The organism is Litoribacter ruber, assembly GCF_018449405.1.
In the GTDB taxonomy this organism is placed as follows: Bacteria; Bacteroidota; Bacteroidia; order Cytophagales; family Cyclobacteriaceae; genus Litoribacter; species Litoribacter ruber.
In genome coordinates, this window is the sequence record NZ_JAHCMY010000001.1 from 1 (window position 1) to 57,671 (window position 57,671).

Genomic DNA, 57,671 nt, shown 5'->3' on the forward strand with positions numbered 1-57,671 from the left:
GGACACAGCTTGTCCCGAGCAGCGGAGCGAATCGGGAGGGGGCAGGGGGATGTGAAACGTGAATTAGGAGCGGAAGGACGAAGTAAATAGCTCCGGCGTTTAGGAGTTTATTTCCCGATCATCGCTTCGCGGATCGGGAGGTTTAGGGGTTTAGAAAAGCGCGAGGCGACGCCAAATTGAATTGGTCACGAAGGACACAAAGTTTCTACGAAGTCACACAAAGTCTTCGACGCGGAGACAAATGGGTCACGCAGGGCACAAAGTTTCCACGAAGTCGCACAAAGTTCACTCTTGAAGTACGAGGTAAATAGCTTCGGCGTTTAGGAGTTTATTTCCCGATCATCGCTGCGCGGATCGGGAGGTTTAGAGGTTTAGAAAAGCGCGAGGCGANAAATGGGTCACAAAGGCGAATATGCGATTAGGTCCAAATGGTATAAATGCAGATCTGTCCTAAAAATACTTGGTACATGGTACCTAGTACTCGTACCCAAATTAGCTCCGGCGTTTAGAAGGTTATTTCCAATCAGCGCTGCGCGGATCGGGAGGTTTAGGGGTTTAGAAAAGCGCGAGGCGACGCCAAATTGAATTGGTCACGAAGGACACAAAGTTTCTACGAAGTCACACCAAGTCTTCGACGCGGAGACAAATGGGTCACGAAGGGCACAAAGTTTCCACGAAGTCGCACAAAGTTCACTCTTGAAGTACGAAGTAAATAGCTTCGGCGTTTAGGAGTTTATTTCCCGATCAGCGCTGCGCGGATCGGGAGGTTTAGGGGTTTAGAAAAGCGCGAGGCGGCGCTAGGCTGAAAGGAAATGGGTCACGAACTTGCCTGCCAGCCAAAGGCAGGGTCGAATAAGTAAAAAATAAGNACTTGCCTGACGGCAGTCAGGGTTCTCACGAAGTCGCACAAAGGCTTCTTCGCGGAGAAAAATATAAAAGCTTGAGAAAAAAGTGTCAAGTTGATTTAGAACGTGACAAGGGATCTGAGCCAATCATTCCTTCTCCCTTCGTACCTTTGCATATTATGAAAGAAATAGAAGTAAAAGATAAGCAACAATACCTCCGGAAAAACCATCCTTTTGGCAGGAAACTGGGGCTGGAGGAGAGGAAGAAGTGTATTCACTGTGATCTGGTTTTCTTGGCTGGGGATTATAAGGTGTTCAAGGACCGCAACGGGGATGAGTATATTTGCTGCCCCAATGCTCCTGAATGTGAGGGAACGGTGATTGATTGGGTTGATGTGGAGGGGTAATTAGGAAGTGGAAATAGCTTCGGCGTTTAGGAGTTTATTTCCCGATCATCGCTGCGCGGATCGGGAGGTTTAGGGGTTTAGAAAAGCGCGAGGCGACGCTAGGCTGAAAGGAAATGGGTCACAAACCTGCCTGCCAGCCAAAGGCAGGGTCGAATAAGTAAAAAATAAGTAGCACCAAGGGGAAAGGGCTCAACGGCCTTTTCGGAGTTGGAATAAATGATTTTAGGGTACCAAGTACAACGTACCAGGTACCAGGTATTCGCGGCGGAGAGTTACGTTTGGGAGGCGAAGCCTCCATTTCTATCGTCCCGAGGCGCAGCCTCGGGACAACAGTTTTGATACCCTATCCGAAGAGCGAAGCTCGGAGGGAGGGTGCGAGAATAGGGGCGGTGAATGGCTTTGCCGCATTAAATGGGCTCCCAACCAACCTATGATGATGTGGATACTTTGTACTTGGTACCTAGTACTTGGTACCCATTTACCCACGTAAATAAAAGAGGCACTAAGGGCGCAAAGTCAAAAGGAAGAGCGCAAAGGTGTTTTTGTCCACGGTCCANCATCCGAAGAGCGAAGCTCGTAGGAAGGGTGCGAGAATGAAGACGCTGGATGGTTTCATCGCGTTAAAATGGCTGCAAACCAACTTGTGGTGATGAGGGTACTTGGTACTTGGTACCTGGTACTTGGTACCCATGTCTGTGGACTATCCACTATCAACGAAAATCAGTAGTTGTCCGTATAAAATAAATATATTCCTATATTGCCTGACTTTAAAATATTCTACGGACATGAAGAAGTTTTTACTTTTCCCTCTCTTTGCTTTATTGCTGATGTTTACGGCTTGCAATGAGGCTGCGAATGAATTTGAGAATAAACTGGTTGGGACCTGGGAGTCAGCCGGATTTAATGAATATATGGAGTTGGAGTATGTGGTTGACTATATATTCAACCCGAATGGCAGCTATGAGTATAGGCATTATATGAGGGAGGAAGGAGAAAGGGAGCCTGTGGGTTTTATCATGATCGAAAGGGGGAATTACTCCTATAATGGCCATACCCTGACCAAAACGGCTACTTTTATGGCCTACAGGCCCTATGAGCAGCCATATGTGAGTGAAGATTCATTGCGGCCCTATGATGAAACTTCCTACCCTGCGTTAAACAATGCCCAGCAGATTGAATTGGTATTGCAAAATGAGAACCGGGAATTCCTAATCCCGGGAGGAATTGTAGGAGGTGATGTGATTGTGGAAGACCAGGTATTTGTAAGGGTTGATTAATTATGGTTTTATTTTGAAAATTTTTGTCGTGTGATAAATTTCTGAAAATCAAAGTAAAGGGCAGATTGTGGTGAGTAGGGTCAATTATTTTTATGCCCACCCTATTGACTTCTCAAAAAATCCCCTTACATTTGTATCACATTAAAGCAAAGGGAAACGCAAAAGGCAAAAAAATCCGGTTTTAATGAACTAAAATAGCGACAAATCAATTGTTAAGATATATCGCGGGATGGAGCAGTTGGTAGCTCGTCGGGCTCATAACCCGAAGGTCACAGGTTCGAGTCCTGTTCCCGCTACTCAGAAGGATGCCGAAAGGTATCCTTTTTTTGTTTATCGCTCTAAAAACCTTCTTAAAGCCTTTTTTTTGCACGTTTTTGAACCTCTTCGAATCTGTCAAATTTTGGGAAATTCGGGTGCATTTGTCCCCCTTTTTGTCCCCCCTGTTTTTTTTGCCTATTTTTGGCCATGATTGATTTCAAGATAAAGGCCGTTTTGAATCCCAAAGGAAAAAAATCTTCCCAAGGAGAAACGATATACTTATGTATAAATCGAAAGATCCGGCAGTATATCAACTTAGGGCTTGAAAAGATCCCGGAAAAGGCCTGGTCAGGCAAAACTTTAAAGTGGGTAAACAGCTACTACCCCTACGCAGAATCCCATAACCGCACTATTGCCAGGGCTATCCACAATTTGAAAGAGATTATAGAGGAACACTCCAGAAGAAACGAAATACTTACTTCGGAAAAGCTAAAAAAAATCTATCAAGTTAAATTTCAAGGAAAAAGAATCAAAGGAGTTGATGGCATTATGGCGCCCGGGGCAAGTGATACCATTATTTCCTATATAGACTATTTCCTGAACTCAGATCGCACATCTAAACTAGCGTATGATACTAAAAAAGTGTACCATACTTTGAAGAAGCAAATGGAACGCTTTAGGATTCACGCTTCAATGGCCGAAATAAATGAAGAGTTTATGGCCAGTTACGTAGACTTCCTCTTAAGCGAAAAGAAAGTGGGGGTTACCGTTGAAAAATACGTGGATAGGCTAAAGAAAATCTATAGGGAATATTGTGATCAATATGAAATCCCTTTTAAGGCTCGATATTTTGATAGTTTAGATATTCCTTCCGATGAAGGTTCTGGAGATATAACTTATCTCAAGGACGACCATTACAAAAAGTTGAAAGAACTTAAATTTTCCAAGGGTGAAAATAGGCTTGAAATAACAAGGGATTTGTTTATCTTACTTTGTAACACCTCTTTGCTCTATAAAGATCTAATAAGGTTAGAGCCTAAGACCGTTTTCGATGAGAATTTAATCAAGATTAATCCAGAGTATTTAGTGCTTAAGGGGGAGAGAAGAAAAAATGGAGAAAAATTTTGGATACCCCTTAATGAATCGGCTAAGCAAATTTTCTTCAAATATTACTGTGAAGATTGCCAAAATATATTTCCATCACAAATCGCCATTTCTGAACAGAAATTTAACTTAGCTCTTAAAACCCTCGCTAATAAAATTGGCTTTACGGAAAAATTATCTAACAAAGTAGGAAGGAAAACCTTTGGGACATGGGCAGATCGTCTAGGGATGGAAGAGAATGACATCAAGATGATTTTTGGCCATTCACCTGGGTCTATCCTGAAGAAGCATTACACTGAGAGAAGAACACAAGAAACATATCTTAGAATAATTGGATTAATCGAAAGATGAATTTAAAATGAAGAAAAGCAAATTAGCAATCCAATTCTTCCATGGTGAAGATTTAAAAAAAATAGGGAAATCCTTGACGGGATTCCCGCTTTACGTGATAGTAAGATATAAAAGAGCTAAAGTCACCTACACATCTCATTTTGCTGTAAGATTAGTTCGGGATAACCCATATTATTTGGACCAACTTAGAACCGATAGATCATTATTGGATAGGTTAATTGAAAAAGAAACAAATTACATCAGTTTGTTTCGTGACTATATTGAAGAAATTGTAAGTGTGACTTTTCAGCCACAAATGCTTACCCAACACGCCTCTTTAAACACTTTGTTTGTGGAAAGCATGTTGAAATATTTTAACTCATTACCCTTAATGTATGCCTTGGAGACCAAACTAAGAGAGAAATCTTCCTACGCATTTGATCTCTTAGACCAAACGCCTATTATGATTTTGCTGGGATTTTTAAAAGACACGAATTCTGAACTTTTTGATGAGCTTGTAGAAATTGGGAAATGTGATACCTTTTTCAAAGCATATGAGGATTATAGAGAGGCATTACAATCCTATCCAGAAGATGATATTAATAAGCTTCAATTCAGAATGATGAAATTTGAAAAAGCTTCAGAGTTGAATAACTTTAAAACTCAATTTGATCAAAAATTTGACGCAGAGGCACGCTTTAGAATAGCTAAAGGATAATTTTTTAAAAAAATATGTGTTCCTATAGTAACACATTTGAAATTTTAGATTAAATTTGAATCGTACGAAATATAAAATGCTATGATTCAAGAAAAAAATCCAATCCAAGAAAATGTTATCGTCTTGACCGGAGAATCCCTAAAGTGGGTTAAAGAGCACTTTAAGCTTTTGGAAAAAGTAAATGAAAAGTTTACTAGCCTAGAAGAAAAAATCACTTCTATCAAAGGTAACCAGCCTCTTGACGACCTGCCGAAATCGCCCCTGCCAGATTATTTTTCATTACCACAATTTAAGGCTAAAACAGGGTTGAAGTCTCATTATTCTATCCAAAAATTAGAAACTATCGCAGAAACTAAAGGAATGGAGTTTAAATCGATATACATTGGCAAGAGGCGATACATTCATCAGCGAGAAGTAGAACGTTTTTTTGCTGGTGAATTTAAAATATAAAAATAAAGGAGAGGACTGCCATCCTCTCCTTAAATGGAAAACTATGATTCAATTAGCTTCCTGTTCTAAGGTCTTAAACACGTCACACACACATTTAAAACTTTGCAAATATGCCCAAAAAACATGAGTTTCCCAAATGGAAGATAGATCTATTTAGGGAAAAAGTTGCAACCCTTAATGACGTAAGGGATTGCCAAAGGTTTTATAATCAGGTTTTTAAAATTACCCTTCAAAATAAAGTCCCTCTAGAAAAAAACCATATTTCTCAATTTGAAGCCTTTTTTAATTCAATCCGAAGAGGTAATCAAGATCAAGGGTTTCACAAGCTTTATTTTGTTCCTGCTTCCTTTCAAAAACGAAATATTCTCCTAGATATAGGTGAATCACTGCTGTATGTGAAATCACTAAAACTTCCTAGCTCCATTCATCCATTATATAAAATCGATGAAATCATATTTTTCCAGGCGATCCTGGAAAGGATTTCTGATCGCATATTCAAGCTAGGTTTACTTCATAAAAAGTACTTTAATTAATAATAGTTGAATTTCACTATTAAGGAAAATAGCTCCTAGAAATGGGAGGGTGGAATTCTATGCCTTAAAATTTCTACATATGACATTTAATAAACAGTTTCCTCAAATATCAACAGACCTTCAGTCAGTGTTAAGCCCAAATAATAACCAATCCTCTTTCCCATTAGATATTTACCCGAAAGAGCTTCAAGAAATCATAAACAAAGTCTCTGCTGGGAGGGGAATCCACCCTGATTACCTGGCATCAGCAATTTTGTTTTCTTATGGTTTCGCAATCGGTAATAATTGCTCAGTCTCCGTTTTGGAAAATAGCGCACAGCTGAAACCTATACTTTTTATGTGCATAATTGGCAATTCAGGATCAAATAAAAGCTCAGCCTTAAAGTTCGCAATGAGGTGGTTTTATAAAAAAGACGAAGAGCAATACCATCTATACAAAAAAGACCAGGATGCTTATGAAGCATGGCTTGAACTTGATGCTAAAGAAAGGGCAACTTGCCCTAAAGTGCCTCCGGTGAGAATGCAATCTATTTTAAAAGACACCACTCTTGAGGCCATAGGAGATGCTCTAGCAAAAAATTCCAGAGGGGTCGCGCAAATAAGAGATGAAATAGCCGGTTTTTTCCGTGATCTGAATAAATACCGATCCGGTAGTGATCTCGAAAACTATCTGGAAATGTGGTGCCAGGATCCTGTCATCCTTAATAGAGTCAGTAAAGAATCAGCTCCTATTCTAGATCCTTTCTTGATGTTGGCAGGTACAACACAGCCTAAAGTTTTTGAAAAAGCATTAAACTCAGTCTTTACAAATGGATCAGGTTTTTTTGACCGGTTCCTTTATGTATGGCCAAAGCATACTGAGAAAGCCAAGTATCAGAGAGTTAATATCCAGGAAGCTGTTGAATCTTTTGAAGAGAGTGTCAAGAAAATCTATGGTTATAGCAATGAGAAGAAGGATGTAAACATAAATTTTTCCTTTTCCCCAGAAGCAGAAACACTAATATTGGAATGGCTGAATGTCTACAATAAGGGGCTTGTGGATGGGGCAGATGAAGCTGTAGCGTCGCTTTACTCCAAATTTGATATTCATTTACAGCGGATTTGCTTAATCCTTCAATTTATTTCTTGGGCCTTTGAGGAAGGAGACCTTGAATCCATCTCTATAGAGACCACCGCCAAGGCCATAAAACTTTCGGAATTTTTCAGACGGCAATCGGAGCAGGCGTTAGACTACCTCATAAATACCGATCCCCTTGAAAGGCTTAAGCCTTATCAATTAGAACTATACCATAAATTACCGAAAAAATTTAAAACTTCTGAAGGGAAGAATATAGCTTCTAAAGTGGGTTTATCTGAAAGGACATTCTTCTATTTTCTATCCAATAACCCTCGCCTGTTCACAACTATTAAGCCCGGTGTCTATGAAAAGCTATAATCTTTTCTGCACTCTTTGCAGTTTTTGCAGAGATGTCGAAATCTGGCTGGAAAGCCAGATTTCGCCGCCAATTTACTGCACGAAGAATGCAATGAATGCAAAGTCAGGAGCATTATATTTTTCATTGAAAAGATTGGGGCCAATAGTGGGGGCTTTAGGAAAGGCAGGCTCTGAAAAGGCTATAAATGCTGGTCAAAATATAGTGTTTCTCTTAAGGGTGGTTAGGGTCTTAAAAAGGAAGGATTATATAAGCAAGTGGGAATGGGGCAGAGCCCCATTCTTTGAAAAACCAACCTTCGGATATTTCTTCCCATACCACTATAAAAATATATCAATTTGTACTTCTCAATTTAATGCAAAATGGAAAATCTAGTAAAAAACAAATCCATTCTTATTGATGGTGATCATCACCAAAAGGCAAAAAAGTTAGCTGACAATTTTAATGTTCCACTTAAGAAGTATGTCGAGGACATGATTAAATATTGCCATAAGAATGGTATCAACCCTTCAGTCATTCTCAAAGACCAGGTGGCGGAAAAATTAAACAATCTTGAAAAGCTAATAATCAAAAGCATAGAGAATAATCAGGAAGTTAAAAGCCAGCTTAATAGCTATATTTCACAACAAAACGATACCATTCAATCTGTAAAAAGGGATACATCCCAGATTAAAGGGGGGATGGATAGTGCATTGGCACAGAGGGTGGAATACCTTAGAACAAGAAACAAAGAATATTTTGATTTTCTAAAGAAGTTGTATGAGGACCAGATGGCATTTTATAACTTCATGAGGAAAGAGCATCCCAATTTTCTACAGGGTAAGACTGGAATAATCCCGAATTCCTATGTGGCTCCCTTAACCGATTTCTTGACCTCCTTTAAAACGTCCATTGAAATTACCAAAAAGTTGTTCCCAAAAAACAAATGATGTATGAACGTATCCTTTGGATCAACGGTGTTCGGTACAAAAGCTGACAAAAAGGGCTCTTGTATGAAGCTTGCTTTTTACCTTGAAAAGGAAAACGAGGGAAAAGGAGAGAATGAGAAAAGACATTTCTTTTCCCATTCCTCTGACCAGGTATCTGTGGAAGAGGTTATTAAGAGCATTGACGCCAATAAAAGAAAGTTAGGAAAAAAGGACTCAAAATATTTTCTCTTAAATATCAGCCCATCCCAGAAAGAGTTAAGATTCATTTCTAAGGGGCAGGAGGAAAAATTCCTAATGGCTTATACAAGGAATTTAATGAACAAATATGCGGAAAATTTCAGGAAAGGGCTTCAGGGGGAGGATTTAATGTATTTCGCGAAATTTGAAGAGAACAGATATGATAAAAAAACAAAAGAGCCAAAACCGGGGCTTAATTATCATGTCCACGTCATAATTTCCAGAAGAGACCTTCAGCAGAGATACAAGCTTTCTCCAGTAACTAACCACATAAACTCCAAGAAGGGAGTGATTAGAGGTGGATTTAATAGAAATAACTTTCGCCAAGCATCTCAGGAGCTTTTTGACCAAATGACCGGTTACAGCCGGAAGGTGGAAGACTCCTTCAATTTCCAAAATGAGGCACGGAAACAAAGAGTGGCTGATTGGTTGGAAAATAAACGTGAAGCCGAAGCAAAAGAAAAAGAAGCGGTGAATAAAACTCCTGATTTAAATCCCAGTTCGCCAGAGGCTCCTTCCATGCTTTGGAACTTACTCTTACCAACGGTAGACCAGGATTCATTTTATGAATTTGATGAAGAGGAGATGATTAGAAAGAAAAAGAAAAAAAGGGATATTGGACGTTAGTGAATAGCCCGTATGACATGCCCATCTACCAAGTAAATTAATCCCACCTTCCCTAAATCCCTATTTAGGTAGATACCTAAGTAGGGATTTAGGAGAATAGTTAGGTAGGTAATTAGGTAGATAAACAGGGAAGACCATAACTGAGAAAATCTTATCTCTACTCTTTCCTACTAAGATTCTTCAGCTTCTCAAATTCCGTCCAGGTAACCTCTCCTGCATTCCTTTGCCTTAAAAATTGAAACTTGGTGATATCCTCCAAATATTCAAAAGGGGGATTGTGAAGTAGGATGTTTTTAAGTCTTCCGCTTGGCTCCTCCGGAAGGTTGGCAAACCAATCCTCAATAGGGGTTTTGTGGCACGAAAGGAAGTCAATTTGAGCATGAAGCTGTTTGTGGTATCTTTCAACTATATCCAGGGCTGAAAGATACTCTGATTTTGAAACATTTTCCATGTAAAAGCTTAAAGATTAGAGTTTTTAAAAATTTCATTAAATTAAAAAATTAATTTGTTCCACCCCCGAAAATTCTGAAATAAAAAAATAGCCAGTCAATTACTGTCATTAAATTGCAGAGATATGGCATTTCTGCTTTCTTTTGCGCCATAAAACGATAGTTAATAATGAAAAACATATTTGAACATCTTAACAAGGACCAGATCGAAGACCTGATTAACCGATATTATACAGAAAAGGCTATGGATTTGATTGAAGAATTTAATCTTGATGTTTCCCCTTCTTCATTAAAAAAACATTTCCCTCCGGAGGAAGTTGGAAGGCCATGCCCACATTGTTCCACTGGTCTTTATCGTAAAAGGTTGTCAAAATCGGAATTCCAATACAGAAGCGAACCGAAGAAAGCCTACTGTCCCAACTGCAACCATATTGAAAGCGTAACCTGTCCATGTACTCAATGTGAGTTACACCGCTTCAGGATAAGAGAAGAGGAAAAGAAAATTAGGGCAGAATACATCAAAAACAAATACACCCTTGACCCTGCAAATTATCCGGTGTTTGAGGACTTGTCCTATAAGGGGAAAATAGTTTTGGGGGCTTATATGCGCGAGGGTATGTTGGAAAATTTTAGGGAGATAAAGCCGCTGAATGATTTTCTGACAAAGTTCACACCTACCAAAATCTTGGAAGAACAATATTTTTCCTTTCTCCAAAACCACAATTTTTTGGAGGTTTCTCCCCACACGGATGATAATGGGCTCTTGATATTAGACTTAGAGGGAAAAGAGGATATTCTTTTTGAGGATTATTGCAGATATAACCTTTGTATAAAAAGCCGAAGTTTAGCTACGGATAAACTTATCCAACAAATTCTAATACCTATAAAACCCACAGAAGATGAGCTTGAGAATGCTCTATTGCTTTGGCAGGAGTTAGCGATTCATGAATGCATAGATTATTATTGGGTAACCATTGATAGATTGTTTGGCAAGCCAAGGGTTGGAGAGAAAACTTTAACAGTCTTCGGTGATCTTGTGAAGAAATTCAGCGTTGCACAAATTTATAATATTATCTTTTCCTCCTCCAACTATGTTCTGAGGTGGCAAAGGGAACACCAAATTACAGGGCAGTGAATTCCTTAATTGGTAATATTCAAAGCTTTGCTGAAAAAGCAGTAATCAACAAATATACTTTAAAACCCTTTCGGAGGGATTTTCAATGCCAACAGTCAATAATGAGTAAATACTTTTTGGAAGGCGTTTTAAATCTACCTGAGGCAGGTTTTAATACTGTACCAAGTCTAGAAATAATAAAAGACAGTCTCAGCCAAAATGGAGACCAATTAGATGAATAGATATGAAACTACATGAAATAATCCAAAATTACCCATGGGGTAAAGTTAGCTCTAGTTTCCAAAAGCTTTATCCCGATCAAATAAAGAGTTTGAAAGCTTATGAGCTGGTTTATCAAAAACTAAAAGGAATGAAACCCAGTTCGTCAGACCTCCAAATGCTTATTAAAATTGATCCAGGGAAGGATAACGGAACTGATTCAGCTGAAGTAGTGGGCTATAATGAAATCCAATCTAGTTCCTTTGAAACTGAAAAAATCTATTCCTTAGAATTCCTGCCTTGGCAGGAATGGCTGGCAATGGAGATCCACCCATTTACCATATTAAATTTTAATGAGCTGGAAATATTTAGTCATGTTATTTATGAAATGACTTTTGCTGGCTTTGATGAGCATACCATCCAGCAGAAGTTTTCCCATATGGAGGAGACAGTGAAGAAGATAAAGCAGGGGGAAATTAAGGGATCAACATTATCACTAAAAGATCTCCTTGATGGGTTAGATTAGGAGTTCCCCGTAGGATCTACAATCCCAAATTCCTCAATCACCCTCAAAAGTTTTGCAGAACTGGCCACCGTGTATAGTTCAGCCAACATGGCAAAGGCTTTTTCATAAGTTCTGATCCCCTCGTCTTTGCTAGGTGAATTTAGACAATTTAGATATTGCACAAAAGCATTACTTTCATCCTTGACTAGGTGATCTATGATTTCGCTGCCATTGGTTTTTTCTTCTGGGTCCACCATGGGATTGGCACCTAGATTTAGAAGGGATATGACTTTTTTTACATTTCTTCTGGCTCCGGCGTTGATTAGCTCTATATCAATTTTTTTAAAACCATCATCCACTAATTGGGCAACTTCTAATGGGCCGTACCACTCCTCCTCCTCACCTATGGTATAGCAAAAGTGTAAATACTTCTCGTACGGCACTTCAGCAATACATTGATCCGGAAATTTTTGCTCAAGGTAAGCCAGGCATTTTATTGAGGAGTTGTAAAACTCGGAAGGGTTAATACTCAGCGATTGCAAGCTTTCCTTCCCCCTTAAGCTATACCAGGCATCTATGCTCATCTTCAGGATTTCAAAAGCTGATATAGTCACTTCTCTTCTCTGCCAATGGTCATACACTTCCGGAACGGGAAGAGTAAGGAATAAATCCTTATCCGATAGGGAGCACTTTCTTATTCCATCAAAATCGGAAAGAAATAGGCTTTTAAAAAATCCATAATCAAAATCACACATAGCCAAATTTCGTTAGAAAAATTGTTTTGAAATTAAAGACCATATTTCAGAGGAACTTCTTACCCTCGCAATTACCGGCATTGGAAACGTCAGCTCTCCTAATAAATACGCGTCATAAAAAGAATCAATTATATAAAATCCAATACCTATTGATTTTTCTTGTAGGCTTTTTTAATTTCTTGAATTATATGATAGGTTAATCCTTTCAGCATATTTATTTTAGAATAATCGACATTTCCATCCCCTTCTTGATGCAACTTAATTTCTTCAATTGTTTTAGACTTATTTTTTTCTAATCTTATGCCTATCATTTTTGCTTTCTCTAGTTTTTCAACATTCTCTTCCGACAATACGTCGGAGGACATTAGATCACGAATGATTTCATTGTTTTTTTCTATCAGTTGCTCAATTTCTTCCAATATTTTTTTCTTATTTTGGATAGCCTTAGTACTTAATTCTCTCAATTTTAAATTGCTCTCTTTCAGTACTTTAAGAAAAATCTCTAATGGTTCATAAGAATATTTGTATTCAACAGGATGTTTACACCTTTTATTTATTGCCTCCATAGCTCTACCCATTAAGTTATTGGCTATATAAAGAATAAACTTTTCAATTATATCTCTGGGAGATTCCGTAATGATTTTTTCAAATTCAGCAGGAGGGATATTTTGACCAGAATATTCAGGAAGAAAAATAGTAGTTGGAGGCAATAATTCAGTTTTAACTACCAATTGCTGAATTTTATCTTTGAAAACATCTAATTCTAATGAGTTTATAGAAACTTCATGAGCAAACTTATTTCTAATAGACCTAAATATTTCAATTTTTTTATACTCTTCAGAGGAAATTAATCCCAGTCTATAAGATATTTTTACCTTAGAGCTAAAAGAGGATAAAGGACCAACTCCACTAAACATTTCCTTGTCCAATTTTTTATCTTCGCACAAAATGAATTAAAATTTCCTTTAGAAATTCATCCAGAAATGATGCAGATACAATTACGCAAGCTCTATCAGATGCTGAAGCAAATTCAGTTTTTATAATTTCAGTATATTCAAATGGATTATTCATGTTAATTTAATTTATTATTTTTATTATTGACAACCTAGATTGTTGTCAATAATAAAACTTGAGGGGGCTTGAGTAGAGATTTAATCTAAATTATTCAATAAAACAGACTTTGAATGTGTTAGCTAAGTGTCGATAGCAGTTTTCATTATTCCTATACACCTAGGCTATTATTCTCTATTAAATTGACTATTTCACTTTTTTTATTATTAATATTTCCTAAGAGGTTAGATTAAATAATTTAAAAACCAAAATATCAATTTTTGCACTTATTTCATCTTTAATATATTCTATTTCCTGTCCTTTTTAATATTGGTAGAACTTTTTGACTAGATCGCCGATTTGATTTAACTCCTGACCAGATCGAGGTAAGGATAAGGATTTAAATTCGATGACCTTTATCTTAGGAAAAAAGGTTGTCAAACTCATTGTTAACAGATCTAAAATACCAAAAATTAATTTTGAATTCAAAATCCCTAAGTAGGAGAAATAAATGTATTCAACACCGGGTTTGGTTTTTGCAATATAATCTGTCTGGTCAACATCAAATCACGGTCAACATAAGAAGCTATTCATAATACTTTACCAGGAATCTGCCTAATTAGTAGCTTGGGGCCTTTAAAAAAGGACGGATTACGGAAAAAATGAAAATTATTTTGAAGAGCAGTCTGCATACAATATAAACACAATTGAGCAGATTGACTTATGGTATAACTACTTAAAAAATTAATCAAATCCTTCCGGAATATCCCCCAAATGCTCATTAAGAAGAAATTTTATGACTGGCTGTTTTAATTTAATCTCCCTAACCCAAAATCCTCTCCCTCATTTTGGATATTTTTACGGATCAAATACTTCTGCCTCTATCAGGATACTTGGAGAGCCAATTACCTGTTTCCATTCACCCAAGCTACTTTCCCTAGAGTACATTTTGCCAAACGGAAGCTTTACTGGAACCGTAACGATCCCAAATTCCTGTTCATCACGATAATCTAAAAACTCCATCGACACCCAAAATTTACCGTCAAGTACAATATCATGATGCTCAAATGGAACCATGTATTCGCCCTTAAACTCATTGTTAACCTCAACTATTTTCTCGAATATTCTTTCTCCTGGAAATCCTTTGGAGTCCGATCCTTCCTTGTAAACATTCACCCTAAAAACAAGATGGTCAAACTGGTTGTTAGCCAATGCGAATTTTACTGTATTTATACGAACCGATTTCTTTTTCGGGTCCACTTTGACTGCTACCTCTCTTCCAAAATTTTCAGAAGCTCTAGATTTTATGGGGTTGAATGCAAATGCAAAGCGGGATTTCAGCGTCAAGTTTCCAAATGTTTTAATTCCGATAGCTGATTCTGCTGTAACAGTAAATTCATCCAGATCAACTGCCTTTTGCTGCAGTAAAATTATCCTGGGGTTAGATTTAGGATCCATCAGTTTCTTGACCAACATCTTTTCCTTATCATATCCAAGTCTTGATATTTCAATGGTATCATTAACTGAGAGAGTATTAATACTAATCTTAAAATATCCATGAGAGTCCGATACCGTTCCTATAAACTTGTTCTTTATTCCAACATTGGTAAACGGAATGGGTGATTCAGTGTCCCGGTCAATAATTAGCCCAGATATGAAATCCTTTTGGGAAAAACAGTTGGAATTAACTCCCTGTAGAAGAAGGGTTAGGAAAGCGGCTATGGCTGGGAATTTAAATTTATACATACTTGGTATGAATTAGGATATATCACATTAAGGCCTGCTACTTACAGGACCAATAATTTGAAAATTTTATTGAAAATAATTGTTAACAATATAATCAGAGATATCAAAAATTGAATAACATTAAAACTATATAAGTGTTTTTTAGGCTTCAGGTTGATAATAAATTTAAAAATCCTAGAATGCTTTATGTTTTGATCCATACTTTGTGCCATTTGTCATGTGGAAGTTTATGCATTTAACTGTCTGTTTACCAATTCTTGGTAATATCTATTGTATGTGAGAAGCTTTTCATGATTTCCATATTCAACAATTTTTCCATTATCCAATACAAATATATTATCGGAATTTTTCACTGTACTCAACCTATGAGCTATGATAATAACCGTTCTTTTCAGGTAGAATTCCCTTAACCTTGAGACAATAATACTTTCATTGATGGTATCCAATGAGGAAGTTGCCTCATCAAATATAAGGATTGATGGATTTTTATAAATAGCCCTGGCTATTAAAATCCTTAGAATTTGTCCACCACTTAAAGCAAGCCCCTCGTTTCCTATAGGACTAAGATAACCCATAGGCAATTTAGATACAAATTCATCCAGATTTGAAATATGGGTTGCTAATTTGAATTGTCTTTCATTGAATGAATCCTTACACAATATAATATTTGATAGGATTGAGTCATTGAAAATATACCCTGATTGGGAAACCACCCCACAATGGTCTCTCCAGGAACTTGTCGAAATTTCATTCAGATTATATTCATTTTCGCCATCAGTTATCAAGCAGGCACCAGAGCTGATCTCGTAATATTTTAAGATTAGCTTTAAAATGGTAGACTTTCCGCTTCCACTAGAACCAACAATTGCGGAGACTTTTCCGGCAGGGATTTCCATATTGAGATTTTTGATCACGTTCTCCTGGGAGCCGACATACCTAAAATCGACATCTTTAAACCTAATCGAATAATTGTTGATTTTAGCCGGGAACATTTCAGGGTTTTTCTCATCTTTCATTTGTTGGATCTCCTCTAACCTTTGGAATGAAATGCGGGCATCCTGAAATTCCCTAAAAAAACCGACCAATTGAAATACTGGAGTGTTGAGTTGGCCGAATAAATAGGAGATCGCAAGCATTTCTCCAAAAGTGATATGTTTGTTTATCACCAGATAGGAACTAATGAAAGTTACTACAACGCCCAATACTGCAAACAAAAGTTGGGTGCCATTAATTTGGAACTGTTCTAACCTGAATGAGGCCCTTTCCTAAAGAATAGTCGATCGATATTGACGCCTTAAGTATTGGCTTCCGTATCTAATAAGTCTGTAGGTGAGGTAATTTTAAGAAATTAATTCTTAAAAACAAAATCTTTGTGGTTAATGCAGTAACGGCTTTTAAATCCTTAGTATTTTATGACTGTAAATGTTTTTAAGTAAAGTAAGCAATTGTTTCGATTGCTTGCTTCTTGTTGGGTTTCTCACTGTCAATCAATGGAAGGACCACTTTCGCTTTTATGTTGTAGTTAAGAGCTGAAGTGTCTTTTTTTTTGAGTGATGTTCCTTCTTTGAAGACCACATCAAGAATGTAGTGAAGCTTTTTCTCCACACCGACTTGAGACCAGGCCACTTTTGTCGTTCATCAAGAAAGTCCAATCGGTTAATTTCTTCGCATTTCCTGGGTCTATCCGGCCATGGCCCAGGTCCGCCTCCTGGCTTTCAGAGGTGGCCGGGTTCAACGAAAATATCTTCTCAATTTGCTCCTTTAATTCTTTCTGGCTTCCTTTGATCGTGAGGATGTAGTCGGCTTCTTTTGAATCCATGGTTTTGGGGATGTTTTTATATTGTTAGGACTTCCCATTTGGTCAGCAGTAACCCGCACCTCTTGCCTGAACAAGGTTTTATTGTCATGCAACTTCATACAATATTCCATTTTTCAGTGGTGGACAAGGTGCTATCCGCACCGGCTAATTTATATTTTGTTATTGGGTTCAATGATTCAAAAAGTGGCTTCGTTAATTTACCTTGTCCCATTTGCTCTATCAATGCGCCTAATAGTGCCTTTGTGGCAGGCGGATATTTTAAAGCCAGGCGAACCAAGGTATTGATTTCCTTTTCGGAAAACTCTTTAATAATTGCCAGGAACCGTCTACAAGAGCCTTCTATGGTGGTATCAGGAATTTTTTTGACATAACGTATTGCATCAAGCAACTGCAAAAGGGGAATGTTCTCCTTTGTAATGGTGTTTTTTTGCATCACGAACGAAATTGCATAGCGCTCCCTTTTAAAATTGGGGCGAATTTGATTTTTCCCAATTTGAATGGTATTGCTTACCTGGGTAGTTAAGCCTAATTGATTGTAAATGCTGTAGCCTGTAAGATAACCGGTGATTTTCCCATCTTCCTCCAGAAGGTCTTTTACTACCTGCCCCTGGCTTGGCTGAAGTTTTCCAAAGGGAGTATTCTCGGGTTTGTAGTATTTACCCTTTGAAAGCTTGGCAATCTTTCCTGAAGCTACCATTCGGTTTAAGGCTTTGATCACAGCTTCCTTATTTTTCACTTCCGTCATAAAATCAGCATAGGTGAATATATAACCCTTTGGGAGCCTATCTATGTTTGACGATATGTATTCGGCTATTTTCATCCTTTTCCTGAATCCCAAATATAAGATATTTGTCCAGTTTTTTACTAAAAAAACTGGACATTTTTAGAGAACTAGCCAGATTTAGGAAGGAAAAAATATGGATTAGAAATCAAGGAAAAGCACAGTGATCGGGGTGTGGCGGGTAAGCTTAGGGGGCGAGAAAAAAGATTTTTTTCCAACAGCTTAGCTTAAGGTCTAATCTTAGGCAAGCTGAAGCCTTATACCTCCCCTTATTTACTTACTTACTTATTCATTTACTTATTGATTAATAACCCCATGAGTCCATTAACTTATGGGGTTATTGCCTTATTAAACAATAACTCGATTAGTTGTTAAATAACTGATAAAAACCCTAAAAATAGACTTAGCTGCCCGAATTTGGGTCTCGTTTAGGGCGGTTCACTGATTGTAGGTTGCAATTTAAGGTAATAGTAGTCCTCAGTCCAGTTACATCATTTCAGGCGGGATAAAATTTATAAAATCTTCGGGCCTTAACCCGTACCTTTTGGCAAGGAATTCAGTTTTTTCATTGCCCCGAATTTCACCACTGTTCACCGCATAGTAACAAATAAGGACTCTTGGATAGATTCTTTCAAGGTTTTCCAGGAATACCTCGTGAAACATAAACCTGTTCAATACTCTTGGTATAATGAAATATGCATCTCTCTTCACATCAAGAAGATCAATGTCAACGTCCCAAAATATCCCTTTCCGGAATAATTGGGATAGCTTGAGATCCGGTATGTTTATTTTTTCTTCCATGGAATGCCATATGACTCAGTAAAGTAATTTACTGATAATTCTGTAATCCGACAACTAAATGAAGCCTAAAGCAAGGCCGGATGCTTGTAGTCCTGCATTCTTTGCACTCCCTTTTCACTAACTTCTTTAAGAAATCGGGCTTTTTCTAAAACGGACCTCAATGGACCAGAGTTTACGTTGATACCGGGTTATTTCGGGAACCAACGGGCCAAAATTAAGGCTGGGGATTCCAGAGGCCATTGGGCCGGTTTTTTTATAGCAACCCGCTCCTAATCCGGAGTTCACTGGGCCGTTTTCCATGAATATTATTAGTCTTGTAGCTATTAACAACTTTCTACATGGCAGGAAAAAGAAAAAATATCATGGATTTATGAAGTTTGATAGCATTCAAGCAAAAAGCCTCTCAATTTTGGCTTCCGTAATTTTTCTTCAAGTATAATTCAAATGCCTCTTTCATTGATTTGTTTTCCTTTTTTCTTAGTCGGTGCAATGTCATACCAGCTTTCCTGAAAATTTCATCTTTCATCTTATCTTTCTCAAGTTGTTCGTGTATGTCGTGCCAACTACTGTCAAGTTCAATAAAGAACCTAGGCTTAAAGTCAGTGACATCTACAATGCATAGGTCCAAAGTAGATCGGAAAAAGAAATCACAAGTCTTTTTATCTAAGAGTTTCGTTATTTTTGAGTCGATAATTGAACTAAGAGAAGTATTTGGTAATAAAATTTCAGTTTCGAACAAGGACTTTGCTGCCAAATACAGCTCCACTTCTTGGGGAGAATTAATAATGGATTTTGAAAAATCCAAATCTCCAGCCATTCCAACATTGATATTCAATTTTGAGGCTAAAATGGATTTTTCTGCCTGTAGTACCCTTTCTTTGGAGAGAGCATCCAAAAACCTTTTGGCTAATTCATTATCGGGAAGAAGCTTTGCGTATTTTTCCGAAGGATGCTTTTGAAATAGGTATTCTGCTATTTGTTTTAAGCAAGTATTGGAAAGCTTTAAAATCTTTAGATTCTGGTTTAATTGGAAAATTCTGGTGAGTACATTTGATAGGTTCTCTGAATTTTCATTTTCAAACTTTCGAATTTCCGAAACCAAATTATTTTCAAAAATTGAAAATACTGGGTCTGACGCTAATTCCAAACAATTTTTCTCTTCTGATAGAACTCGATTAAGTTCAAGCCACTTTTTTTCAAGTAGAAATTTTAAGCAGTTTTCTGATATACTCATTTAAATGTGAATTTTATACAGAATTTAAACCCTCTCCCCGAAACCCGCTTATCTTCTAAATCTGAGCGCAGAGCATAAGTGGAAGAAAATCTTATAAAAGGTAATCATCCTAAGCTATTCATACAAGACATTTCGGGAACTCCTTTCCAAACCCATATTTGAGTGCTGATTTTGCGTCCATCAAAATCAGAATGTTTAATTTGCCAAACAAGGTTGCACTCTTTGCACTTCTCTTGCACTATTGTCACATCTAAATCATCTTTTGCATGCCCTACAAGCTGGTGGTGCAAGGAATGCAAAGAATGCAAGAAAAGGGAAGGGGGTGACTTTTTCCCCCGAAGCCTTCAAAGGTAATGGATGTGAAAATCGACCTTCCGAATTGAAAATGGGAAATTTAATTCAAATACGTTCAAATCTGTAAAACGGACTTGTCCTGTCCCCGTAATTGTCCGCTTTCAAAGCTAATGGAATGATTTTAAAATAAGTACGATAGTCCTGTTCCCGCTACTACGAAGGATACTGGAAACGGTATCCTTTTTTTTGTTTTATAGACTGAAAGTTTTTTCACCACAGAGGACCAGAGGCACAGAGAAAAAAACTCGGAAATACTAACCGCAACTTCTTCGACTTTGGGGCCTATTTGGGTTGTTTCACCACAGAGGACCAGAGGCACAGAGAAAAAAAACTCGGAAATACTACCGCGAAGAATTTTAAGGGGCGCAGAGAGGAAGAGTGTGAGAGGGGGAGAATGGGAGATTTTATTTAGACTTGGTGCGACTTTATTGGAACTTCTTCGACTTTGTGACCAATTTGGAACCGGAATATTGTGGGTTGTTTCACCACAGAGAACCAGAGGCACAGAGAAAAAAATCTCGGAAATACGCGAAGATTTTTAAGGGGCGCAGAGAGGGAGAGGGAGGGAGAGTGAGATAATGAGAGTTGGTGAAGGGGTGATTTATTTAAACTTGGTGCGACTTCTTTTTTTTACTTGGTGTGACTTTGTGACCAATTTGATTTGCGCGCTATGTTTTTCTTCTGATTTGAAGATCGGGGGGTGAGGGAAACGGTATTAAATTCCAAAGATTGAGATTTTTAGAGTATCTTTGTGGAAAAAATTGCCGTAATGACCGAAATTTCTCATAAAGCCGGATTTGTAAATATCGTGGGTAAGCCGAATGTGGGGAAATCCACGCTCATGAATGCCCTGGTGGGAGAGAGGCTCTCCATCATTTCCTCCAAGGCACAGACCACACGCCACCGTATCCTGGGGATCATGAACGATGACAATTACCAGATTGTCTTCTCCGATACCCCCGGCATGCTGAAACCCAAATACGAGTTGCACAAAAGTATGATGAGCTTCGTCAACATGTCCCTGGAGGATGCCGACGTGATCGTGTTTGTGACCGACCTCTATGAGAACGATGAGGAAATCGAGGAGGTGATCGAAAAGATCAACAGATCAGGGGTGCCTGTGCTGCTGGTCATCAACAAGATCGACCTCAACAAAGAGGACCAACTCGACAAGGTAACCGCCTACTGGACCGAGAAGGTCAAGCATGAGCTGGTGATCCCGATATCCGCGGCTGAGAATTTCAACATCCAAAAGGTGCTTGACGAGATCGTGGAGAGGCTGCCCGAGCATGCGCCCTTCTATGATAAAGAGGAACTTACCGACCGTCCGGAACGTTTCTTCGCTTCTGAGATTATCCGGGAGAAGATTTTCACCAACTACAAGAAGGAAATCCCCTACAGCACGGAAGTGGCTATTGTGGACTTTTTCGAGGAGGAAAACATCATCCGTATCCGTGCCGAAATCTACGTGGAAAGAAGCAGCCAAAAGGGCATCATCATAGGTGACAAAGGCAGCGCGCTCAAGCGTGTGGGCATACAGGCAAGGGAAGAACTGGAAAGGTTCTTCGCAAAGAAGGTTTTTCTGGAGACCCACGTGAAGGTGGAGGAGAACTGGAGAAAAAACAAAAACAAATTAAGAAGATTTGGTTACGACCAATAAGAGACGAGAACAGCAATGTCGAATATAGTAGCAATAGTAGGAAGGCCAAACGTGGGGAAATCCACGTTTTTTAATAGGTTGGTAGAGGAAAGAAAGGCCATTGAGGACAACATGAGCGGGGTGACGCGTGACCGCCATTATGGCCATGCCCAGTGGGGCGGCAAATTCTTCTCCGTGATCGATACGGGGGGATATGTGATCGGTTCGGACGATGTGTACGAAGCCGAGATCAGAAAGCAGGTAAAACTTGCTGTGGAAGAGGCTTCGGTGATTCTTTTTGTGGTGGATTGTTTTGACGGTCTTACGGATCTGGACAAGGAATTTGCCAACGAGTTGAGGTCATCGAAAAAGCCCATCTTTATAGTGGCCAACAAGGCCGACAACCAGGAGCGCCTGTTGATGGCCAATGAGTTTTATTCCCTTGGTTTGGGTGAAAACGAAGTGTTTCCCATCGCCGCGGTAAGTGGTGCGGGCACGGGTGACCTTTTGGATGAGGTAATCAAGCACCTTAGTGAGGATGGATTGGAGGATCCGGATTTCGGAATCCCGAAGATTTCCATTTTGGGAAGGCCAAACGTGGGTAAATCCTCGTTTCTAAACGCTCTTTTGGGTAAGGAAAGGTCTATCGTAACTGATGAAGCCGGTACTACCAGGGATGCTATCCATACGCGATACAAGCTTTACGGAAAGGATTTTATCATTACCGATACAGCCGGGATCCGTAAGAAAGCCAAAGTAAAAGAGGATATTGAGTTCTATTCTGTGATGCGCTCGCTGCGTACGCTGGAGGAATCCGATGTGGTGATCGTGATGGTAGATGCCACTAGGGGTCTTGAGGCCCAGGATGTGAATCTGATTTCACTTGCGATCAAAAACAGCAAGGGGGTAATGATCATGGTCAACAAATGGGACCTTATAGAAAAGGACCACAAAACCATGGAGAGATTCAAGGAGGATATGATGGAAAAGCTTGGTGAAAACAAGTGGATCCCGATCATCTTTACCTCTGTGATGGGCAAACAGCGTATTTTCCAGGCTATCGAGCTTGCCGTGGAGGTATATGAAAATAAAACCAGAAAGGTGCCTACATCAAAGTTGAACGACAAGATGTTGGCCGAAATCGAGCGTTATCCGCCGCCGGCATACAAGGGGAAGTATATCAAGATCAAATACATCACCCAGTTGCCAACCAGAAATCCTGTGTTTGCCTTTTTCTGCAACCTGCCCCAGTATATCAAATCCCCCTATACGAGATATCTGGAAAACAGAATAAGAGAGCATTTTGATTTTAAAGGAGTTCCAATAAAGATTACATATAAGAAGAAATAAAAATAATTTTCGGTGAAAGCTTGACAAATTATAACTTGTGTGTAACTTTGATGCTTAAATTTAAAAGAAATACAAACAACACCATGAAGAAATTATTCGCATTGTTAGCTGTAGCAGGTATGATTTTTACCTCAGCTTGTGGAACTCAAGAAGTAGAGACTGAAGAGAACGTTGAGATCATCGACGAGACTACTGAAGTTGAAGCTGAAGAAATTGAGGCAGAAGAAGTGGAAGTTGAAGTTGAAGAAGAGGAAACTGAAGAGACTGCTGCTTAATCAGCGGTTTATTTAAGAATCAAGAGCCCCGGGAGACTGGGGCTTTTTTTTTGTCCACGGTCCGTAGTCGGCTGTCGGCTGTGGTCAAATACGGATAGACCTAGAAGGTGTTTTGTGCTTATTAATGGGTACCAAGTACCAGGTACCAAGTACTAAGTACACCGTAGGACAAATCGCTTTTTGCAGGCATTTCCAAGGCTATTTTGTTATTTACCGTTTTTGTTTTCGGAGCCCTCCCTTGAGTTGCGCTCTTCGGATGGGGTATGGGGGGATGAAAGTTGCGTAAGTAAAACCTTCCAGGTCTCGTGAAAATGATAGACTTGGAAGGTTTTTTTTGTGCTTACTTAAGGGTACCAAGTACAAGGTACCAGGTACCAAGTACTTACACCACCACCGGAGGTTTTTCCTGTCATTCTCAGGTGGTGAAGTTACCCGTCGGTGGTGTTTTAGGAGCCCTCCCTTGAGCTGCGCTCTTCGGATGGGGTATGGGGGGATGAAAATTGCGTAAGTAAAACCATACAGGTCTCGGGAGAGTTATAGATCTGGAAGGTTTTTTTGTACTTATTAAAGGGTACCAAGTACAACGTACCAAGGACCAAGTACTTCCACCATCGGAGGGTTTTCCTGTCATTCTCAGGTGGTGAAGTTACCCGTCGGTGGTGTTTTAGGAGCCCTCCCTTGAGCTGCGCTCTTCGGATGGGGTATGGGGGGATGAAAGTTGCGTAAGTAAAACCTTCCAGGTCTCGTGAGAGTGATAGATCTGGAAGGTTTTTTTGTGCTTATTAAAGGGTACCAAGTTCAACGTACCAAGTACCAAGTACTTCCACCATCGGAGGTTTTTCCTGTCATTCTCAGGTGGTGAAGTTACCCGTCGTTCTTGTTTTCGGAGCCCTCCCTTGAGCTGCGCTCTTCGGATGGGGTTTGGGGGGGATGAGAATGGAAGGTTTTTTCTATATTTGCTCAGGAATGGAAATGGAGAAAAAGATTTATCAGGCTTTTGTGGATCATGTGCCGGGGGATGCGGCGGGGTATTGTTTTGATCTTTGGAAGGAGGATCCGTTCAGGTTTGTGATTTCAAGGAGCAGGAGCTCCAAGCTGGGGGATTTCAGGTATAGGCGTGACAGGGATGTCCAGACCATCACTATCAATTATGATCTCAATCCCTATCAATTTCTCATTACCTACATCCATGAAGTAGCCCATCACAGGGTTTACCGTGACTTTGGCCTTGGCGTGAGACCTCACGGACCGGAGTGGAAAATGGTGTTCCGCAAACTTTTGGCCCCTATGCTTTCTGACTTGGTTTTTCCCAAGGATATCCTTATTCCGCTGAAAAGACACATGCTCAATCCCAAAGCGAGCAGTGGTGCGGATGTTTTTCTGAGCCGCGAGCTTAAGAAGTATGATCTCAGCTTTCAGGAAGGCTTGAACAGGCCTTTGTTTCTTACTGACATTAAAGTTGGCCAGTCTTTTTCTCTTAGGGGGCGTGTGTTTACGAAAGAGGACACCAGGAGAACTAGGGTGGTATGCCTGGAGGTGGCTTCGGGGAGGAAGTATTTGATTTCGTTGAATGCGGAGGTTGAGGCGGTTTAGGGGTTTAGTCATCCCGAAACGCATAGCTGCGCTGTATGCGTTTCGGGATTGTTTAGGGGGTTGGAGGGGGTAACGAGTACCAAGTACCAAGTACCAAGTACCAAGTACCAAGTACCAAGAACCAAGTGCCAAGTACCAAGTACTTCCACCATCGGAAGTTTTTCTACCATTCTTAAGTGGTGAAATTATCCGTCGTTCTTGCTTTTGTAGCCCTCCCTACGAGCTTCGCTCTTCGGGATTAGTGACTAGTTTAGCGAGAACTCCTTCGTCCTTAGTATATATTCTCGTCTCCTAAAAATCTAAACCTCCCGATCCGCGAAGCGGTGATCGGGAATAAACCTGCCTTTGCCGGCAGGCAGGCTTTTAAACCTATTTCTGTCTTTCATAATGCGCAACTGCCGCGCGGACGGAGCCGTGAGTGAGGAGCAGTTGCTGGGCGTGGTCGGCATCTATGCCGGTGGCTTCCATGATCATGCGGGTGCCTCGCTGGACGAGCTTTTCATTGGATAGCTGCATGTCCACCATTTTGTTGCCTTTGACCTTGCCCAATTTTATCATCACGCTGGTGGAGATCATATTGAGGACGAGCTTTTGGGCGGTGCCTGATTTCATTCGGGTACTGCCGGTTACAAATTCAGGGCCTACCACAGCTTCCACCGGGTATTCGGCAGCTTGGGCTACCGGGGTGCCGGAGTTGCAGGTGATGCAGCCGGTGAGCAGGCCTTCTCCCCGGGCTTTGGTCAGGCCCCCAATCACATATGGGGTGGTACCTGAGGCGGCAATTCCGATTACGGTGTCGTTTTGGTTGAATCCGAATTCCTGAATGTCGGGCCAAGCCTGGTTTCGGTCATCCTCGGCATTTTCGACGGCTTTTCTGATGGCCTTGTCGCCTCCGGCAATGATGCCGATCACCATATCGAAGGGTACGCCATAGGTAGGGGGGCACTCACTGGCATCGAGGATGCCCAAGCGACCGCTGGTGCCCGCACCGATATAAAAAAGTCTTCCTCCAGCCTGCATTCTGGGCACGATCTGCTCTATCAGTGCTTCAATCTGCGGCAAGGCTTTCTCCACAGCCAGGGGCACGGTTTTGTCTTCCTTGTTCATGTTGCCGATCAGTTCGGTCACAGTCATGTTTTCCAGGTTGTCGTAATAGGAATTGCTTTCGGTAGTACTCATATTTTCTCTTTGTGAAATAGGGTAAGTCCCGCGATTGGGGTTTCAAGAATGATGTTGACGGATATATTCAGGTCAAAGGCCACCGAACGTAGGATGTCGCTGTTGTAATAGGCTATGGAGCCAACAAAATTGACAGGCTTCTCCTGATAATTGTCATACTTCATGACATGGATCCGGAAGAAATCGTGGAAAGCCTTTTGATATAGCTTGTAGCAGTAGGGGTCGTTTTTATGTTGGGTGATGAATCGGCAAAAGCTTGCCATATACCTTCCCGGGAAGGGTTTTTGGTACACGTTTTCCTGGATGTCCTGACTGGTGAGCTGGTATTCCTCTATGGCCAAATCGCGCATGTTGTCGGGCATTTCTTCATAGATAAAGTCATGTAAAAACTGCCTTCCAATATAGGATCCCCCTCCTTCATCGCCCAAGATATATCCTGGAGCTGGACGGGTGTTTACGATCTGTTGTCCGTCATAGTCGCAGCTGTTAGACCCTGTACCCAAGATGCAGGCGATACCGGCATTGGTTCCGCAGGTGGCGCGGGCCGCTGCCAGGAGGTCGTGGTGTACCTCTATGCTGGCTTTTGGGAATACCTGCTTGAGGGCGTGCTCCACGATTTTGTTGTTTTTGATGCTGGAACATCCCGCCCCATAATAATAAATCTGGGTCACCTCATCCTTGAGGTTGAGCAATGAGGGCTGTTTGAGTCCGGCCACCATTTCTTCCAAGCTTTGGTAGTAGGGGTTGAAGCCTACTGTTCTGAATTGGTTTATCTGTCCTTCGTGTCCTATTGTTCTCCAGTCAGTTTTACTGGAACCGCTATCCGCTATTAATATCATTTTATACTAACTGCCCTATGGGCTCAAATTTATCAAATACATTTTGGGTGTGGGGTGCATCTTTCAGCTCATCGGTCAGATCCTGACCAGCCCAGTGTTCATAATGTTTGCCATTTTTCCAGAGTCTGGAGCTGCTCACATCATACACTTTTCCCGCATAGGCTATCCAAATTTCAGGCTTGTCCTGCCCGTTGCGAAGGGCAAGCTGCTGCCTGGTAATATCTCTCATTATTAATACATTTTGAGCTGGGCATTGATCCAGCGTTCGGGGATCTCCCCGCTTTGGGCAATCTGGTAATCCTGGTAACTGCAGGGGATGATGGTTTCCCTGTCGTATTTTTGGTTGCCGGAATGGGGTACTTCCATCCACCATTTTCCGCTGATGTTGCTTTTGTAGAAAATAAAGGTGGAGGGTTTGGCATCCAGGGATACCGTGTACTTGGTGTAATCGTTGCTTTGAAAGGAAAGGCTGTCCTTGCGATGGTAAAATCCTTCAATGAAGTACCATATCATGGTGGCAATCACCGCGGCTGTTTTATAGCGCGTGTCGTCGTAATAGGGCTGGTACCCATAGATGCCTATGGAGCTTAGCTTTTCGTTCATACCTGCAAACCAACACACCTGGCAGGCTTCTTCGGCGGTGAGGCCAAAGGGCTGTGCATCTGCGGCCCCGGGAGCATCTGCCGACTGGATGGATGAAATGTCAAAGCTCAACAGATCCGCATTCCGGATCAAAGGTTCGATTTCCTTGAAATTTTCCCTCAATTGCCCCAGTCGGACATGGTCAAAGTAAAGCTTTTCCATCACGTTGACCAGGTCGCGGTCGGTCAGGAAGCTTTGATAGGCCAGTTGGGTGTAATTGAAAAGGAAGTTGGGTTGGTGCAGGATGATGTCTTGGGAGTGTACCTCGTTGGGCATTCCCTCATCTTCCATGTCTATTTTGGCATCCACGGTGAGCATGCTGACCAGCTTTTTCATTCCTTCATAAGAGAGGTATTGGCCAAAGTCAAGGTCATGGCTTCCGCCGATATAGATAGGCAGGATCTGCATTTTCATCAACTGTTCGCCTACGGTTTGGATGCGAAGATAGGTCTCTTTCAGGTCCACGCCGTTTCGGAGATTTCCGAGGTCGGCGACCTTATAGTGGCCAAGTCCCCTTTTGAGGTCGTATAATTTCAACCGGATTTCCGTTGCCGCATTTTCGATGGACCTGTTGTCCTTGATTCCCCTTCCGTCAGTAAGTCCGATTATGGCTATCTGCATGCCTTCCAGGTCGGGAAAAGTTTCCCCGTAATGGTGGATATGGCTGAAAAAGGAATTTAGGGGAAATTTGGTCTCGGTGAGGGATTCCGGTATCGGGTCAAAATAGAACTCTAAATCCATAGGTGAATCATTGATAGAATCTAAAATTAATGAATATCCTTTAATTTTTTCCCTTTATGGCATAAAAACAAAAAGCCCCGCGGGTTTCGCGGGGCTTTGTATGTAGTCGGATTAACCTCCGAAGTCGTCAAATCTGATGTTTTCCTTAGGGATTCCCATATCATCTAGCAATTTAAGTACTGCTGAGTTCATCAATGGAGGTCCGCATAGGTAGTACTCAATTTCGTCTGGCTCAGGGTGATCCTTCAGGTAGTTGTCGTACAGCACCTGGTGGATAAACCCTACATAACCGTCACCTTCTTTGTCTTCCAAGGACTTCTTGATCTTCCAGTTGTCCTCAGGAAGAGGCTCGGATAGACCGATGTGGAAGTTGAAGTTAGGGAAATCTTTCTCGATGTCTCTGAAGTGAGGCACGTAGAACAATTCTTTCTTGGATCTACCACCGTACCAGTAAGAAACTTTTCTGCCAGTCTTCTCTGTATGGAAAAGGTGGAAGATGTGGGATCTCAATGGAGCCATACCAGCACCACCACCGATGTAGATCATCTCTCTATCAGTTGGGTTGATGTGGAATTCACCATAAGGACCGGAGATGGTCACCAAGTCGCCCGGCTTACGAGAGAATACGTAAGAAGAACAAACACCTGGGTTGACGTCCATCCACTTGTTGTTGGCCCTATCCCATGGTGGGGTTGCGATACGGATGGTAAGCATTACAATGTTACCTTCAGCAGGGTGGTTGGCCATGGAATAAGCTCTGAAGAGCTCTTCGTCATTTTTCATGGTCAAGTCCCAAAGTCCAAACTTATCCCAGTCGCTCTTGTAAACGTCAGCTGGGTGACCCAACTCTGGATGTGGCGTGATGTCCATATCTTTGAAGTTTACAGTGATGGCCGGAACGTCGATCTGGATATATCCTCCTGATTCGAAATCCAAAGTTTCGCCTTCAGGAAGTTTAACTTTAAATTCTTTGATAAAGGTGGATACGTTGTAGTTGGAAACCACTTCGCAGTCCCACTTCTTGATCCCGAAGATTTCCTCTGGGATGCGGATTCTCATATCCTGTTTTACTTTCACCTGGCAGGAAAGACGAACTTTCTCTTTTTGCTCGGTTCTGCTTAGGTGACCAACTTCCGTTGGAAGGACTTCCCCGCCACCTTCTTCGATGACACACTTACACATCGCGCAAGTACCCCCTCCACCGCAGGCAGAAGGAAGGAAGATTTTCTTACCGCCAAGCGTGTTGAGAAGAGTCGACCCGGCAGAAGCCACGATCGGGTTTTTCTCGTCCCCGTTGACAATAATTTTAACATCCCCTGATTGTACCAGTTTGGACTGGGCAAAAAGCAGGATGAAAACAAGTAGCAAAATAATCAGAGTAAATGCTACAATCGAAGTAATGATTACTGAACTCATTTAACGACTTTTTTCTTTTTGTTTTTCAGTATTATACACCCTCGGTTAAGGGAGTACAAATATATTTATAATTCGGTAAAAACGGCCATTTGAAGCCCCTTTTTTCCCCTTAATCATTCGGGCTGCCCCAGTTAGTTCTTAAGCAACCTCAGTAAGGTGGAAAGCCTGGACTTGAGTTGCCTTCTGTCGATGATGAAATCCAGGAAACCGTGTTCGAGTACAAACTCCGAACTTTGGAAGCCTTTAGGAAGGTCTTTTCCGATGGTTTCGCGGATCACTCGTGGGCCTGCAAACCCTATCAAAGCGCCTGGTTCGGCGATATTGAAGTCGCCCAGCATGGCATAAGATGCGGTAACGCCACCGGTGGTAGGGTCGGTCAAAAGGGAAATGTATGGGATTTTGGCATCATCCAAGAGGGAAAGTTTGGCGGAAGTCTTGGCCATCTGCATCAAGCTGAAGCCGGCTTCCATCATTCTGGCGCCTCCTGATTTGGAAATCATCAGGAAGGGTATTTTGTTTTTCAAGGAGTGGTCAATTGCTCTTGCGATCTTCTCGCCCACCACCGAACCCATGGATCCGCCGATGAAGTTGAAGTCCATACAGGCGATCACGATGTCCTGTCCGTCAATTTTACCCACGGCAGATCTTACGGCATCCTTCAGGTCAGTTTTTTTGATGGTGGCTTCAATTCTTGCCGGATATGGCTTGCTATCGGTGAAATTCAACGGGTCACCGCTGGTCATGTTTGCGTCCAATTCTTTGAACTGGTTGTTGTCAAACAGTATTTCGAAATATTCCTTGGAGCCGATTTTGACATGATAATCATCATCTGGACAAACGTATGAGTTGTTTTTTAGCTCGCGGGTGTGAATGATATTTCCTTGAGGGGTTTTGAACCAAAGTCCGTCAGGGGCATCTTTTTTTTCCTCGGTAGAGGTTTTAATTCCTTTATCTGTTCTTTTAAACCAAGCCATATTGTTCTGTTTAAGGCTGAAAATGTTTATTCAGGGAGTACAAATTTATAGGTAATATCCATTAAATAAAACCTAATCTTGAATACCCTTCATTTATTTGCTACAGTTCAGGGATTTTGGGAGCCTTGTCCTGCTCCATTAACACCCTAGTCTTGGGCAATGTTTCGGGATAGTTTTCCTGAAGGTAAATGATCATTTCCTCCCTGATGTAGCAGCGCAGGTCAAATGCCGAAGGGCTGTCCCGAGCGCTCATCAGGCAGCGGAGTTCCACCACCCTTTCCCGCACATCGGTCACCTGCAGCACCTGTACTTTGCCGTCCCAGAGGGGTGTGGCGTCCAGGAGTTCTTTTAATTTGGTCTTCAGGATTTTTACCGGCACGGTGTGGTCCACGTATAAAAAGACTGTGCCCCAGATGTTGGCTGTGGTGCGGGTCCAATTCTGGAATGGCTTTTCTATAAAATAGTTGATCGGCAGGATGAGCCGCCGCTGATCCCAGATGCGGACCACCACATAGGTGAGGTTGATCTCCTCGATTTTTCCCCATTCGCCTTCTACCACCACCACATCGTCGATCCTGATGGGTTGGGTAAAAGCTATCTGAAACCCTGCAAGGAGGTTGGCAATGGATCTTTGAGCGGCAAAACCTATGATCAATCCGGCAATCCCGGCAGAGGTGAGCAGTCCGGCCCCGATTTTCCTGGCGGTCTCTATGCTCATCAGGATAAAAGCAAAGGCTACTATGACAATAATGAGTACGATGATCTTGCGGATAAAATCCAGTTGGGTGAAAATCCTTCTCTCCCTCAGGTTGTCATCCTTTTCAAAGTTATAATGTTCAATGAAATAATAGCGAAGCACATTGGTGAGCTCAATGAAAATCCATGCAATATTGATGATCAGGAAAATCTGGAAGAGCACATGGGACCGGATATAGGCCATGGTTTCCGGGGACACGTAGGGTTCGGCAATTGGCCATAAGATGAAAAACAGGGCGAATTTCAAGGAGTGGGAAAACCGCATCATGGCCCTTTGCGCTTTTGGCAGCTTGGGTTTATAGAAGATCTTAGCCACCAAGGGGAAAACCAGGTAGACCAAAAGATGACTTAAAAGCATGGTAAGCACTAATGCGGAGAAGAAAACCAATTGTTCTTGCATAGGTGAATAGGTTGGATGTAATAGGTTGTGGTTAAAATTTGCTTCAATAAATGTACAAAAAATATAATATGTGGTAAATTAAGGTCTGCAAAGGGCCCTATCCTTACAATTACCCAAGATATTTATGCCATTAGTCACTCTATATATACTTTCAGCAGTAGTCCTTGTGGGGGCTTATTTTCTGTATGGGAAGTATGTGTTCCGGAAATTCAAGATCAACAATGCCAACCTGACCCCTTCCCACAAACACCGGGACGGGGTTGATTATATACCGAGCAAGCCAGTGGTGGTGTTGGGCCATCACTTTGCCTCTATTGCGGGAGCGGGCCCGATCGTGGGGCCGATTATCGCAGTGGCTTTTGGATGGATCCCGGCCGTGATCTGGATTCTGGTGGGTGGGATATTTTTCGGTGCTGTCCATGATCTCGGCAGCATGGTGGCCTCGCTTCGGAATGAGGGCAAATCCATTGGTGTGATTATTCAAAACAACATTGGGGAAAAGGGAAAGCAGCTTTTCGTGGTTTTCAGCTTTTCAACCTTGATATTGATTATCGGGGTTTTTGCCGACATTATTGCCAAGACCTTTGTGTCCAACCCCGGGGTGGCTACTGCTTCAATACTGTTTATTGGTCTTGCTGTCGCGTTTGGTTGGGTGAGCAAGCAGGTGAGGTCACGGATGCAATTTGTGGTGGCCTCTGTGGCTGGGGTGGTGTTGATGTATTATTTTGTGTATCTGGGGATGCAGCATCCATTTGTGCTTTCCTATGAATTATGGATCGGGATTTTGCTGGCTTATGGCTTCGTGGCCTCGGTAGCCCCAGTTTCCATCCTTTTACAGCCAAGGGATTATCTAAACAGCTTTTTGCTTTACGGGCTGATGTTAGCTGCCATTGTTGGGGTGGTGGTAGCCAATCCCACCATCGAGATGGATACACAGGTGCAGTTTAAGGCAGAAAATCTGGGGTATCTCTTTCCAGTCTTATTTGTGACCATAGCCTGTGGGGCGATCAGCGGCTTCCATTCCCTGGTAGCCTCAGGGACTACCTCAAAGCAGATAGACCAAGAAAAGGATGTTAAGTTAATCGGTTTTGGAGGAATGCTGATAGAGTCATTTCTGGCCATCATTTCCATTGGGGCTGTGATTGTGATCAGCCGGCAGGAATATAACCTGAGGTTATCTGATGAGGGGCCGGTGAGTCTGTTTGCCGATGGGCTGGGGGGTATGGTGACTACCCTGGGCCTGTCTCCGGCCTTTGCGGTGGGCTTTGTGGCACTTACGGTTTCGGCTTTTGCCATGACGACACTCGATACCTGTACGCGGTTGGCTAGATTTACTTTTCAGGAGTACTTCGAGCAATCCCAAAGCAGGCCTGGTCGTTTCTTTGGTGAAAACCGCTATGCATCTACTTTCATCGTGATCGTGCTGAGTGCCTTGTTGTTGCTTTCGGGTGGGTTTGCAAATCTTTGGCCGATTTTTGGCTCTGCAAATCAATTGTTGGCAGCCTTGGCTTTGCTCACGGTGGCCGTATGGCTGATTAGGCAGCAGATCAATGCAAAATTTGTGTTGATCCCCATGTTTTTCATGTTTGCTGTAACTATTAGCTCATTAATTTTGTTTGCTTGGCAAAATTATCAGGCCGGCTCCTATGTGCTTGCCTTGATTGCGGTGAGCCTTTGTGTATTATCCCTAGTGCTGATGGCCTTGGCCAGAAAAAACTTAGCGTCAACAGTTCCGACAAAAATCAAAACATGAGAAAATCGCCTTTATTTATTTTTTTCCTTCTGTTTTTAGCCTTTTTTCAGGTGGGGTGTGAAAATGTATCCCCAGAGGATTTGGATGACAATGCTGCCAGGGATCTGCGTTCGGCTCGAAGACCCATTGGAGCCGCAGCCCGTGAAATCCTTTCCAGTCAGCATTTCCAGTCTCTGCAGTTGGAGATCCAATATATGGTAGGCTTTGAGCCCACGCCGGGCTTGGTGGACAACATTAGGGAGTTTCTTGAGGAACTGACAAATAAGCCAGGTGGAATAGATATCTATTTGACCGCAATAGCTCCCGGCAGGCAAGAAAGCTATTCCATCGCTGATATCCGAGCCATTGAGGACGCCAACCGGAGTTCCTACAACCAAGGTCGGAAAGTGGGGCTTTACCTGTTGATCTTGGATGGGTATTCTGCCGAGGATACAGGAGGAAGCTTCACGTTTGGGTTGGTGCACAGGAGCAATTCCATTGCATTGTTTGGAAGAAGGATGCGGGAAAACTCCGACACCGTGGGAAGGCCCAGCCGGTCACTTTTGGAAAACACCGTCACCCGCCATGAGATAGGGCACCTGATGGGCTTGGTAAATGTGGGTTCCGACATGGTGGAGCCCCACGAGGATCCCAACCACGGTGGCCATTGCGACAATTCCAGCTGCCTGATGTATTGGGCGGTAGAAACTGCCGGCCTGCTGAACGTCATCGATGGCGGCTTCATCCCTCCTTTGGATGAGAATTGCAGGAATGATATCAGGGCGAATGGAGGAAGATAGGAGGGGAAGTATGAAGGGCTCTTCGCGGAGATAAGGGGACACGGAGTTTTCCTCTTCGCGGAGTAATTGGCCACAAAGTGCACAAAGTTTTACAAAGGCCTCTTCGCGGAAGAAAAGGGGCACAGAGTTTCGCAGAGTTTGGCACAGAGTTACACGGAGTTTGCCACTTCGCGGAGGTAATTGGCCACAAAGTGCACGAAGGTAAAAAGAGGGCGCAAAGGCTTCTTCGCGGAGGTAAAGAGACACAGAGTTACACGGAGTTTTTTTGGCGACCAGCCCATTTGCCATTCGGATTTGCTCCTGTTCAAAGGCAGACTCTAATGGGCGGGAGAATGTAGAATGATGAATGATGAATAATAAATGCTTGCCCGCTACGCCACGGCGCACAGGCGTGGCGGGAATAATGAAGTAATTCTCAGTACAATGTTACCCCATCCGAAGAGCGCAGCTCGTAGGGAGGGTCACGAAAGTAAGAAACGATTAATTACAGAAAAACCTCCAAATTGCTCCTCAGAGCGGTATGTCCTGCGGTGTACTTGGTACCTGGTACGTTGTACTTGGTACCCAATCGTAGGTACGAAAATTAGAAGTTCGAAGTAGGTGTCGGGTCAGCCACGGAAGGGAAATGATGAATAATGAATGATGAATGATGAATAATGAAGTAATTCTCGGTACAATGATGCCCCATCCGAAGAGCGCAGCTCGTAGGGAGGGTTGCGAGAGTAAAGACGATTAATTACAGAGGAACCCCCAAATTGCTCCTCAGAGCGGCATTGTCCTGTTGTGGTATACTTGGTACTTGGTACCTAGTACTTTGTACCCATGCGTAAGTACGAAGTTAGAAGTACGAGGTACGAAGGAAAGGTAAGAAAATGGCCACAAAGGCCACAAAGTTTTCACGAAGTTTCACAAAGGCCACTTCGCGGAGAAAAATTTAAAAGCTTGAAAAAAAAAGTGTCAAGTAAATTTAGGACGTGACAAATGATTCGGAAAAAACCTTCCAGGGCAGTGATTGCCACGAGACCTGGAAGGTTGTGTATGGGGTTAATTGAGTTTAAATGGAGTAGGTTGTTTTTTTGCCAGGCGGTAGGCGAAACCGAGGTTGACTAGGTAGTCGGCAAAGGCAGCGTCACCGTGACGGATGTTGTCCGGGGTGGAGTCTGCGATGTCGGTCAAGCTACGGGTCCTGTTGCGGATAAGGGCAATGGGGACATTGAGCGTGGTCGTAAAGTTACCGATCATATAACTGGCTCCCGGTTCCACGGAAATGATGTAGCCCGGACGGCGGAACCCGTCGCTTTCACCAATAAAGTCCCTTACCGGAATACCTTCGATTCTTCCACCTAGCGTGAAACCCAATCCGTGGATTTTGGGGATGGTTTTCAGAAGCCCAGTTCTGAACGCATATTGATCCGGCACGCTCATAATACCCTCGCTTTGACGGGCCCGGAAAGTTTGAGTGCCGTTGGTGTTTCTGGGGTTAAACATATAGAAGCCGTCATAATACCAGACCAGGTTGCCTGGTATAAACCAGTAGCCCTGCATGTCGAGTATAAGCCCCACTCCACCATCGCCCAGCTGTATGGATTGGTCAACAGGCCGGGTTTGCGGTTCACCATTTGGCCCTACATTATAAAAGATCCCTAGGGCATTATAATCCCCGGTGGGCAGTTTGATGCCTGCTCCAAATGCCATGTTTCCGGATTTTGATTTTTCCTCACCCAAAATCCAGTACCCGGCCCCGATCCGCATGTCGGCCAGACCTCCACTATAAGTCATGTGACGCTCCGTTCTGCCATGTTCATAGAGGCTGCTTCTTTCATTGTAGGCCAAAGGCAGGCTAACAATTCCATATACCCTGCTGGAAAAGGCATAACTAATGTTGAAATCCAGTCCGTGGGACCAGTTGATGACTTCTGTGTTGTTGGCTACCCGTTCCCTTTCCTGGTGCGTGCCTCTAAAGTGGCGGAAGGATTTGAAGTAGCGGTAGTTGGTGTTGAAGTTCCATTCCCCTTTTTCGAGTAGGTTGCCCTGACCAATGGCATTGCCTACACCGGAGAATTGACGGATTGCCACACAACCCTGACCATAGGATTCCAGCCCGCACCATAAAAGGGCAGGAATCAATAAAGAGTAAAATTTTAATTTCATTGGTTGAAGTAATAAGTGAGTTTGAACCCCTTTCATTTTGAAAGGTTAGAGAAAAATGTTCAAACTTCCGGAGGGGGAGAGGGTACCGAGGAAGCTCGATGAATTAGCATGTTCTCAGCCTCGTGGGGGTAGCCATTTTTGGAGTGAAACAAAACAAACGTCCTTTCCTGAAAATCAGGAAAGGTGAAGTCTTTATGGAATGAATAGACAAAGTTTTTCAGAGGAGAATTGGGCAGCTGCTCACCTGTGAGGCTGCTCACCCAGTTTTTGACCACCATGTCCAGGGTGTTTTGGGCGGTGTCGGGTGTGTACACCAGCTGCAGGGTGTCATTAGCATATCTTTGCTTGATTGCCCTGAATCTTTTCCCGTCCTTGCTGAATGTCAGGTTGGTTTCAGAAAACTCTTCCTGATCGGTCATGTAGGGAATGGAGATAGGTACTTCCAGTATTAGGGCATTAGGAGCAAAATCATCGCTATAGACCAAATGGCTCCAATTTTCCTCAATATTTTGGGAAAGGGCCAGATAGAAGTAGTAATACCCGAACTGGTAAAAAGAGAAAAACAATAAAAGCGCTATGGAAGCTGACTTTCTCATACTAAAAACCTATGTGTTGTGAATTTAGTAAAATTATATGAGTTTATATTGGTTTCGTGAAAAATAAATTACGTTAGATAAGGGGGTTACGTGATGGAATGTAGAATGATGAATGTAGAATGATGAATAATGAAGTAATTCTCGGTGCACTGATGCCCCATCCGAAGAGTGCAGCTCGGAGGGAGGGAGGCGAGAATAAGAACGGTGGATATCAGAAAAGCCTACAAATTGCTTCACAGAGCGGTATTGTCCTGCGGTGTACTTGGTACCTGGTACGTTGTACTTGGTACCCATTCGCAAGTACGAAAATTAGAAGCTCGAAGTAGGTTTCGGGTCAGCCACGGAAGGGAAATGATGAATAATGAATGATGAATGATGAATAATGAAGTAATTCTCGGTGCACTGATGCCCCATCCGAAGAGCGCAGCTCGGAGGGAGGGTCACGAAAGTAAGAAACGATTAATTACAGAAAAACCTCCAAATTGCTCCTCAGAGCGGTATGTCCTGCGGTGTACTTGGTACCTGGTACGTTGTACTTGGTACCCATTCGCAAGTACGAAAATTAGAAGCTCGAAGTAGGTTTCGGGTCAGCCACGGAAGGGAAATGATGAATAATGAATGATGAATGATGAATAATGAAGTAATTCTCGGTGCACTGATGTCCCATCCGAAGAGCGCAGCTCGGAGGGAGGGTCACGAAAGTAAGAAACGATTAATTACAGAAAAGCCTCCAAATTGCTCCACAGAGTGGCATGTCCTGCGGTGTACCTGGTACGTGGTAAGTTGTACTTGGTACCCATCCGTAAGTACGAAAATTAGAAGTTCGAAGTAGGTTTTGGTGCAGCCACGGGAATGGAATGGTGAATGGTGAATGGTGAATGTAGAATGATGAATGATGAATTAATGAAGTGGACTCTCGGTACACTGATGTGCAGAACTACAGATATAAAAAAAAGTGAAGGAAATCAATCCTTCACTTCTATGTAGTCCACGTATTCGCCGTCGATTTCGCGGGGCGGGGTGGGTTTCTTTTTTTCTGATTTGGGGATGAAATCCACATTTACATTGCCATCGGCAGGGCGGCTATGGGGGCGTTCCTGCTGCTGCACATGTTGCATCTGGTCAAAAAACCGCTTTAGCTTGCTCTTCAAAAAGAAGCGGAGCAGGTTGGTGAAGATCCAGGACAATGCGAAGGTGATGATGATGAATTTTAAGATAAATCCCATTTTGTAATTGTTGGTATTTGAAGTCAAAAACGAGGGAGCAGTATAAGACCGCTCCCGTATTAACCTTATCTACTTAAGTACAAGTTCCTCTCGCCGTAAATCTTTAGGAAATAATCATCCATAAGATCGTCGATGAAGTAAATGGCTTCTCCGGTAGACTTCATCTCTGGACCGAGCTCTTTGTTGACATTCGGGAACTTGTGGAAGGAGAATACCGGCTCCTTGATCGCATAGCCGTTTTTATACGGCTTGAAATCGAAATCTGTAACCTTTTTCTCTCCCAACATTACCTTTACGGCATAATTGACGTAAGGTTCTCTGTACGCCTTGCAAATGAAAGGAACCGTTCTGGAAGCTCTTGGGTTGGCTTCTATCACGTAAACCTTATCATTTTTGATGGCAAACTGAATATTGATCAAGCCCTTGGTCTTCAAGGCCAGGGCGATTTTCTCTGTGTAGGTTTCGATCTGTCTCATCACCAGGTCCCCCAAGTTGTAAGGAGGCAATACCGCATAAGAATCACCGGAGTGGATTCCGGCTGGTTCGATATGCTGCATGATACCGATAATATAGACGTTTTCACCGTCACAGATGGCATCTGCTTCCGCCTCTATGGCTCCCTCGAGGAAGTGATCTAGTAGGATTTCGTTGTTTGGAATATCCCGAAGTACGTTTACCACGTGCTCTTCGAGTTCTTTTTCGTTGATCACGATCTTCATTCCCTGGCCGCCCAATACATAAGAAGGTCTTACCAGTAGCGGGAAACCGATAGTTTTGCAAAGCTCAAGGGCCTCGTCTGTATTGTGGATAGTGCCAAATTCAGGGTAAGGCACATCGTTTTCTTTCAATAGTGTAGAGAAGTGGCCTCTATCCTCAGCCAAATCCAAGGCTTCAAAGCTGGTACCAATGATTTTGATGCCGTATTTGTCAAGCTTCTCGGCAATCTTCAAGGCGGTCTGTCCACCCAGCTGCACGATTACGCCCTCAGGCTTTTCGTGGAGGATGATTTCATAGATGTGCTCCCAGAATACAGGCTCGAAATAAAGCTTGTCGGAAATGTCAAAATCCGTAGAAACCGTCTCCGGGTTACAGTTGATCATGATGGTCTCGTAGCCACACTCTTTGGCAGCAAGTACCCCATGAACACAGCTATAGTCAAATTCGATCCCTTGACCTACCCTATTTGGTCCAGACCCAAGGACTACTATTTTCTTTTTATTTGTGGCAATACTTTCGTTTTCCTCACCGAATGAAGAATAGTAGTAAGGAGTTTGGGCTTCAAATTCAGCGGCACAGGTGTCCACCAACTTATAGTCTCTCATGATACCCATTTCCTTGTAGCGCTTGTCAAAGACCTCGCTTTCAAGACATCCCATCAAGTGAGCTAGCTGCCTGTCTGCGTAGCCTTTCTTTTTGGCTGTAAGCATAAGCTCCTTGGAGATGGTGTCCAGTTTGAACTTACTGATTTCTGCTTCCAGATGGATCAGTTCTTCAATCTGCTTGAGGAACCACTTGTCGATTTTGGTAAGTTCATATATGGTTTTGAAGGAAACGCCTAGTTTGAAGGCATCATATACGTGGAAAAGTCTGTCCCAGCTTGGATTGGCCAAGCTGTAAAGCAGGGCATCCTGGTCTCTAAGCTCTTTTCCGTCGGCGCCAAGGCCGTTTCTTTTGATCTCCAATGACTGGCAGGCTTTCTGAAGGGCTTCTTGGAAGTTTCTTCCGATACCCATCACTTCACCCACCGCTTTCATGGATAGACCAAGTTTCCTGTCAGAGCCCTTGAACTTGTCAAAGTTCCATCTTGGGATCTTCACAATCACATAGTCAATCGCCGGCTCAAAGAAAGCCGAAGTAGTGCCTGTGATGGAGTTTTGTATTTCGTCAAGGTTGTAACCCACCGCTAGCTTGGCAGCTACTTTGGCTATTGGATAACCGGTAGCTTTGGATGCCAGGGCTGAAGAGCGGGATACCCTTGGGTTTATTTCAATTCCGATAATTTGCTTGTTGTCAGGGCTTACAGAAAACTGTACGTTACATCCCCCGGCAAAATTACCGATTCCGTTCATCATACGGATGGCCTGATTTCTCAGTTCCTGATACACGGTGTCGGGAAGCGTCATCGCCGGTGCCACTGTGATGGAGTCACCTGTGTGCACGCCCATAGGGTCAAAGTTTTCAATTGAACAGATCACCACCATATTACCGATGCTGTCTCTCAGTACTTCCAGTTCGTATTCCTTCCAGCCCAAGATACTTTGCTCGATAAGTACTTCGTGGGTAGGAGAGGCGGTAAGGCCTGCTGTCAGTGCTTTTTCAAAGTCTTCAGCTTTTTCCACAAATCCGCCTCCGGTACCCCCGAGGGTGTAGGAAGGACGTATTACAAGCGGGAAACCGATTTCTTGGGCGATTTCGTGTCCCTGAAGATAGGATGTGGCTGTTCTACCCATGCAGACACCCACGCCAAGTTCTTCCAAGAGGGCTTTGAATTTCTCCCTGTTTTCTGCTGTGTCTATGGCATCAATGTCCACCCCGATCATCCTGGTATTGAATTTCTTCCAGATTCCGGCCTTATCGCAGTCGATGGCCAGATTCAGAGCTGTCTGTCCACCCATGGTAGGAAGTACGCAGTCGATATCCGGATGCTCGGTTAGAATTTTGACGATGGATTTTTTCTCCAAAGGCAATAGGTAAATGTTGTCCGCAGTCACTGGGTCAGTCATGATCGTGGCCGGGTTTGAGTTGATAAGGGTAACTTTGATACCCTCTTCCCTCAAAGACCTGGCAGCCTGTGAACCGGCGTAATCAAATTCACAAGCTTGGCCGATAACGATGGGACCTGAACCGATAATGAGGACGTGTTTGATGCTACTATCTTTAGGCATGCTGTTGAGAGGTTTTTAGTCTGTTAAGAACTTTTGGCTAAATTGGTGCAAAATTAAACAAATAATCGAGAGATGCACGGTTGTGCTTGATAATTGGCGAATTGACTGTGTGAATTAAACAATATTAACGTTGGTTTACCGCCATTTAAAGGACTTCCCGTCTTTGGCCCTCATGGTACACAAAATTCCGTCCAAATGGTCATATTCATGCTGGATTAATTCAGATATGTCATCTTGAACTTTCCAGATTTTCTTTTCCCAGTTATGATCCAAATAATGCAGGGTGAGCGAGCGGTGTCGATCTACCTTTACCAGTAGGTTTGGAAAGCTCATGCAGTCATCCCACATTTCAAACTTTTCTTCACTCAAATTCTTCAGTTCCGGGTTGATGATCACGTAGGGCTTGTCCAGGTTGAGGTAAAACAGGCGCTTCATTATTCCCAGTTGGGGAGCGGCGATTCCTCTCCCAAAACCGTAATTGAGTCGGATATCCTCCATGGCCTCATGCAAGTCCTTGACCCAATCAGCCACAAAAGGAAGTTCCTCTTTAGTGATGGGTTCACAAGTTTCATATAGTCTGGGATCTCCAAGTTTTAGTATGTCATCTATGGTTTTCATTTAAATCTATTGGATTATTCGGATTTGTGCTGGGAGCCTGTTTTAGAAAGACGGAAGACGGAAGACGGAAGACCGAAGACGGGAGACCGAAGACGGAAGACGGGAGACGGGAGACCGAAGAAAGCGACATCTTAGCATTTGGGCAGGATTCTAGCAGGAAACACCGCCGGTTTTATTCCAGCGGTGTCGTTCGGGTTAATTTTGATGCTCATCCCGCAACAAGTCGTTGACCGTTTTTACGGGGTTGAAGGTGATGATGGGCACTTCCACAAAAATGGTGTTCCAGTCTGCCATGGAACCGTTCCACAATCCTGGCAACTCCAAGGCCTTTAGCTCTTTGCCATTCTTTGATTTGCCGGTGATGAAGCCGGTCTTCATGTCGCGATGCTTCAAAAGATCAAATTTGTTGCCCTGAAAATCTTTGGTGCCACACACCACATCCACCGGGTTGAAATGAGTGGCTGAGTTGAAGATTTCCTTTTTCTCAGGATCATTCAGGTCAATCTGGGCGTTTTCTGCAATCTGAAGGGAAAGGGAGCCGTCTTCCTCCTGAACCCAGAAAGGTCCACCGCCGGGTTCTCCCACATTCCTTACCATTCCACAAACCCTGATGGGGCGGTTTAGCTTGGATTTAAGGAATTCCTGCTTTTGGGCTAATGGCCATTCCTTGTATTCTTCGGGTAGTTTGCCGGCAAGCTCCACTTCAAATACTTCCTCCGCTATGAGGTTGTCGTGTTCTATATTTTCCAAAGCATGGAACACTTTGTCCTGTACTTTCAGCAGGAGCGCTCCAAGAGCTTTTTTGTAGGCTTGGGTAGTATCCTTTAATCTATCAGGCACCACATTGTCCACATTTTTGATAAAAATAAGGTCGGCATCTATCTCATTCAGATTTTCCAAAAGGGCACCATGTCCTGCAGGCCTAAAAAGGATGCTGCCGTCTTCTTCTATAAAAGGTGTGTTATCAGGGTTTACCGCAATGGTGTCGGTGGACTGCTTTTGCTGAGAAAAGCTAACTTCAAAAGTGACCCCGTGTTCCTTTTCCAGTTTGGGCTGGATTTCCGCAATTTCCTCCTTAAACTTCTCCTCATGCTCTGGGCTGACAGTAAAGTGGATATTCACCTTGTCCCCTTTGCCTTTGGCGTACATCACGCCTTCCACAAAATGCTCGTAAGTAGGGGTGCGGTCCTGCTCACTGTAATGGTGGAATTTCAGCAGGGCTTTTGGCAGGCTACCGTAGCCAAGACCCTTTTCCTCCAGCAGGTAGCTGATGATGAGCGTGTAGTCTTTATCTTCCAGCGCTTTGCTGATGGAACTGCCATCTTTTTCCAAAGCCTGGTTGAGATCTTTGTGAAAAGCGAATTTTTCTATGTTGTCTATGAATTTCTTTGCGAAGGCATTGTTCTCCAGCTTTCCGTCCCCATCCAGGAAAGCGAAAAGGTCTTTGAACATCCTTGAAGCAGCACCCGAGGCGGGCACGAACTTGAGGATATCTTTTTCTTGAACCAGTTGGTCAAACTGTTTACCATATCTCTTGATTTCATCCTCATTGAATTTCCGGATGCCGTTCCCCACTTTTGCAGCCTCTACAATGGGCAGGAATGGAAAGCCGGATTTGAAGTTTTCTATTTGCTCTTGGGCTTTTTCGGGGGACATGCCCTGGGCAAGAATCTGTTGCTGAAGTGTGTGGTCCATAAAATAATAGGATTCAATTCGAGGTTAAAAGTTAATCTATAAATATAGAGGATTGCAGGCAGAAACTGAAGGATGAACTGCTCCAATTTGGCAATGCCATGCTTAATTAACCAAAAATAGTGCTAGAGGTTATTGGGGAAGGTCTGATTTTAAGGTTAATTTTTGTTGGAAAGATTGCTGTAGGGCTCCTGGATTTTCAGCTTACCCATAAAGTAATCGAGGGGTTGGTCAGCTCCCTGAAATAGGGGGGATTCATTGTAAAAAATGATCTCGTTAAAAGTTAGATGTTTCACCCCATACTGCAGGCCCGGGGGTAGTTCTTGGGTGAAGTTGGTCATTTCCCCCATCTCGTTAATCCTGAAAATGTTGACTATTTGTGAATCTTCCTTCCTTATGTTGTCCTTATGACCAAAATAAAGGTCATCACCAATTAAGAAGGTAAATGTCTCCCGACGGTAATTGTGTTCATTCAACCTGTATCTGGTGGTATAATCAAATGCGACAACTTTATCCCAAACCTTTTCTCCTTTACTGTCAAGGCGGAGGAAATGTGCTATCTGCTTTTTATAAATGTTTTCATGGCGGCTTACCGGCTTTCCTGGAATGGAGGCCACCAGGATGTCCCCATCATTTTCTGCCAGGATTTCGACTTGGTTAAAGCCCTTTTTTCTTTCGTAGTTTAGCTGCTTTCGCTGTTTGCGGTCCAAACCATTGTTTCTTTCTGCCAGACTTTGTGGTTCAATGATTGAAAACGCTTGCCTATTGTCATTGTCCATAACCCAATGGAAAAAGGCGTGGTAGCGCTTGAGTTTTTTCTTCCCCGTGGTACCGATCACCCTGGGGTTGTTATTGGAGTCAATTACCAAGGAAGCGGTAACTATATCCTTGTTTCTAAAATCTGTGTCCAGCCTCATTTGGCCTGCAAATTCCCCGTCGGGCAAATATTGCTGCCATTCTAGGATTTGGTGGTTCCCTTTTGGGGAAGTCAGCAGGTTGATGGAGTTGTCGGCATCACTGATGTGCCAAATCTTTTTCTCCGGGAGGAAAATGGTATTCCGGAATGGATTGGAGGGGTCAAAACCATATACTTGAATAATTGGATCTTTTTGTTGGCCGATAATGGCAAAGCTTTCCTCAAAAACCAAGAAGTCTGTCGGTTTGTGAACTTGTGAAGCTCCAATTAAATGGGCATGGAGATTCCTGTCTTGAATGGAGTACTCCAGCACTTCTTTCTTATAGTAGTGGTTGGAAAGCCAGCTTAGCAGGATGTAAACCTTGCCGTTTTTGACTTTTATTATATAATCATTGATTCCTGGAGTGGTGTTGTAAAGGGATTCATGGACTTTTTCCAAGTTTTCATCCAATAAATGTAACACCACTTCGCCTGTTCCGCGGTGAAGGATCAGATTCAGCACGCCATCCTCCGCGGGCACTGCCTCAAAATTGGTCAGATAATCCAAAGGGTCAAGTGGTGTGTTTTTTTGCGCCCAAGTGGAAGTCGTGAGAAAGAATATGAAAAGGATGAGGGTAGTGTATGTCGCTCTCATATCTAAAAATTTTATACATAATAGGAAATTACAGACTAAAAATCAAGTAGTAGTGGGAGACTTTAACCGCAAAGTGCATAGAAGCGCAAATGGGTCACAAAGAATTAACGTAAATGAAAATGGGTCACAAAGGCCCCGAAGGTAAAAATAAGTTGCACAAAGTTTTGCTTTAGGTAGCTATTTGAGACAGCTGAGCGCAGTCGAAGCTGTTCTTTCCATAATCGAATCCCCGGTCCCCGAGCGGAGCCGAGGGGAGTGAGAAATTAGAGAAAAGAAATGGGTCACAACGGTCACAAAGTTCAAAAGAAGTCACACAAAGGCCTCTTCATGGACATTAAACCTCGTCACTTCGACTGAAGCGAAGCGGAATGGGGAGGTCTTGAACGTGGACTCCTTAAGGAAGGTGACACAAAAGAGAGAATAATGAAAATAGATTCGGCGTTTAGGAGTGTATTTCCCGATCATCGCTACGCGGATCGGGAGGTTTAGGGGTTTAGAAAAGCGCGAAGCGACGCGGGATTAGAGTGCAATAGATCACAAAGGCCCTGAAGTTTAAAAGAAGTCGCACAATGTTTGAAATTACCTAAGAAGCCGTATAGAAATTTCCGTACCTCCCGGTTTCTTGTATATCCTTTGCGCTTCTTCAAAATCTTTGCGGTTTAATTAATGCTTCATCTCAAATTTTGTAAAAATTTTAATTATTAAAGTTTTAATTTACAGGTGGTTAGTGGTGAGAGTTTGGAAGGGAGGTTTGAAATACTCAACCTTTATATTTAGTGTACGTTTGGTGAAGAGTAACAAAATCAAGTAATTATGAAGATAATATATGCTATTGCAGTATTGATGTGTTTTGGTTTTACTTTTGGTGCACATGCGCAAACTGACGAGAAAGAAGACCCAGGATTTGATTATGGTCAGTTTAAAAATGAGTTTTCAGTTGATCTCATTCCAATTATTAACGGTGACCTCCCAGCCCGATTTTTTTATCGTAGAAATTACACAACTCCCAATGGTAGAATGATGGCTTTCCGGATGGGTTTGGGTGGTTCTATGACAACCAACCCTGCAGATGTGATGTACGAGTCGGTTAATTTTGAGCGCCAACGGACATTCAATTATCAAGGGTTAATCGGTTTGGAGTTTCAAAAATCCATCAGTCCAAAATTTATAGGATACCAAGGGGTTGATTTCATAATTGGGGAAACAATAACGAGGTTTGATGAACCTGAAAGGATGAATATTCTTCAGCATTATCAGCAAAGTGATTTTTCAATTGGCGGAGCGTATTTTTGGGGTGCCAAATACCACATTTTGCCAAGGCTCTCGGTGTTTGCCGAGATGGCGCTGCTCGTATCCAACAATTCCATAACCAATTCGACATTAAGAAATTTTGACAGGAGAGATACCGTATCTTCCCAGTCGGCCTTGCAGCTCAGATTTCTTCCCATCCGAAATATCAGCATAGCTTACCATTTCTAATCTAAAACCAAAAAAGCAGCGTCCAGGACGCTGCTTTTCTTCTTAAGGTATGATTTTTCGGTCTTCGGTTTTCCGTCCCGCGTCTTTTTCCATTTAAATATGCAAAGCTCTGTTCTCCGTCGCAGCCAGACAAGCTTCTTTGAAAGCCTCTGTATACGTAGGGTGGGCATGAGACATTCTGGCGATGTCTTCGGCTGAGGCACGGTATTCCATTGCCACCACGGCTTCGGCGATCATATCGGCCGTTCTTGGTCCGATCATGTGTACACCTAGGATTTCATCCGTTTCGGCATCCGCCAACACCTTCACCAACCCGTCGGTATCCATAGATGCCCTGGCTCTTCCTGAGGCCATGAATGGGAATTTGCCGGTTTTATACTTGATGCCTTTTTCCTTGAGCTGTTCCTCCGTGAAGCCCACGGCGGCTACTTCCGGCCATGTGTAAACCACACCTGGAATCAGGTTGTAATTGATATGCGGCTTCTGGCCTGCCAGTTGCTCGGCTACCAACACGCCTTCTTCCTCTGCTTTGTGCGCCAGCATGGCACCCTTCACCACGTCTCCGATGGCGTAAATGTTGTCCACATTGGTTTTCAAATGCTCATCTACTTCCACTTGGCCTCTGTCGTTCAGTTTGACACCAGCAGCCTCAGCATTGAGACCGTCGGTATAAGGTCTTCTGCCGATAGAAACCAGTACATAGTCGCCCTTCAGCTCAACGGTTTCGCCTTTGCTGTTTTCGGCCTTTACCACCACTTCATTTCCGGTGTTTTCCACAGCGGTAACCTTGTGCTTGAGGAAGAAGTCAAAGCCAAGCTTCTTTAGTGACTTTTGAAGTTCCTTGCCCATGGTTTTATCCATAGTAGGGATAAGAGAGTCCATGTATTCCACGACGGAAACCTTTGAACCGATACGTGCATACACTGATCCAAGTTCCAACCCAATCACCCCACCGCCGATCACGATCAGGTTTTTAGGGATTTCCTTCAGTTTCAATGCCTCCGTGGAGGTGATGATCCTTTCCTTGTCGATATTGATAAAAGGCAGGGAAGATGGTTTGGAGCCAGTGGCAATGATGATGTTTTTGCCTTTGATTTCCTCGGCTTTTCCGTCTTCTTTGCTCACCTTCACGGTGTTTTTGTCCACAAAAGAACCCAATCCATGGTGTACATCGATTTTGTTCTTTTTCATCAGGTACTGGATGCCGTCTACGTTTTGCTTCACTACCTCGTTTTTTCTGCCGATCATCTGGCCGAAGTTCACCTTAAGGTCCTTCAGGTCGATGCCGTGCGTTTCGAAGGTGTGTGCTGCATTGTGGTAATGCTCCGAAGAGTCCAGCAAGGCTTTGGAGGGGATACAGCCTACATTCAGGCAGGTGCCTCCAAGCGTGTTGTATTTTTCTACGATGGCCGTCTTCATTCCAAGCTGCGCCGCCCTGATGGCTGCCACATACCCGCCTGGTCCTGAGCCGATAACGATTACGTCGTACATGTTTTGTCTGTTACACCGCCTACTTGGTACTAAGTACTAAGTACTATGTACTAGGTAGAGGTAGGTTTGTAATTATTCAAACTGTTTTTAAGTTTGACAAGCATATTCTGAATATGCTTAAGTTCAGTTTCAATCTGATTAAACTTATCATCCCCAATAAACTTCAACCTGTTAGAAATTATCAATTGAGTGTCTAACTCAAAAGAGGAGGCTAGAGCCACGCTCAGAAAGTGGTCGAAATCTCTTTTCGTATTTCTTCCTGCTCCTTCTGCGATGTTTGAGGGAATTGAAACTGCGGCCCGGTTTATTTGACTTATTAAGCCATATTTTTCCTCTTTTGGAAGTTTTTCAGTAGCCTGGTAAACCATTATAGCAAGGTCAATTGCTTTCTGCCAAACTTGTAAATTACTGTATCGGTGCATATGTGAAAAAATGAAATACAATATAAGAATTTCCTTCCTGATTTTCACCTATACAACCGAAAACCCTACTTAGTACTTAGTACATAGTACATAGTACCCATAAAAAATACCAAGCAGGGCCGTGAAATCATTTATACCCCAAACAGAAGCCTAGTCGGATCCTCAAGTAGCTCTTTTACTCTCACCAGGAAGCTGACGGATTCGCGGCCGTCGATGATGCGGTGATCGTAGGAGAGGGCCAGGTACATCATGGGGAGGATTTTGACCTCACCGTTGACGGCCATTGGGCGCTCCACGATGTTGTGCATCCCTAGGATCGCTGATTGTGGGGCGTTGATGATCGGGGTGGACATCATGGACCCGAAGATACCTCCGTTGGTCAAAGTGAACGTACCGCCGGTCATCTCGTCAATTGACAACTTGTTGTCTCTCGCCTTGGTAGCCAATCTTACCACTTCTTTTTCCACCTCGTCAAAGGAAAGCTTCTCGGCATTTCTGATCACCGGTACCACCAAGCCTTTCGGAGCGGAAACGGCAATAGAAATGTCACAGAAATCATTGTAAACAATCTCGTTACCGTCAATCTGCGCGTTCACTGCTGGCCATTCCTGAAGGGCCACGCATACCGCTTTGGTGAAGAAGGACATGAAACCGAGGTTTACGCCATGCTTCTCCTTGAATTTGTCTTTGTACTGCTTACGGATATCCATGATAGGCTTCATGTTCACCTCGTTGAAGGTGGTCAACATGGCCGTTTCATTCTTCACCGAAACCAGTCTTCTCGAGATGGTCCTTCTTAGGGAAGTCATCTTCTCACGACGGCTGTTTCTGTCTCCGCTTACTTTTGGTGCTTCGGCATCCGCAGTTTTTGCAGCCGGCTTGCTTTCTTGCTTCGCCGCTGGCTTAGCTGCTTTTTGTGCTTTTTCAGCATCTTCTTTGGTTACTCGGCCGTCTTTGCCGGTGCCGTTTACATCCTTTGGATCAATTCCTTTTTCTGCCAAAATCTTGGCAGCAGCAGGGGAGGCATGTCCGGTGGCGTAAGTTTCGTTGGCAGAAGCGGAAGCGCTTGCTGAAGCACTTTCTTTAGCTGCTGGAGCTGGCTCTCCCTGTGGAGCACCACCCTCGGTCACCTCGATCTTGCATATCAAGCCGCCGATTTCCAAGGTGTCGCCTTCTTGTGCTACGTGGCGAAGGATACCGTTAGCCTCGGCTGGGAGTTCAAAAGTAGCCTTGTCAGAATCCACCTCAGCGATGATTTCATCCAATTCTACATAATCACCGTCGTTTTTCAGCCAAGTGGCCAAGGTAACTTCAGTGATGGATTCACCTACGGTTGGTACTACCATTTCCTTTACCTCGCCAGTGGCGCCACCAGTGCTTGAGGAAGATTCTTCTTTAGGACTGTCAGCAGCTTTCTCAGCTGGAGCAGAATCGCCGGAGGCATTGGTGTCGATGGTGCAGATCACATCACCGATTTCCAAGGTGTCGCCTTCTTTGGCGTTGGTTTTCAAAATACCCGCTGCCTCGGCAGTCAGCTCAAAAGTAGCTTTGTCTGACTCCAGCTCGCAGATCACTTCGTCCATTTCTACATGGTCGCCGTCATTTTTAAACCATTGTCCAATGGTCACTTCGCTAATAGATTCCCCTACGGCAGGGACTTTTATTTCTAAGCTCATAATTTTCTTTTTACCCCCAGGCCAAGGCCTAAGGTTAATTTTACATTGGTTAAATTGTGAAATTAACCCCTTGTCCCGCCGAGGCGGGATTGGAGGTGTTTATTGTAATTTTAAGGCTTTGTTTAAAATTGCTTCTTGCTCCTGGTGGTGTACTTTGTTGTAACCGGTGGCAGGGGAGGCGCTGGCTTTTCTTGAGATCACATCCATAGGGAAGTCTCTGTAAAGGGCACGCATCATGTAGGTCCAGTAGCCCATGTTCTCCGGCTCTTCCTGTACCCAAACCACTTCTACATCATTGTATTGCTTGACGGCCTCCAAGATTTGGTTTTTAGGAAGCGGGTGAAGCTGCTCTACCCTTACGATAGCCACATCTTTCACTTTTTCCTTTTCTCTCTGCTCGATTAGGTCATAGTAGATTTTACCTGAGCAAAGTAATACGCGCTTCACATCCTTGGCTTTTACGCCAGTATCCTGAATTACCTCTCTGAATCTTCCCTGCGTGAATTCCTCGATAGGAGAAACCACTTTCGGGTGTCTGAGAAGTGATTTTGGGGACATCACGATACAAGGTTTTCTGAATTCCCAGGCCAGCTGTCTTCTTAGCATATGGAAGAAGTTGGAAGGCTCGGTGATGTTGCAGACCACCATGTTGTATTCTGCTGAAAGTTGTAGGAATCTCTCCGGTCTGGCATTGGAGTGCTCAGGTCCCTGGCCTTCGTAGCCGTGTGGAAGTAGCATCACCAAACCGTTCATTTTCTGCCATTTTGATTCCCCAGAGGAAATAAACTGGTCGATCATGGTCTGGGCGCCGTTGGCGAAATCACCAAACTGGGCTTCCCATATGGCCAAAGCGTTAGGGTTTGCCATGGCGTAACCGTATTCAAAACCAAGCACCGCATATTCGGAAAGCAGGGAATTGTAGATATGGAACTGTCCCTTGCTGTCCTTCATTTCCTTCAGGGAATTGTGGGCCACATTGGTGTTGGCATCATGAAGCACGGCATGTCTGTGGGAGAAAGTACCTCTTCTCACATCCTGCCCGGTCAATCTTACCGTTTTTCCCTCCAAAAGAAGAGAGCCATAAGCCAAAAGTTCCGCTCCGGCCCAGTTGAGGGTCTTGGAGTTGAAGAACATTTCCTTACGCTGCTTCATCTGCGCCTCGATCTGCTTGATGGGCTTGAAGCCTTTAGGCAGGGTAGTCAAGGCTTCGGCTACCTTGTCGATGGCTTCCTGGGAAATGTATGTCTCAGGAGATTGCTCAAAGTCTTCCGGCTTTGATCTTCTCAGGGATTGCCACTCCTGCTCAAATTGGGTAAACTTATAAGGTAATGGTTGCTCCTTCACCATGTTCAGCCTGTCCTGAAGCAACTGACGGAATTCTTTGTCCATCTGCTTGGCAAGCTTGGCATCAATGTCACCTCTTTCAAGCAATCTCTTGTTATAGATTTCTCTTGGGTTAGGGTGCTTGGAGATAATGTTGTATAAAGATGGCTGTGTGAATTTAGGTTCATCAGACTCATTGTGGCCATGTCTTCTGTAGCAGACCATGTCAATAAAGATGTCTTTATTGAACTTCTGTCTGAATTCCGCAGCCAGGTTAGCCGCGAATACCACCGCTTCAGCGTCGTCACCGTTTACGTGGATCACAGGCGCATCAATGATTTTGGCTACGTCCGTACAGTAGATGGATGAACGTGCATCGTCAAAGTCAGTTGTGAAACCTACCTGGTTGTTGATGACAAAGTGTATGGTACCTCCGGTGTTATAGCCTTTTAATCCGGCCATCTGAGTCACTTCATACACGATACCCTGTCCGGCTACCGCGGCATCCCCGTGGATGAGGATGGGGAGGGCCTTCTTGGTGTCATGCTGGTGCTCTGAGTCAATTTTTGCCCTGATAAAACCTTCCACCACCGGGTTTACCGCCTCAAGATGGGATGGGTTAGGGGCAAGTTTAAGGTTTACCTTATTGTTGTCTGGCGTGTGGATATCACTGGAGTAACCCATGTGGTATTTTACATCACCGTCACCCATGGTGAGGTCCGGCTTGGCAGTTCCCTCAAATTCAGAGAATATCTGCTCATAGGTTTTGCCCATGATGTTGGCCAACACGTTCAGACGGCCACGGTGGGCCATTCCGATCATCACTTCTTTCACGCCAAGACTGGCGCCTTTGTTGATGACCGCATCAAGGAAGGGGATGGTGCTTTCGCCGCCTTCCAGTGAAAAGCGTTTCTGTCCGAGGTATTTGGTATGAAGGAAGTTTTCGAATACTACCGCTTCGTTGAGTTTCGAAAGGATTCTTTTTTTGTCCTCTGCAGGTGGGTTGAAGGCCAAGGCCTCTTTTTCAATCTTGGTCTTGAGCCAGTCGAGCATCTCCGGATCGCGGATGTATAGGTACTCGAAGCCCATCGAGCCTTGGTATATCTTTTTGAGGGCGGCCAGAATATCGCTAAGTTTGGCCTTGCCAATGCCGATTTCATCGCCAGCCTGGAATTCGGTGTTTAGGTCCGCATCGCTCAAGCCCAAATCTTCCAGGTCAATGAGTGCCTTGCGGTCCACTCTTTCCCTTACCGGGTTTGTCTTGGAGCGCAGGTGTGCTCTGGAGCGGTGGGCGTGGATCAAGGCCCTAACCTTGATTTCTTTTGGAAGTTGCTCCATGTCCATGATGGTGCCTCTGGTGGCAAGACTTCCATTTTCGGCCTTAGGGGAGGCTGCCTGGGTTTGCGCCCCTCCATCTTCGTCTTCACCGTATTTGGTGATGGCAAAGTCGAAGCCGTCAAAGAAGGTTTTCCAGCTTGGATCTATGGATTCAGGATCTTTCTTGTATTCGTCATATAGCTCATCGATGTAAGCTACATGGGCGTTTGCAATATATGAGAATTTGTCCATGGTAAGGTTTTTTCTTATAGGGCAAATATATAGAGTTACGGATTGTTTTAAAAATTGTATATTCGTGTAAACGAATTAAGCTGATAATCAAGTATGTTGATTTTTGTTTTCCGTAATAAATTTGGTTTTTGCTTTGCTTTCCTGATTTTTTGAAATGTTAAGCCAATATTAAGACAGGACTTTTGGTAAGGATAGTTTAGTGGGGCCTTAAAAGACTTTAAAATATTTCAATTATAAAAAACCCCGTGAGTATCATTCACTTGAGTAAGTATATTTCATCGGGTCAGGAAATTGGAATTTAAATCCTTGGACGAGCAGTTTTTCAGAAGAAATTATCCTTTGCTGATAATTTTGTGAAAAACTAATCGGCGGAGGAAAACCCATGTTCTGAGCATTGTGAAGGTAAATTTCTTTGCGCAATGGATGCTGTGGACTGACTGCATTGAAGATATTATTCCATTTGTTTTCAGTAATTATCCAGTCGATAATACCTATCACATCCTGCTGGTGAATATAATTGACAGGGATGTTGCCATCCACGTTTTCCTTGCCGGAGAAGTATTTCCCGGGGACGCGCTTTCCCCCCATCAAACCACCGCAGCGCAAAATGGTCAGATCGTATCCGGCATCTTTTGCCAACAGGTTTTCGGCCTTCAACAATGCCCGATTGCCCGTGTTGTGTTCAGTTATCCCAAAGCTTTCCTCATAGATGCCTTCGCTAGAGGGGTAAATGGATGATGAACTGATGTATATGATTTTTTTGACACCATGCTGTTCAGCTAATGCTTTGAGATATTTGGCTTGCTCTGGGTGAAAGGTGTCCGGTTTGCTTCTGGTGCCAGGGGGGATGTTGATAATCAAAACATCTGTCTGAAAAAGATTTCCAAACTTCTGCCCTGTAGGGTGGGGGGTCAGGTTGAATAGAAAAGGCTCCAGTTTCTCCCCTTTCAGCTTTTCCAGTTTTTCCATCGAGGTAGTACTGCCTTTTACTTCAAAGCCTTTTTGTTCCATATGCCGTGCCAGCGGCAACCCAAGCCATCCCAGGCCAATAACAGAGATAATCATATTTTTAGTCGTTGTACTATATTAAACTAAAAGTGTCAATTTTGTTTTCTCCATAAAAGTGCAAGCCCATAGTTTACTCCGTGAGGAAGCTTTTACAAAAAAAGCCTCCCCATCAGGAAGGCTTCAATATCATCTCTCTCTTTTCGGCATGGTGCCTAAGATATAGTCCCATAAGGGTGAAGATACCCCAAAGGCCACGTCAGGATCTTTATAATGGTGAATGGCATGGTTGACCCATAGGATTTTAAGGAAATTCTTTGGTGGCTGATAGGCATGCACGATATAATGGACGCCTAGGTAAAGCGCATAACCTGACAGGAAACCCGGTAAGAAATAAAGCGCATAATCATTCATCAGCAAGGTAAAAACCACATAGAATACAAATGCATAAAAAGCACTAATAAAAGGCGGCATTGCCAACCTGTCCTTATCCTTGGGATAGTCATGGTGGACCCCGTGAACGGAATACTGAAGTTTGTCTTTTACCTTGTTGTCAGGTTCCATATGAAAGAAATACCTATGCATGATATATTCCACCAAGGTAAATGCCAATAAGCCCACAAGGGTAATCGCTAAGCCCACGCTCAATGGGATATCGGTGATGGTAACGGCGTAATAAAAAGACACCGTCCCAATTCCTAAAAACATGGCGATCGGGATACTAATGTGAGTCCTGGACATTTTTTCCAAGACCGGATTTTCAAACATCCTCGCCGATCCGCTGTTGTCCGGTCTGTCTAGTCTTCCAATCTTTTTCATAAAAAAACGTTGTTGATTTCGGTTTATCTACAGATAATATTATGCCAAACAGTGGTAAATTTTAATGCAAATCTACTCCAGGTTAATTTAAAATGGAATCTTATTTTGTAAAATTTAATTTTATGACAAAAATCAGGTTTTTATTTGGCGGTTTCTAGTGAACTTTCAATTGTCTTCTTATAAAAGGACTCATAAAGGGGCAAAATGTTTGACACGTCGAATTCTTTCGCGCGAGCAAGGGCTCTAGCTTTAAACCCGGGCAGGTTTTCGGAAGAAAGAATTTCCAAGGCACGCTCTGCCATGGTATTGATATCCCCGACATTACAATTGAAACCGGTTTCGCCATCAATGTTCAATTCCGGGATCCCTCCTGCATTTGAGGAGAGCACTGGCACTTCGCAGGCCATGGCTTCCAGGGCGGCCAGACCAAAACTTTCTTTTTCCGAAGGAATCATGAAAAGGTCGGCTACCGAAAGTACTTCTTCCACCGCTTCGAGTTTGCCCAGAAACCTTACATCATCGCAGGTGCCCAGTTCACGGCAAAGCCTCTCCATTCTGTCCCTTTCCGGTCCATCGCCCACCAGCAAAAGTTTGACGGGCATAATTTTTCGCAGCTTGTCAAAAACATAGATCACATCTTCCACCCGTTTTACTTTCCGGAAGTTGGAGGTGTGTACGATAAGTTTTTCCCCATTGGGGCAAATGGCGGTTTTAAAATGTTCCTTCTTCTGTTTTTTAAACCTTTCCAAGTCGATGAAATTGGGGATAACCTCAATCTCTTTTTTGATGTCGAAATGGTCGTAGGTAGCTTTTCTTAAGTCTTCCGAAACGGCCGTCACACCATCAGATTGGTTGATGCTGAAGGTTACGACTGGTTCATAGGAGGGATCCTTGCCTACCAGGGTGATGTCGGTACCGTGTAGGGTGGTGACCACGGGGATGTGAATGCCTTGGGCTTTGAGGATCTGTTTGGCCATATAGGCTGCAGAGGCATGCGGAATGGCGTAGTGCACATGCAGCAAGTCCAATTTCTCATATTTGACTACATTGACCATTTTACTGGCCAGGGCCAATTCATAAGGGGCATGTTCAAAAAGGGGATAACTCTTGATGTCTACCTCGTGGTAAAAGAGGTTTGCACTGAAAAAATCCAACCTGGTGGGCTGTCTGTAGGTAATAAAGTGGATCTCGTGGCCTTCTTTAGCCAGGGCTTTGCCAAGTTCTGTGGCCACCACTCCGCTACCACCGAAGGTAGGGTAACAGACAATTCCGATTCTCATATATAAGGAGTTATATGATCGTGGCGGTCCAGAAAATGCCGGACCGCCATGATCAGGTATTTACAAAGCTTTATATCAATACCCCTTTAACACGAATCTTAATTGTTTTTGTTCGCCTGTGCGTAATTATTTAGGGATTCGTATCGAAGTGATTTATATATGATGTCATGTATTTCAGTCCTATAACCTTCTTTCAATAGGGTATTATTACTTGCGTCAGGGTAAACTCTATTGGAAAGGAAGACGTAAATCAGCTGGTTGTCAGGGTCTGCCCATACGGCCGTGCCCGTAAATCCGGTGTGGCCAAATGTGCTTTTTGGGGCCAGTTTTCCGGTGGAGCCGTTTTTGCCTTTTTCAACCTCTGGCTTATCCCAGCCCCAGCCTCTTCGGCTCTGTTCTGATTGCCTTCTGGTAAATTCATGCACCGTTTTTTCATCCAGCAGGTGTACATCCCCGTACTTACCTCCCTGCAGCAGCATCTGCATCATCACTGCCAAGTCGTTGGCCGTTCCAAATAGGCCTGCGTGGCCTGCTACACCCCCGTACATGGCGGCCCCCTGGTCGTGGACAAACCCGCGGACAAGGTTTTTTCTGAAAGACCTGTCCTCTTCAGTAGGGGCGATCATGTCCAGATCCAGTTTGCGGTGAGGCAAATAAGTGAGAGTGTAAAGTCCCAAAGGCTCATAGAAGTTATGCTCCATGAAGTCATTCAAAGGCTGATTGAGCAATCTTTCCGTCACCCTTTGCATGATATACATGCCAATGTCAGAGTAAGTGTAATCAAATTTATTTTGGCCTTTCGGTAGCGTCTTCAAATCGGCTTCCAAGGACCATTTCCACAAGCTGTCCCGGAGACTGTTTATGGCGTACATATTGGTGCCCAACTGGATATTGTAACCCTCCATTTCATGGGCGCTATAGAACTCGTTTTTCCACTTGCCGCCTTCCAGGGTTTTGGAGTGAAACGGTATATAGGGCTTCAGGCCTGCCTCGTGTGTCATGATATCCCTGATCTTCAATTTGCCCTTGTTGGTGTCACGGAGATCTGGCAGGTATTGAGAGATGGAGGCATCCATGTCCAAAAGCTGCTGGCTTTGCAAAAACATCACCGCCGATGTGGTGGACATTACTTTGGTGATGCTCGCTAGGTCATACACCGTTTCGGTGGTTACAGGCCTGCTTTTCTGATAGTCGAGGTGACCATAAGCCTTCTCAAAGATCACATGCCCGTTTTTGGCCACCAAAACCACTCCGCCCGGTGTGGCTTTTTTCTGGATGGCCTCATTCATCTTGCGGTCGATTTCAAGCAAGGAGCGGCTGTCCACTCCCTGGGTTTCTGGTGTGCTGTAGGCCAGTCTGGAAAGCTTTTTGGTGTCCATTCCCGATCCAAACGGGAATTTTTTGCTGGCCGTAACCGGCAGCCTGCCCTCGGCGGCTCTGGCGCCAAAGATTACCTGAGGCACTAGCTTTTCTGTAAACTCATTCTCCTCGTAGGCCATCACCACATGTGAAAGTCCTTCAAGTTGCTTGGCACCGTAACTGTTGCCAAACATCACGGCTATAACGTTGTGCTTTGCG

At 43.3% G+C, this 57,671-nt stretch carries 52 protein-coding genes and 1 tRNA gene (1 of these 53 running past the window's edge); 21 read left to right on the forward strand and 32 right to left on the reverse strand.

All coding sequences use genetic code 11. From position 1 onward, the window contains the following. Positions 1–1,024 precede the first annotated feature (1,024 nt). The 11 genes from KI659_RS00005 (at position 1,025) to KI659_RS00055 (ending at position 9,148) form a co-directional block, all read left to right on the forward strand. On the forward strand, positions 1,025–1,252 hold the full coding sequence (locus KI659_RS00005) for a hypothetical protein (protein WP_213943291.1): 228 nt from the start codon (positions 1,025–1,027) through the stop codon (positions 1,250–1,252). Between the two features lie 785 nt (positions 1,253–2,037). Continuing rightward, entirely contained in the window at positions 2,038–2,529 is a 492-nt protein-coding gene (locus KI659_RS00010; RefSeq protein WP_213943292.1) for a hypothetical protein, read from the forward strand. A gap of 223 nt (positions 2,530–2,752) precedes the next feature. Then, positions 2,753–2,825, forward strand: a tRNA-Met gene (locus KI659_RS00015). A gap of 169 nt (positions 2,826–2,994) precedes the next feature. Beyond that, positions 2,995–4,242, forward strand: a complete 1,248-nt coding sequence (locus KI659_RS00020) for a tyrosine-type recombinase/integrase (RefSeq protein ID WP_213943293.1) — start codon at positions 2,995–2,997, stop codon at positions 4,240–4,242. A 7-nt stretch (positions 4,243–4,249) separates the two neighbouring features. Continuing rightward, positions 4,250–4,939 (forward strand): hypothetical protein, encoded by a 690-nt coding sequence (locus tag KI659_RS00025; RefSeq protein WP_213943294.1) that lies wholly within the window; start codon positions 4,250–4,252, stop codon positions 4,937–4,939. An 81-nt stretch (positions 4,940–5,020) separates the two neighbouring features. Then, positions 5,021–5,389, forward strand: a complete 369-nt coding sequence (locus KI659_RS00030; protein ID WP_213943295.1) for a hypothetical protein — start codon at positions 5,021–5,023, stop codon at positions 5,387–5,389. A 110-nt stretch (positions 5,390–5,499) separates the two neighbouring features. Continuing rightward, positions 5,500–5,922 carry a hypothetical protein gene (locus tag KI659_RS00035; protein ID WP_213943296.1) on the forward strand — a complete coding sequence of 141 codons (423 nt, stop codon included), beginning with the start codon at positions 5,500–5,502 and terminating at the stop codon, positions 5,920–5,922. A gap of 79 nt (positions 5,923–6,001) precedes the next feature. Beyond that, positions 6,002–7,357, forward strand: a complete 1,356-nt coding sequence (locus KI659_RS00040; protein ID WP_213943297.1) for a DUF3987 domain-containing protein — start codon at positions 6,002–6,004, stop codon at positions 7,355–7,357. Continuing rightward, positions 7,344–7,730, forward strand: a complete 387-nt coding sequence (locus KI659_RS00045) for a hypothetical protein (protein ID WP_213943298.1) — start codon at positions 7,344–7,346, stop codon at positions 7,728–7,730. The genes KI659_RS00040 and KI659_RS00045 overlap by 14 nt, the downstream gene beginning before the upstream one ends. Continuing rightward, positions 7,718–8,284: a BfmA/BtgA family mobilization protein gene (locus KI659_RS00050; RefSeq protein WP_213943299.1), complete on the forward strand. Its 567-nt coding sequence runs from the start codon at positions 7,718–7,720 to the stop codon at positions 8,282–8,284. The genes KI659_RS00045 and KI659_RS00050 overlap by 13 nt, the downstream gene beginning before the upstream one ends. 3 nt (positions 8,285–8,287) lie before the next feature. Next, a complete protein-coding gene (locus KI659_RS00055) occupies positions 8,288–9,148 on the forward strand; it encodes a DUF5712 family protein (RefSeq protein WP_213943300.1) in 861 nt (286 codons plus the stop codon). 157 nt (positions 9,149–9,305) lie between these two features. On the opposite strand, the gene KI659_RS00060 is transcribed toward KI659_RS00055, so the two are convergent. Next, entirely contained in the window at positions 9,306–9,599 is a 294-nt protein-coding gene (locus tag KI659_RS00060; RefSeq protein ID WP_213943301.1) for a hypothetical protein, read from the reverse strand. Positions 9,600–9,766: 167 nt separating this feature from the next. Here KI659_RS00060 and KI659_RS00065 point away from each other — a divergent pair, with 167 nt between their 5' ends. Genes KI659_RS00065 through KI659_RS00075 form a run of 3 tightly spaced genes read left to right on the forward strand, consistent with a single transcriptional unit; the run spans position 9,767 to position 11,456 of the window. Further along, the gene (locus KI659_RS00065) at positions 9,767–10,732 is read left to right on the forward strand and encodes a hypothetical protein (protein ID WP_213943302.1); all 966 of its coding nucleotides are present in this window, start codon (positions 9,767–9,769) and stop codon (positions 10,730–10,732) included. After that, positions 10,729–10,953: a hypothetical protein gene (locus KI659_RS00070; protein ID WP_213943303.1), complete on the forward strand. Its 225-nt coding sequence runs from the start codon at positions 10,729–10,731 to the stop codon at positions 10,951–10,953. Before KI659_RS00065 ends, KI659_RS00070 begins: the two co-directional genes overlap by 4 nt. 2 nt (positions 10,954–10,955) lie before the next feature. After that, positions 10,956–11,456 carry a DUF6557 family protein gene (locus tag KI659_RS00075; RefSeq protein WP_213943304.1) on the forward strand — a complete coding sequence of 167 codons (501 nt, stop codon included), beginning with the start codon at positions 10,956–10,958 and terminating at the stop codon, positions 11,454–11,456. Here KI659_RS00075 and KI659_RS00080 read toward each other — a convergent pair. The 8 genes from KI659_RS00080 to KI659_RS00115 form a co-directional block, all read right to left on the reverse strand. Beyond that, complete coding sequence (locus KI659_RS00080; protein ID WP_213943305.1) at positions 11,453–12,190, reverse strand: hypothetical protein; 738 nt, start codon at positions 12,188–12,190, stop codon at positions 11,453–11,455. The genes KI659_RS00075 and KI659_RS00080 overlap by 4 nt on opposite strands. Positions 12,191–12,336: 146 nt before the next feature. Then, the gene (locus tag KI659_RS00085) at positions 12,337–13,137 is read right to left on the reverse strand and encodes an MltR family transcriptional regulator (RefSeq protein ID WP_213943306.1); all 801 of its coding nucleotides are present in this window, start codon (positions 13,135–13,137) and stop codon (positions 12,337–12,339) included. A 961-nt stretch (positions 13,138–14,098) separates the two neighbouring features. After that, positions 14,099–14,986: a carboxypeptidase-like regulatory domain-containing protein gene (locus tag KI659_RS00090; RefSeq protein ID WP_213943307.1), complete on the reverse strand. Its 888-nt coding sequence runs from the start codon at positions 14,984–14,986 to the stop codon at positions 14,099–14,101. A 227-nt stretch (positions 14,987–15,213) separates the two neighbouring features. Then, positions 15,214–16,002 (reverse strand): ATP-binding cassette domain-containing protein, encoded by a 789-nt coding sequence (locus KI659_RS00095; protein WP_213943308.1) that lies wholly within the window; start codon positions 16,000–16,002, stop codon positions 15,214–15,216. A gap of 560 nt (positions 16,003–16,562) precedes the next feature. Further along, positions 16,563–16,805 (reverse strand): hypothetical protein, encoded by a 243-nt coding sequence (locus KI659_RS00100; RefSeq protein ID WP_213943309.1) that lies wholly within the window; start codon positions 16,803–16,805, stop codon positions 16,563–16,565. Positions 16,806–16,899: 94 nt separating this feature from the next. Next, a complete protein-coding gene (locus tag KI659_RS00105; protein ID WP_213943310.1) occupies positions 16,900–17,643 on the reverse strand; it encodes a type IV toxin-antitoxin system AbiEi family antitoxin domain-containing protein in 744 nt (247 codons plus the stop codon). Between the two features lie 429 nt (positions 17,644–18,072). Beyond that, on the reverse strand, positions 18,073–18,387 hold the full coding sequence (locus KI659_RS00110; RefSeq protein WP_213943311.1) for a DUF6922 domain-containing protein: 315 nt from the start codon (positions 18,385–18,387) through the stop codon (positions 18,073–18,075). 403 nt (positions 18,388–18,790) lie between these two features. Then, positions 18,791–19,621 carry a DUF2726 domain-containing protein gene (locus KI659_RS00115; protein WP_213943312.1) on the reverse strand — a complete coding sequence of 277 codons (831 nt, stop codon included), beginning with the start codon at positions 19,619–19,621 and terminating at the stop codon, positions 18,791–18,793. 1,123 nt (positions 19,622–20,744) lie between these two features. Here KI659_RS00115 and era point away from each other — a divergent pair. The 4 genes from era to KI659_RS00135 all read left to right on the forward strand — a co-directional run bounded on the left by era (position 20,745) and on the right by KI659_RS00135 (position 24,832). Then, positions 20,745–21,635, forward strand: a complete 891-nt coding sequence (gene era / locus KI659_RS00120; RefSeq protein WP_213943313.1) for a GTPase Era — start codon at positions 20,745–20,747, stop codon at positions 21,633–21,635. 15 nt (positions 21,636–21,650) lie between these two features. Further along, positions 21,651–22,964: a ribosome biogenesis GTPase Der gene (gene der, locus KI659_RS00125; RefSeq protein ID WP_213943314.1), complete on the forward strand. Its 1,314-nt coding sequence runs from the start codon at positions 21,651–21,653 to the stop codon at positions 22,962–22,964. A gap of 50 nt (positions 22,965–23,014) precedes the next feature. After that, complete coding sequence (locus KI659_RS00130) at positions 23,015–23,239, forward strand: hypothetical protein (protein ID WP_246535236.1); 225 nt, start codon at positions 23,015–23,017, stop codon at positions 23,237–23,239. 966 nt (positions 23,240–24,205) lie between these two features. Next, complete coding sequence (locus KI659_RS00135; protein ID WP_213943315.1) at positions 24,206–24,832, forward strand: SprT-like domain-containing protein; 627 nt, start codon at positions 24,206–24,208, stop codon at positions 24,830–24,832. Between the two features lie 8 nt (positions 24,833–24,840). On the opposite strand, the gene KI659_RS00140 is transcribed toward KI659_RS00135, so the two are convergent. The 8 genes from KI659_RS00140 to KI659_RS00175 all read right to left on the reverse strand — a co-directional run bounded on the left by KI659_RS00140 (position 24,841) and on the right by KI659_RS00175 (position 31,779). Then, positions 24,841–25,002 carry a hypothetical protein gene (locus KI659_RS00140; RefSeq protein ID WP_213943316.1) on the reverse strand — a complete coding sequence of 54 codons (162 nt, stop codon included), beginning with the start codon at positions 25,000–25,002 and terminating at the stop codon, positions 24,841–24,843. 199 nt (positions 25,003–25,201) lie between these two features. Further along, positions 25,202–26,011, reverse strand: coding sequence for an N-acetylmuramic acid 6-phosphate etherase (gene murQ, locus KI659_RS00145; RefSeq protein WP_213943317.1), 810 nt, complete (start codon positions 26,009–26,011; stop codon positions 25,202–25,204). Continuing rightward, a complete protein-coding gene (locus KI659_RS00150; protein ID WP_213943318.1) occupies positions 26,008–26,850 on the reverse strand; it encodes an N-acetylglucosamine kinase in 843 nt (280 codons plus the stop codon). Before KI659_RS00150 ends, murQ begins: the two co-directional genes overlap by 4 nt. 1 nt (position 26,851) lies before the next feature. Further along, entirely contained in the window at positions 26,852–27,079 is a 228-nt protein-coding gene (locus tag KI659_RS00155; RefSeq protein WP_213943319.1) for a cytochrome b5 domain-containing protein, read from the reverse strand. Positions 27,080–27,081: 2 nt separating this feature from the next. Further along, positions 27,082–28,233 carry a formimidoylglutamase gene (locus KI659_RS00160; protein WP_213943320.1) on the reverse strand — a complete coding sequence of 384 codons (1,152 nt, stop codon included), beginning with the start codon at positions 28,231–28,233 and terminating at the stop codon, positions 27,082–27,084. A gap of 111 nt (positions 28,234–28,344) precedes the next feature. After that, positions 28,345–29,649, reverse strand: coding sequence for an NADH:ubiquinone reductase (Na(+)-transporting) subunit F (nqrF, locus tag KI659_RS00165; RefSeq protein WP_213943321.1), 1,305 nt, complete (start codon positions 29,647–29,649; stop codon positions 28,345–28,347). A 131-nt stretch (positions 29,650–29,780) separates the two neighbouring features. Continuing rightward, a complete protein-coding gene (accD, locus tag KI659_RS00170; RefSeq protein WP_213943322.1) occupies positions 29,781–30,623 on the reverse strand; it encodes an acetyl-CoA carboxylase, carboxyltransferase subunit beta in 843 nt (280 codons plus the stop codon). A 100-nt stretch (positions 30,624–30,723) separates the two neighbouring features. Beyond that, positions 30,724–31,779 carry a mechanosensitive ion channel family protein gene (locus tag KI659_RS00175; RefSeq protein WP_213943323.1) on the reverse strand — a complete coding sequence of 352 codons (1,056 nt, stop codon included), beginning with the start codon at positions 31,777–31,779 and terminating at the stop codon, positions 30,724–30,726. Positions 31,780–31,903: 124 nt separating this feature from the next. Here KI659_RS00175 and KI659_RS00180 point away from each other — a divergent pair, with 124 nt between their 5' ends. Both KI659_RS00180 and KI659_RS00185 read left to right on the forward strand, forming a co-directional pair. Continuing rightward, positions 31,904–33,532, forward strand: coding sequence for a carbon starvation CstA family protein (locus KI659_RS00180; protein WP_213943324.1), 1,629 nt, complete (start codon positions 31,904–31,906; stop codon positions 33,530–33,532). After that, positions 33,529–34,311, forward strand: a complete 783-nt coding sequence (locus tag KI659_RS00185) for a hypothetical protein (RefSeq protein WP_213943325.1) — start codon at positions 33,529–33,531, stop codon at positions 34,309–34,311. The genes KI659_RS00180 and KI659_RS00185 overlap by 4 nt, the downstream gene beginning before the upstream one ends. Positions 34,312–35,355: 1,044 nt before the next feature. Here the strand turns inward: KI659_RS00185 and KI659_RS00190 are convergent. The 7 genes from KI659_RS00190 to KI659_RS00220 all read right to left on the reverse strand — a co-directional run bounded on the left by KI659_RS00190 (position 35,356) and on the right by KI659_RS00220 (position 45,029). Further along, entirely contained in the window at positions 35,356–36,462 is a 1,107-nt protein-coding gene (locus tag KI659_RS00190; protein WP_213943326.1) for a hypothetical protein, read from the reverse strand. Between the two features lie 59 nt (positions 36,463–36,521). Next, positions 36,522–37,058, reverse strand: a complete 537-nt coding sequence (locus tag KI659_RS00195; protein ID WP_213943327.1) for a hypothetical protein — start codon at positions 37,056–37,058, stop codon at positions 36,522–36,524. A gap of 965 nt (positions 37,059–38,023) precedes the next feature. Then, on the reverse strand, positions 38,024–38,284 hold the full coding sequence (locus KI659_RS00200) for a DUF4834 domain-containing protein (RefSeq protein WP_213943328.1): 261 nt from the start codon (positions 38,282–38,284) through the stop codon (positions 38,024–38,026). Between the two features lie 65 nt (positions 38,285–38,349). Further along, positions 38,350–41,169 (reverse strand): carbamoyl-phosphate synthase large subunit, encoded by a 2,820-nt coding sequence (carB, locus tag KI659_RS00205; RefSeq protein WP_213943329.1) that lies wholly within the window; start codon positions 41,167–41,169, stop codon positions 38,350–38,352. A 135-nt stretch (positions 41,170–41,304) separates the two neighbouring features. Further along, complete coding sequence (locus KI659_RS00210) at positions 41,305–41,787, reverse strand: peptide deformylase (RefSeq protein ID WP_213943330.1); 483 nt, start codon at positions 41,785–41,787, stop codon at positions 41,305–41,307. A gap of 195 nt (positions 41,788–41,982) precedes the next feature. Then, the gene (locus tag KI659_RS00215; protein ID WP_213943331.1) at positions 41,983–43,482 is read right to left on the reverse strand and encodes a DUF4301 family protein; all 1,500 of its coding nucleotides are present in this window, start codon (positions 43,480–43,482) and stop codon (positions 41,983–41,985) included. Positions 43,483–43,637: 155 nt separating this feature from the next. Then, positions 43,638–45,029 carry a hypothetical protein gene (locus KI659_RS00220; RefSeq protein WP_213943332.1) on the reverse strand — a complete coding sequence of 464 codons (1,392 nt, stop codon included), beginning with the start codon at positions 45,027–45,029 and terminating at the stop codon, positions 43,638–43,640. Between the two features lie 813 nt (positions 45,030–45,842). Between KI659_RS00220 and KI659_RS00225 the strand changes: the two genes are divergently transcribed. Next, positions 45,843–46,508, forward strand: coding sequence for a hypothetical protein (locus tag KI659_RS00225; RefSeq protein WP_213943333.1), 666 nt, complete (start codon positions 45,843–45,845; stop codon positions 46,506–46,508). Between the two features lie 93 nt (positions 46,509–46,601). Here the strand turns inward: KI659_RS00225 and lpdA are convergent, their stop codons facing one another. From lpdA to KI659_RS00265, 8 genes are all read right to left on the reverse strand, one after another. Next, positions 46,602–47,999, reverse strand: coding sequence for a dihydrolipoyl dehydrogenase (lpdA, locus tag KI659_RS00230; protein WP_213943334.1), 1,398 nt, complete (start codon positions 47,997–47,999; stop codon positions 46,602–46,604). A 50-nt stretch (positions 48,000–48,049) separates the two neighbouring features. Next, positions 48,050–48,421, reverse strand: a complete 372-nt coding sequence (locus KI659_RS00235; protein WP_213943335.1) for a four helix bundle protein — start codon at positions 48,419–48,421, stop codon at positions 48,050–48,052. A gap of 131 nt (positions 48,422–48,552) precedes the next feature. Next, positions 48,553–50,097 (reverse strand): 2-oxoglutarate dehydrogenase complex dihydrolipoyllysine-residue succinyltransferase, encoded by a 1,545-nt coding sequence (odhB, locus tag KI659_RS00240; protein WP_213943336.1) that lies wholly within the window; start codon positions 50,095–50,097, stop codon positions 48,553–48,555. A 99-nt stretch (positions 50,098–50,196) separates the two neighbouring features. Next, positions 50,197–52,989, reverse strand: a complete 2,793-nt coding sequence (locus KI659_RS00245) for a 2-oxoglutarate dehydrogenase E1 component (RefSeq protein WP_213943337.1) — start codon at positions 52,987–52,989, stop codon at positions 50,197–50,199. A gap of 252 nt (positions 52,990–53,241) precedes the next feature. Next, a complete protein-coding gene (locus KI659_RS00250; protein WP_213943338.1) occupies positions 53,242–54,054 on the reverse strand; it encodes an NAD(P)H-binding protein in 813 nt (270 codons plus the stop codon). Between the two features lie 129 nt (positions 54,055–54,183). Beyond that, entirely contained in the window at positions 54,184–54,813 is a 630-nt protein-coding gene (locus tag KI659_RS00255) for a sterol desaturase family protein (RefSeq protein WP_213943339.1), read from the reverse strand. A 140-nt stretch (positions 54,814–54,953) separates the two neighbouring features. Beyond that, entirely contained in the window at positions 54,954–56,093 is a 1,140-nt protein-coding gene (gene bshA / locus KI659_RS00260) for an N-acetyl-alpha-D-glucosaminyl L-malate synthase BshA (RefSeq protein WP_213943340.1), read from the reverse strand. Positions 56,094–56,191: 98 nt separating this feature from the next. Beyond that, positions 56,192–57,671 carry the 3' portion of a glycoside hydrolase family 3 N-terminal domain-containing protein gene (locus KI659_RS00265; protein ID WP_213943341.1) on the reverse strand. 1,517 nt of this gene lie beyond the right edge of the window, so 1,480 of the gene's 2,997 nt are visible here — the last part of the coding sequence; its start codon lies off the right edge, out of view — the gene reads right to left on this strand; the stop codon is at positions 56,192–56,194.

Excerpts from the sequence above, each read along its gene's own strand:
- bshA (WP_213943340.1), bottom strand. The coding sequence starts at position 56,093 with ATGAGAATCGGAATTGTCTGTTACCCTACCTTCGGTGGTAGCGGAGTG.
- KI659_RS00255 (WP_213943339.1), bottom strand. The coding sequence starts at position 54,813 with ATGAAAAAGATTGGAAGACTAGACAGACCGGACAACAGCGGATCGGCG.
- KI659_RS00075 (WP_213943304.1), top strand. The coding sequence starts at position 10,956 with ATGAAACTACATGAAATAATCCAAAATTACCCATGGGGTAAAGTTAGC.
- KI659_RS00080 (WP_213943305.1), bottom strand. The coding sequence starts at position 12,190 with ATGTGTGATTTTGATTATGGATTTTTTAAAAGCCTATTTCTTTCCGAT.
- KI659_RS00040 (WP_213943297.1), top strand. The coding sequence starts at position 6,002 with ATGACATTTAATAAACAGTTTCCTCAAATATCAACAGACCTTCAGTCA.
- KI659_RS00050 (WP_213943299.1), top strand. The coding sequence starts at position 7,718 with ATGGAAAATCTAGTAAAAAACAAATCCATTCTTATTGATGGTGATCAT.
- KI659_RS00030 (WP_213943295.1), top strand. The coding sequence starts at position 5,021 with ATGATTCAAGAAAAAAATCCAATCCAAGAAAATGTTATCGTCTTGACC.
- accD (WP_213943322.1), bottom strand. The coding sequence starts at position 30,623 with ATGGCTTGGTTTAAAAGAACAGATAAAGGAATTAAAACCTCTACCGAG.
- KI659_RS00115 (WP_213943312.1), bottom strand. The coding sequence starts at position 19,621 with ATGAGTATATCAGAAAACTGCTTAAAATTTCTACTTGAAAAAAAGTGG.
- KI659_RS00035 (WP_213943296.1), top strand. The coding sequence starts at position 5,500 with ATGCCCAAAAAACATGAGTTTCCCAAATGGAAGATAGATCTATTTAGG.
- KI659_RS00220 (WP_213943332.1), bottom strand. The coding sequence starts at position 45,029 with ATGAGAGCGACATACACTACCCTCATCCTTTTCATATTCTTTCTCACG.
- KI659_RS00090 (WP_213943307.1), bottom strand. The coding sequence starts at position 14,986 with ATGTATAAATTTAAATTCCCAGCCATAGCCGCTTTCCTAACCCTTCTT.
- KI659_RS00210 (WP_213943330.1), bottom strand. The coding sequence starts at position 41,787 with ATGAAAACCATAGATGACATACTAAAACTTGGAGATCCCAGACTATAT.
- KI659_RS00055 (WP_213943300.1), top strand. The coding sequence starts at position 8,288 with ATGAACGTATCCTTTGGATCAACGGTGTTCGGTACAAAAGCTGACAAA.
- KI659_RS00110 (WP_213943311.1), bottom strand. The coding sequence starts at position 18,387 with ATGGAAGAAAAAATAAACATACCGGATCTCAAGCTATCCCAATTATTC.
- KI659_RS00150 (WP_213943318.1), bottom strand. The coding sequence starts at position 26,850 with ATGATATTAATAGCGGATAGCGGTTCCAGTAAAACTGACTGGAGAACA.
- KI659_RS00130 (WP_246535236.1), top strand. The coding sequence starts at position 23,015 with ATGCTTAAATTTAAAAGAAATACAAACAACACCATGAAGAAATTATTC.
- KI659_RS00155 (WP_213943319.1), bottom strand. The coding sequence starts at position 27,079 with ATGAGAGATATTACCAGGCAGCAGCTTGCCCTTCGCAACGGGCAGGAC.
- KI659_RS00020 (WP_213943293.1), top strand. The coding sequence starts at position 2,995 with ATGATTGATTTCAAGATAAAGGCCGTTTTGAATCCCAAAGGAAAAAAA.
- KI659_RS00185 (WP_213943325.1), top strand. The coding sequence starts at position 33,529 with ATGAGAAAATCGCCTTTATTTATTTTTTTCCTTCTGTTTTTAGCCTTT.
- KI659_RS00005 (WP_213943291.1), top strand. The coding sequence starts at position 1,025 with ATGAAAGAAATAGAAGTAAAAGATAAGCAACAATACCTCCGGAAAAAC.
- KI659_RS00245 (WP_213943337.1), bottom strand. The coding sequence starts at position 52,989 with ATGGACAAATTCTCATATATTGCAAACGCCCATGTAGCTTACATCGAT.
- KI659_RS00060 (WP_213943301.1), bottom strand. The coding sequence starts at position 9,599 with ATGGAAAATGTTTCAAAATCAGAGTATCTTTCAGCCCTGGATATAGTT.
- odhB (WP_213943336.1), bottom strand. The coding sequence starts at position 50,097 with ATGAGCTTAGAAATAAAAGTCCCTGCCGTAGGGGAATCTATTAGCGAA.
- KI659_RS00180 (WP_213943324.1), top strand. The coding sequence starts at position 31,904 with ATGCCATTAGTCACTCTATATATACTTTCAGCAGTAGTCCTTGTGGGG.
- nqrF (WP_213943321.1), bottom strand. The coding sequence starts at position 29,649 with ATGAGTTCAGTAATCATTACTTCGATTGTAGCATTTACTCTGATTATT.
- KI659_RS00195 (WP_213943327.1), bottom strand. The coding sequence starts at position 37,058 with ATGAGAAAGTCAGCTTCCATAGCGCTTTTATTGTTTTTCTCTTTTTAC.
- KI659_RS00045 (WP_213943298.1), top strand. The coding sequence starts at position 7,344 with ATGAAAAGCTATAATCTTTTCTGCACTCTTTGCAGTTTTTGCAGAGAT.
- KI659_RS00225 (WP_213943333.1), top strand. The coding sequence starts at position 45,843 with ATGAAGATAATATATGCTATTGCAGTATTGATGTGTTTTGGTTTTACT.
- KI659_RS00025 (WP_213943294.1), top strand. The coding sequence starts at position 4,250 with ATGAAGAAAAGCAAATTAGCAATCCAATTCTTCCATGGTGAAGATTTA.
- carB (WP_213943329.1), bottom strand. The coding sequence starts at position 41,169 with ATGCCTAAAGATAGTAGCATCAAACACGTCCTCATTATCGGTTCAGGT.
- KI659_RS00095 (WP_213943308.1), bottom strand. The coding sequence starts at position 16,002 with ATGAAAGATGAGAAAAACCCTGAAATGTTCCCGGCTAAAATCAACAAT.
- KI659_RS00065 (WP_213943302.1), top strand. The coding sequence starts at position 9,767 with ATGAAAAACATATTTGAACATCTTAACAAGGACCAGATCGAAGACCTG.
- KI659_RS00010 (WP_213943292.1), top strand. The coding sequence starts at position 2,038 with ATGAAGAAGTTTTTACTTTTCCCTCTCTTTGCTTTATTGCTGATGTTT.
- KI659_RS00135 (WP_213943315.1), top strand. The coding sequence starts at position 24,206 with ATGGAAATGGAGAAAAAGATTTATCAGGCTTTTGTGGATCATGTGCCG.
- KI659_RS00250 (WP_213943338.1), bottom strand. The coding sequence starts at position 54,054 with ATGATTATCTCTGTTATTGGCCTGGGATGGCTTGGGTTGCCGCTGGCA.
- KI659_RS00215 (WP_213943331.1), bottom strand. The coding sequence starts at position 43,482 with ATGGACCACACACTTCAGCAACAGATTCTTGCCCAGGGCATGTCCCCC.
- KI659_RS00160 (WP_213943320.1), bottom strand. The coding sequence starts at position 28,233 with ATGGATTTAGAGTTCTATTTTGACCCGATACCGGAATCCCTCACCGAG.
- KI659_RS00100 (WP_213943309.1), bottom strand. The coding sequence starts at position 16,805 with ATGGATTCAAAAGAAGCCGACTACATCCTCACGATCAAAGGAAGCCAG.
- KI659_RS00140 (WP_213943316.1), bottom strand. The coding sequence starts at position 25,002 with ATGGTAGAAAAACTTCCGATGGTGGAAGTACTTGGTACTTGGCACTTG.
- KI659_RS00175 (WP_213943323.1), bottom strand. The coding sequence starts at position 31,779 with ATGCAAGAACAATTGGTTTTCTTCTCCGCATTAGTGCTTACCATGCTT.
- KI659_RS00200 (WP_213943328.1), bottom strand. The coding sequence starts at position 38,284 with ATGGGATTTATCTTAAAATTCATCATCATCACCTTCGCATTGTCCTGG.
- KI659_RS00235 (WP_213943335.1), bottom strand. The coding sequence starts at position 48,421 with ATGCACCGATACAGTAATTTACAAGTTTGGCAGAAAGCAATTGACCTT.
- der (WP_213943314.1), top strand. The coding sequence starts at position 21,651 with ATGTCGAATATAGTAGCAATAGTAGGAAGGCCAAACGTGGGGAAATCC.
- lpdA (WP_213943334.1), bottom strand. The coding sequence starts at position 47,999 with ATGTACGACGTAATCGTTATCGGCTCAGGACCAGGCGGGTATGTGGCA.
- KI659_RS00190 (WP_213943326.1), bottom strand. The coding sequence starts at position 36,462 with ATGAAATTAAAATTTTACTCTTTATTGATTCCTGCCCTTTTATGGTGC.
- era (WP_213943313.1), top strand. The coding sequence starts at position 20,745 with ATGACCGAAATTTCTCATAAAGCCGGATTTGTAAATATCGTGGGTAAG.
- murQ (WP_213943317.1), bottom strand. The coding sequence starts at position 26,011 with ATGAGTACTACCGAAAGCAATTCCTATTACGACAACCTGGAAAACATG.